Genomic DNA, 57,671 nt, shown 5'->3' with positions numbered 1-57,671 from the left:
AAAATACTTCAATGACTATCTACATGCGATCAGAGCTACGGCCAACGTAAAAGTCAAAGAAGGCATGCCAAAGCCGTCAGTGTCTATCAAATTATCAGCACTACATCCTCGCTATGAAGCCACGCAAGAAGCGCAAGTAATGGGCTTATTGCGTCAGCGCTGCCTGCTATTGATTGAAGCGGCACGTGAAGTCAATGTCGATATCAGTATTGATGCTGAAGAAGCAGATCGCCTTGAGATTTCTCTAAAACTGTTTGAGTCTTTGTACCGTGATAATTTAACGGCGGACTGGGATGGTTTAGGTATCGTTGTACAAGGGTACTCTAAACGCGCAATCGCTGTATTAGCGTGGCTTGCTCGTTTGTCTACTGAAGTCGGTGATCGTATTCCAGTACGTCTAGTAAAAGGCGCTTACTGGGATACTGAGATCAAACTTGCTCAGCAAAAAGGTCTATCAGGCTATCCAGTTTGGACACGTAAAGAAGGTACGGATACTGCATACCTTGCTTGTGCGCGCTTCTTATTGTCAGACCATCTGCGCGGGCTAATCTGGCCACAGTTTGCAACGCATAATGCGCATACACTGTCTTCAATCATGACCATGAGTGCACATAGAGATTTTGAATTCCAACGTCTGCACGGCATGGGTGATGCGCTTTATGATCATATTTTGCAAGCTTATGAGATTCCTGTACGTATCTATGCGCCAGTAGGTGCACATAAGGACTTGCTACCGTACTTGGTACGCCGCTTGCTTGAGAACGGTGCCAACAGCTCGTTTGTTCATCAGTTGCTAGATAAGTCTTATCCAATCGAAAAGCTAACAGTGCATCCATACGACAAGCTGCTTGGTAATGCAACATTGCACAATCCAGACATCCCGTTACCGTTAGAGATTTACGGTGAACGTCGTGCAAGTTTTGGCCCTAATATCTTTGTAGAGTCACAATGGCTGCCGTTCAAATCAGCTATTGATAGCCATCTGCATAAGACATGGTCAGCAACCTCTATCATCAATGGTAAAGCTATTGATACCTATGAAGTAGATGGTCAAACGAATCAACTTGATACGCAGACTGTACTTGCGCCTTGGAACCATGAAGTTAGTGCTGGTAAAGTAACTTATGCCAACGCTGAAGTGGCTCGCCAAGCGATTGACGTTGCTGTTGCTGGTCAAGATGTATGGAAAAATGTACCAGCTGCTAAGCGTGCTGAGATATTACGTAAGATTGCTGAGCTATACGAAGAGAACTACGCTGAACTAATGGCACTATGCCAAGTTGAAGCGGGCAAAACCATGCAAGACGGTATTGATGAAATCAAAGAAGCCGTTGATTTCTGTCGTTTCTATGCTGACGAAGCAGAGCGTCTAGATGACGTCGTACATGAGTTCACAGACTTGGCTGGTAAGCAGTCTCGTCAAGTGTATAAAGCACGTGGCACTTTCGTTTGTATCAGTCCATGGAACTTCCCATTGGCTATCTATACGGGACAGATCGTAGCTGCACTTGCTGCAGGTAACACCGTAGTAGCGAAACCTGCTGAACAAACCAGTTTGGTAGCTCACTTTGGTGCCCAGCTGATGTATCAAGCAGGTATACCAGCAGAAGCATTGCAATTGGTCATTGGTGCAGGCGACGTAGGTGGTGCTTTGACGGCTGCTGACAATATCGCAGGGGTGATATTTACCGGTTCGACTCAAACAGCCCAACGTATCAACCAAAGCCTAAACGACCATGCACAAACCAGTGGCGAATTGCCTGTCTTTATCGCTGAGACTGGCGGTCAAAATGCGATGATCGTTGACTCAACAGCATTGCCAGAGCAAGTCGTTAGAGATGCGGTACTATCAGCATTTGGTTCAGCAGGTCAGCGTTGTTCAGCTTGTCGCATATTGTGCGTACAAGAAGAAATGGCGGATGATTTAATCGAGCTGTTGCAAGGTAATATGGCTGAGCTGTCTGTAGGCAATCCTCTATATGCTGCCACAGATGTAGGTCCAGTAATTGATGCAGATGCTAAGCATGGTTTAGAGGCGCACATCGAACGTATGAGTGCTGAGCCGACTGCTACTATCTTGGCACAGACGCCGATGAGCTCAAGCTCAGTCGTCAGTCAAGAGAAGTCTACTTTTGTATTGCCAACCGCAATCGAAGTGAAAAGCATTGATGTGATCGGCGGTGAGCACTTTGGCCCAATTCTACACGTACTGCGTTACCAAGCACGTGATTTGAATAAGCTGATTGATGCCATTAACAACACAGGCTTTGGTTTGACGTTAGGTATCCATAGCCGTATCGAAAATACTGTTGAGCACATTGAGCGCCGTGCCTTTGTCGGTAACACTTACATCAACCGTAACCAAATCGGCGCGGTCGTAAACGTACAGCCATTCGGTGGTTGTGGTCTGTCAGGTACTGGCCCTAAAGCTGGTGGCCCGCACTATGTCGCACGTCTGATGCAGCTTAGCTCAGAAACAGTCAATGCTGAACAGTCAGCTGCTCATATGACAGCGACCGAAACCCAAACTACCACTCAAACAGAACTCGCATAAGGAGTAGCAACATGGCGACTGAATTCAAAAAAAATCATGCCCAAGTTTGTGAATCTTGGCGATTACTCGGCGCAGTCAATCGCGCAACGTATCTACAAGCAGCCATTCCAAAGCTGGCATTGCTCACTGGTGATGCCAATAAAGCAAAGCGTTTATTCAACCATTTGTTGAGCGCTGCGCCTAGCTTGGATGAGATGCATCGTATGACAGGGGCAACAGGCGAGTCTAATGACTTGTATGTGACTGGTCGTGGTAAGACGATGGTCATCGGCGGCGAAACTGCTAGAGCCATGGCAGTATTAGGTCAGCTTATCGCGGCACTCCTAACAGGTAATGAAGTTATATTGCATTGCCCAAGCCAAGATGAGATGTGTAATGAAGCTGCTAAGATATTGCACGATACAGGTATCAGCGAAGATGTATTAAGTGTGGCTAATGATTCGCAAACTGTGACACTTTTATATATCGATCGTCTAGCGCAAGTGGCTGTCTCTGGTAGCCGCAGCGAAGTGCAAGCCGTCAGTCAAGAGCTTGCCAATACTGACGGTATTTTGACGCAGGTTATTAGTGTTACTGATATGGAAGGCTTGTCAGAAATGCTAACGCCTGACTACCTACATCGTTTTGTCACTGAGCGAGTCAAGACTATCAATACTACAGCAATCGGTGGTAACGCGAGCTTGCTTGAGCTTGGTACAGAGTAGAATCACTGCATTAATTACGAATCCGCTTCGCTTTTATATCAACTTTTATAAAGGCTAAGCGGTGTTTGGTAGCGCTAGAATTACCAAACCTGTGATTGCATAAAATGTATAAGAAAAAACCGCTATCTGAATAATTATCAGATAGCGGTTTTTTGTTTATGCCACTTAATTGGAGCCTGATGACAGGATGTTATTCAGCAATATCAACCCATACCCAACCGTTCTCTAGCCATTCGCTCAAATCATCTGCGTCAACTTCTGCGACATCGTTATGCTGTAATGCTTCACCATTGGCCAAGCGTACCAATACTGCTATCGCCGCTTTATCAAGCCCATCGATACGTTGACCATTAGCATACAGCACGGTGCCATCACCGGTCTGGCTATAGAGTAGGCGGTTGCTATAGTCCGCCTGCAATGTGGCCCCTTCTGATAGGGCCTGTATTAGCTCATCGGTATCTAACGTCTCTTCTGGCATCAGCGCATCATATTGGCGTTTACTAACCACCTCCAAGACTGCTTGGCGAATCATATCATCACCGCGATCAGATTGTAGCATTTCTAGCAATTGCGCCTTGATAGCGGCAATGCTATCTGCTTGCAATTCACCTGACGCTTGTAGCGCTTGCGATAGTAGCATCGGGATAAATAACTTGCTGTCATTGGTTGCGATATCGGCCACGCTATCGATGATTTGCATCAGGTTTGGACGGCGGCAACCAAACGAGAAAGTCAAACAGTCATCTTGTGCCACACCGAAATGTGATAATTTAGGCGGTACATAAAGCACATCACCCGCTTCTAGTATTTCATTAAAAATAAGCTCGCCCATGTCGTCGAACAAGCGTAAAGGCTCATCAGCAACAAACTCTGTCTGGTCATCACAGAATTTGCCCAACTGCCAACGTCTAGAGCCATAGCCTTGTGCCAAAAACACATCGTAGTCGTCATAATGCTTACCGACCGAACCACCTGCTGGCGCGTAAGAGACCATGATGTCATCGCGCTGCCATTGCGGAATAAAGTCAAATGCTTGCCACAACTGACCAAGCTCTGGCGACCATTGCTCAAGATTTTGTACCAATACAGTCCATTGCTCTGGCAAGTTTTCAAAATCAGTCTCATTCAGTGGGCTTTTTTTAAGTTGCCACTGTGCCTGACCTTCTTTTTTACTGGCTGCTTGAGTCAGCAGTCTTGCGCTAGCATCTTCTTCAAGTGCAAGACCAATCATGTCATCTGGCTCAAACATATCAACTAGCTGCGGCAACCCTTGCTTAATAAGCAGTGGCTTCTTTTGCCAGTATTCAGTCAGGAATTGCTTAGGCGTGATAGAGTCGGGTAAACAAAGAGGAATAGAAGTCATTGATAAATCCATATTTTGGCGGTGTACAAGATTAATAATAAGGGATGCTTTATAGGAAGGTTTTAATAGTTTAAGATTGTCATCTATTTGATGTCTATTATTTTGGTGACGTTTATATAGTACATATAAACAATAACGATTATCAAAATAATAGCTGTCATCAGAGCATCCACTCAATCGTAGGAACGTTATGAAAAAGCTGCATTTTGTTGTCATTATCGCTAGCGTGTTTTTGCTACAAGCCTGTGTCCATAAAATCGTCACAGTACCCGCAAAAATCGCTTATAAAACTACCAAAGGCGTGGTCAAAGGAACCGTTGCTGTGGGTAAAGCCATCATACCGGGCGACAGTGATGACGATGATGATAAAAAATAAAACCTTACTTATCAACTATGGGTTTTGAATCAAAAGCAATCGAATCAAAACCAATCATAGCGTTCAAAGTAAGGTTACTGTTTATTCAGATAATAGCTATTAAGATAATAAGTGAATAAGATAAAATTACTATCAAGATAGGAGCGAGTAAATAATACTAGGCGCTCCTACCTTTCTAGTCCGATCTTATTATCAGTATGCTCTTATTAGTTATTAAAGCTTGGCAATCCATTCTTTAATAGCGCGTGCTTGCTCAGCGGCATTACCGATATAAGTAGCAGGCGTCAATGCACGTAGACGTTCTTTGTCCACATCACTAACTGCTGATAGCTCATCACTTTCGACAAACGTTAGCATGGCTTCACGAGTCATGGCATTACCACGAGTCAAGGCTTTTAGCTTTTCATACGGGTTTTCAACACGGTAGCGACGCATGACCGTTTGAATCGGTTCTGCCAACACTTCTTGTGCTTGATTCAAATCATCATTTAAACGCTGTGCATTTAGCTCAAGTTTACCCACGCCTTTTAAGCAAGCGTCAAACGCAATCATGCTCTGTGCTAGGCCAACACCGATATTACGCAACACTGTTGAGTCCGATAGGTCACGCTGCATACGTGAAATTGGTAACTTCTCACCCAAATGGGCCAGCATCGCATTGGCAACGCCTAAGTTACCTTCAGAGTTTTCAAAGTCAATTGGATTAACTTTATGCGGCATAGTAGAAGAGCCAACTTCACCGTCTTTTAGGCGCTGTTTAAAATAGCCTAAGCTAATATATTGCCAGATGTCACGGTTGAAATCGATCAAGATTGTATTGAAGCGTTTAACGGCATCAAACAATTCAGCGATATAGTCGTGCGGCTCAATCTGAGTCGTATAAGGGTTAAACGTTAACTCTAAACGCTGATTGATGAATGATTCAGCGTGAGTCTGCCAGTCAACATCAGGGTATGCTGAAAAATGGGCATTGTAGTTACCAACGGCGCCGTTAATCTTACCTAACAACTCTACTTGACCGATTTGCTTGATTTGACGAGCTAGGCGATAGGCCACGTTTGCCATCTCTTTACCAAGCGTTGTTGGACTGGCTGTCTGACCATGCGTACGTGATAGCATTGGTTGGTCAGCATGAGCAATAGATAAGTCAACGATACTATCAGTCACTTGCTGCATTTTGGCAACGACGAGCTCACGGCTGTCTTTTAGCATCAATGCATACGATAGGTTATTGATGTCTTCACTGGTACAGGCAAAGTGAATGAATTCAAGTGAATCGATTAAGGCATCCTGACCACGGAACTTGTCTTTGATAAAGTACTCAACCGCTTTTACATCATGATTGGTCGTCGCTTCGATGTCTTTGATAGCTTGAGCATCTGCTTCGCTAAAATCATCAACGATTGCATTCAAAAAAGCGTTGGTCTGGTCATCAAATGCTGCTAATTCACCAATTGCGCTGTTGTCAGCTAAAGACTGCAACCAGCGAATCTCTACCGTAACGCGAGCTTTGATTAGACCAAATTCAGATAAATAAGGACGTAAGCTGTCAGCCTTTGATGCGTAACGACCATCAATTGGAGAGAGAGCGGTAAGTGGGGTCATGGTTATGCCTCAGTAGTTATGAAATAAAAAACTGCAAGAGTCTGGATAAAAAATTACCATATAATAAACGACGTCGAAATCGTTGCGCGTAATATAGCAGAAATATGATATTAAAAAAGCGGTCTATGCAAATAAAGCGATGTTGATCCTCGTTAAAATCAATCTATTCACTGCATCAACCTCTCTGCTTTAAGTTGGATCTTAGGAATTAATTAAAATCCGCAAGGTGCATCAATAGATTCAATCACTCCGCCGCCCAGACATACTTCATCAATATAAAATACCGCTGACTGACCAGGGGTGACGGCGCGCTGTGGCTCATCAAATACCACGCGCACTTCGCTGCCATCACCATTGGTCGCAAATACGCGACACGCTTGGTCTGGCTGGCGATAGCGAGACTTTTCCATACAGGCTAGACCTTCGTTGCTAAACACATCCGCAGGCGGTAGACCGTCAATCCAATCGAGCTTATAGGCTTTTAGCTCGTTGCTCATTAGCATGGGATGTTCATGGCCTTGACCGACGATTAAACGGTTTTTCTCTAAGTCTTTTGCCAATACAAACCATGGTTCTTCCGGACGGTCTTTAACGCCGCCAATGCCGATGCCGCCGCGTTGACCCAATGTGTAATACATGAGGCCATCATGAGTACCGATGACTTTATTATCATCAGTAAGTATCTCGCCTTTTTGGGCAGGCAAATATTGCTGTAAGAAGTCTTTAAAACGGCGCTCACCAATAAAGCAAATGCCTGTAGAGTCTTTCTTTTTAGCCGTCGCTAGGTCATGATTTTCAGCAATTTGACGTACCACTGGCTTTTCAAGCTCACCAACGGGAAATAGCGTTTTGGCGATTTTGTCACCGCCAACCGCATGCAAGAAATAGCTTTGGTCTTTATTATTATCAAGACCGCGTAAGAGCTGTGCAACCTCATCACCTTCGGCATTGGTATAGTTCACACTGCGGCGCGTATAGTGACCTGTAGCGATATAATCTGCCCCAAGGGTCAACGCATAGTCCAAAAACGCCTTAAACTTAATTTCTTTATTGCACAAGATATCAGGGTTTGGGGTGCGTCCTGCTTTATATTCTGCCAAAAAGTGCTCGAATACGCGATCCCAGTATTCCATAGCAAAGTTGGCCGTGTGCAGCTTCATACCGATTTTGTCACATACGGCTTGCGCGTCTGCTAGATCATCCATCGCCGTACAGTATTCGGTGCCGTCATCTTCTTCCCAGTTCTTCATAAACAAGCCTTCGACCTTGAAGCCTGCCTGTTGAAGTAATACGGCTGATACAGAAGAATCGACCCCACCTGACATACCGACGATTACATGCTTGGTGCTAGGGTTTTCGACATCAGCAAGTGTTAAAGGGCGATGAGCATTAAAAGACTCAGAAACGGTTGTGCTTGAGGTATTTTGTATGGCTGACATAAAACGGCTCAACTATTTATACGTTATCCAAAGTACATGCCGACGCCAAGCGTTATGCAATCACTACAATACGTAGTCTCAGCACAGCAACGTCAGCTTGTCTTTTGGATCTGGTATTATGATAAAATAAACGTCATATTATACCAGTTAATTGAAACTGGTGGCGACCGATGGTGTCTGGCTACTAGTAAAATCACTTTGAAAATTCAGATAGTGGTTTTGAATTATTTTAATCACCTTTAACTCATCTTGGAATAATAATGATAAAAATTGGTCAAGGTATCGATGTTCATGCTTTTCATAATAATGGTCAGCAGCAGCAATATGTCATTCTAGCAGGCGTACCTATTGAGCATACTCACAGTTTGCTGGCACACTCTGATGGTGATGTGGTCTTGCACGCACTTGCTGATGCGCTTCTTGGTGCTTTAGCACTTGGCGATATCGGGCAGCATTTTCCCGATACCGATGCGGCACATGCTGGATTGGATTCACGAGTACTGCTGCGTTATGTTTATAGTAAAGTGCAAGAGGCTGGTTACAGCCTAGGTAATGCTGATATTACGGTGATGTGTGAACGTCCAAAGTTAGCGCTGCATAATCCAGCCATGCGCGCTAATATCGCTAGCGACTTACAAACAGATATTAGCAATATCAGTGTAAAAGCCACCACGACTGAAAAATTGGGATTTACGGGTCGTCAAGAGGGCATCATGGCCAATGCCGTGGTATTATTAGTCCCTAATGCTATCGAACCTATATAGATAGAAATTCGTGCTTGTAATACAGCGGCAGTCGCCCCATGTATCAGCCACGTCTTTATACAATTATTTTATATAAATAATCATTTTAATGAACCGCTTTATCAATAGGAGCTTTTATGAGTGAGCAAACCCCAAACACTGCTGCAAACGACGTTGAACAATTGATCCGTGATCAAATCCGTGACAATAAAGTCATTATCTACATGAAAGGCACACCGCAATTTCCACAGTGTGGCTTTTCAGCGCGCTCTATTGAAGTGTTGACTCAGATTGGTCGTCCATTTGCGTTTGTAAACATTTTAGAAAACCCAGAAATCCGTGCAACGTTGCCAAAAATCGCGAATTGGCCAACGTTCCCGCAATTGTGGATTGATGGTGAGTTGATGGGTGGATCAGACATCATCTTACAAATGTATCAATCAGGCGAGCTAAAGCCATTGGTTGAAGCAAACAGCCCTGCTGCTTAATACTTAAAAGTGTTAATTGGATGTCTTTAATGTCCAATTAGCCTTTGTAAGATACGAGCACAGCAAACCCAAGTAGTCATTTAATGGCTATTTGGGTTTTTTATTGTCGCTATTATTGTCGCTATTATTGTCGCTATTATTGTCGTTAGTAGCGTATCTATTCTTGTCCCCATTAGTATTTTCACGCGCCTATGTCATTAGGCTTCGTTGTTTTTATGGGATTTACCCCCATATAGTGTCCAAGATACCAGCGATATAAATAATAATTATTAGATGAGTAAGAGAGCTTTATGAATAACCAAACCAGCGAACAGTTAAACGAGCAAAGAGAAGCAGCTGAGCAGGCAGCGATTGAAAAACGCCGTGAACGTTTAAAAAATGAATCGACACGTATTATTGAGATTGCTAATAATGAGTCATACTCAGCCCTTAAATGTATTCATCAGCTGAGTGTGGCGGGCGGTGCAACTGAAGCGACATATGTTGCGATTGAGCAGCGCATCGTTGTAGACCAAGACCCTGCAGGCGCTTATCATTTGGCACTTTTAGCACAGAACACGCCAGATTTGCCTATTGATGCCCGTCAGCTTATCGAGTTGGTAGTCAACAAGGGTGATAACCATCAACGCTTGGCATTGCTCAAAAACTTACCATTACCGCCAGTTGAGCTTATCAAAGAGCAGATTTTGGCCAGTGATGATGGTGAAGCGATTGGTCAAATGAACGCCTATCTACAGATCAATCCAGAAGGGTATGGTAGTCATCATATGCTGTCTAGTGGGCAATCAGATCAGATCGTACCGCTTAGCCCTGGCAATAATAACCAAAATGATGATTAAAACAGTAATTAGTAAGTCAACAACTAACAAGACAGTCACCAGAGTAGAGAACTTTTTGCTTAAATTTAATAGTTTTTGTTCTAACGTTTTTTAAGTATCAAAAAATTGTTATAATTATGGGTTATTCAGGGCGTGTCCTTAATCTGAACAAAAGCATCTGAATGGGCTAAAAATGGTTAAATATTGCCAAACTATGTCAAATAGCTGGTTAGTATCCTGATATTATCTGCGCTATTTTCCTTGTTTGGCTGCAATTTACCTCATTCTTATCACCATTTTCAAAATAAGAACCCGCCCTAACCAATTATGAACGACTTATCTGAGTCGTTATCTTCTTATAAATTCGACTGACGTTTATTTGCTGATTGTTTTCTTATTTGAATATAGGATATGGCAATCAGCAGCGTTATGAGTCAAGTGAGGCACACATGCAATACCCAAAACATTACGACGTGATAGTGATCGGCGGTGGTCATGCTGGTACAGAAGCTGCTCTGGCAGCTGCACGTATGGGCGCACAGACCTTATTGTTGACGCATAATATTGAGACGCTCGGGCAGATGAGTTGTAACCCTGCGATTGGTGGTATCGGTAAATCGCATCTGGTACGTGAGATTGATGCGCTAGGCGGTGCAATGGCGCTGGCAACGGACAAAGCGGGTATCCAGTTTCGCGTACTAAACAGCCGTAAAGGGGCTGCCGTTCGTGCCACGCGTGCGCAAGCAGACCGTATCTTGTATAAAGCGGCTATCCGCCATACGTTAGAAAACCAGCCAAACCTAGATATATTCCAGCAAGCTGCTGATGATATCTTGGTAGAGAATGGTCGTGCAACGGCAGTAGTTACTTCTACAGGTATTGTCTTTAAGACCGAAACAGTGGTACTGACCTCAGGAACTTTCTTGGGCGGCGTTATCCATATCGGTTTAGAGAACTCAAATGGTGGCCGCGCAGGGGATCAGCCTTCTATCAAATTGGCAGATCGTTTACGTGAGCTTAAACTGCCAGTTGGTCGTCTGAAGACAGGTACGCCGGCACGTATCGATGCGCGTAGTGTTGATTTCAGCGTGATGACTGTACAGCCGGGTGATACGCCGTTGCCAGTGATGAGCTATATGGGTGACGTCTCTATGCATCCTGAGCAGGTCAATTGTTATATAACCCATACCAATGCGCGTACTCATGACATTATTCGTGAAAACCTTGACCGTTCACCAATGTTCTCTGGCAAAATCGAAGGCGTAGGCCCGCGTTATTGCCCATCTATCGAAGATAAGATTCATCGCTTTGCGGATAAAGACAGCCATCAGATTTTCATCGAGCCAGAAGGTCTGACCACACATGAGCTATATCCGAATGGTATCTCAACCAGTTTGCCATTCGATGTACAGTTAGACTTTATTCATAGTATGAAAGGCTTAGAAAACGCCCATATTACTCGTCCAGGTTATGCGATTGAGTATGATTACTTTGATCCACAAAACCTAAAGCCAACGCTAGAGACTAAGTCTATTGATCGTCTGTACTTTGCGGGTCAGATTAATGGTACGACAGGCTATGAAGAAGCGGGTGTACAAGGCTTGCTTGCAGGTACCAATGCGGCATTGGTCACTACCAACAATAGCGAATTTGACACATGGACACCGCGCCGCGATGAAGCGTATCTCGGTGTACTTGTCGATGACTTGATTACTCACGGTACTACCGAGCCGTATCGTATGTTTACAAGCCGCGCAGAATATCGCTTGCTGTTACGTGAAGACAATGCTGATCAGCGTTTGACTGAGACTGGTCGTAAGCTGGGTCTAGTAGACGATGTACGCTGGCAAGCTTATCAAGAGAAAATGGAAGCCATCGCCACAGAAACCTCACGTCTAAAAGATATGTGGGCCACGCCTGCTAATGTATTAGGTAAGCAAGTGACCGAACAAACAGGTGAAGTGCTGTCTAAAGAGTCGACTGCCTTTGATTTGCTAAAGCGTCCGCAAATACATTTTGCTGATATCGCAGCTATCACGGACTCAACCGTTGATGCACAAGTGGGCGAGCAGATAGAGATTTCTGTTAAATATGCTGGCTATATCGACCGTCAACAAGAAGATATCGACCAAATGAAGCGCTTAGAAAACACGGCGCTACCGCTAGATTTTGATTATAGTGTGGTATCAGGGCTATCAAACGAGATTGTACAGAAACTTACGCAAGTTCGTCCTGCGACGCTAGCCCAAGCTGGACGCGTAAGCGGTGTAACCCCTGCTGCTATTCAATTGTTGGCGATGACGGTTAAAAAGCATAAAAAAGCAAAAGCGGCATTGGATTCATAATAGGCATGCAATAAAGCCTTTTATAATAAAGTACTTATAGTTAAAAAGCCCGTAACGACATTTCGTTACGGGCTTTTGTTTGTCAAAAAAAACCGTTAGTTTTAAAAGAAAGTCACATGTAACCTTGTCCTACTTACTACTTTGTCTCTATACTAGGTCAGTAAATTTTCTTATTACTTGTTAATTTGTCTCGCTGATGTCCATATATTCATGGGCTTGTCACCGAACTGAGTCTACTTATGATTGATGCTATTGTTTTTGCTATTACCATTGTCTTACCCAACCTTGCCTTAATGTGGTTGGGTTTTTTTATGCAACGACGCGGTGAGGCAAGCCAAACTTTTATCGATCAGGCATCAAGTTTTGTCTTTAATTATTGCTTGCCGTGTTTATTGTTTTTTAGCGTGGTAGATAGCGACGTCGATTATGGTAAGCAAATTACGCTTATTCTTGTTGGTATCTTGGTGACGTTTATATTATTTATTGGCGCAGAGTTTTATGCCAAACGCTTCGTCAAGCGTCCTGAAGACCAAGGTGTGTTTGTACAAGGCGTATTCCGTAGCAACATGGCCATCATTGGCCTTGCAACCGTGGCCAACGCTTACGGCGCACAAGGGTTAAGTATCGGTGCTGTCTATATGGGCGTGGTAACGATACTGTTTAATATCTTGGCAGTCATTACCTTGAGCCGCGTATCCAAAAGTGTAGATGACACATGGATTAGTCGCGGTACGATGATCGTAAAAAAATTGCTAACCAATCCTCTAATTTTGGCATTGGTTGGGGCATTCGTCTACAAAGCATTGCCGTTACCACCGCTTACTGGGGTAATTCATACGACTGGCGACTTATTAGCAGCGGTGGCTCTGCCGTTAGCCCTGATCTGTGCGGGTGCTAGTATTAACCTAAAGTCTATGTTGCACCCTTCGGGCTTATCCATGCAGGCAAGTATTGGTCGGATTATCATTGCACCATTGATTGCGATCGCTGTTGGGCTCGGGTTTGGGTTGTCAGGTGTGCATATGGGGGTGTTGTTTTTGATGGTCGCATCACCAACAGCTGCAGCCAGCTATGTCATGGCAAAAGCAATGGGTGGTAATGATGTATTGGCGGCTAATATTTTGGCATTTACCACTGTTGTCGGCATGTTTGGTATGGCGATTGGGGCAGCGACGTTACGTGCCCTTGGATTAATGTAATACAGATTTTATACTATCTTTAAATAAGTAAGTACTTTCGCCTTATCTAATTTTAACAGCATTAAAAAAGCCCTCTTTTCAAATAAGAAAAGAGGGCTTCTGGTATTAATCTAGCGTTCGCTATTACGCTTGTCTTCACGGCGCTGCTTGCGCTTTGGACTAGTACGATAGGTTAAATAACCACCGATAGCCATAACTGCAAGAAAGGCGACGATATACATAAATATCGACGAGCCAATCATGAGCGATGCACCGATAATGGGAGTTGCTTCCATGTCAAAAATCCAGTTAAGGTTCATCAATAATTATGCAAGTGTCTCATTTCATTGTAAAGTAAATAAGTTTAGCTCCGGTGTAAGTTCAAGTGAACGGATACGGGCAGCTTGGTCATATATATTGGCCGTCACAATCAGCTCATCTGGCTGATAGGTTGCCAAAAACGCAGCGAGTCTTGGTTTGACCGTGTCGACAGAGCCAATGAATGATACTGACAATGCATTGTCTACCATCATTTTCTCTGCTTGACTCCAGATACTGTCCATATCGTGGGTAGGCTTAGGCATTTGACCTGTTTCGCCACGACGCAGACGTACAAAACTCTGCTGTGCTGAAGTAAAATGATACTCGGCGGTCGCATCATCATCAGCCAGCAATAAGTTTGCAGCTAGCATCACATAAGGCTTATCTAGATAGACAGACGGTTTAAACTGTTCACGGTAAGCCTCAATTGCTTGCCCAAGCATTTGCGGGGCGAAGTGAGAGGCAAACACATAAGGTAGTCCTAAATGTGCAGCCAAAGTCGCACCAAATAGAGAAGAGCCTAATATCCAAATCGGTATGCCTGATTTTGCGCCAGGGAATGCCTGTACAGGGCTGCCATCTGTATCATTACCTAAGAAATACATCAGCTCTTGCACATCTTGTGGAAAGCGTTCGGCATCTTTCATTTGTCGACGAAGTGCCTGAAACGTCGCACCATCAGTACCAGGTGCACGGCCTAGGCCTAGGTCCACACGGTCACCATATAATGCCTGCAAAGTACCAAACTGCTCAGCAATCACGAGAGGGGCATGGTTCGGTAGCATAACGCCGCCAGCACCAATACGGATACGGTCGGTTTTACTACCGATATGCGATAGTAGTACTGAGGTGGCTGCACTGGCGATGCCCGGCATATTGTGATGCTCTGCCATCCAGTAGCGGTTTAAGCCTGATTTTTCTGCTTGCTGCGCGGTTTCCACTGTTTGGGCGATGCCTTCAGCGATGGTTTTGCCTTGAGGTACAGGCGCAAGATCTAAAAAAGATAAAGGGATTTTATTACTCATAAATGTTCCAGTAGTGTGTAAATTATTTTCTACTGATATGCTTATAGACAGTGGTAGTTTCAAGTGCCGCTAGTCACTGTTAATGAATCATAACAAAGCCAGTTAACTCTGTTGTTAAGCTCGCTTAACAATTATTAAGGTGTATTTATAAAGGTTGTCGTTGGTCAAAATAAGCGATAAATAAACCATAAGTAAGGTAATAAAAGGATTTAGCAGCATTACACTATGGCATTAAAAAAAGATGGCATTAAAAAAAGCAGGCAACCTAGGTTACCTGCTTCTCTAATTGGTCGATTATAAGATAATGATAAATTAAATAATCACTATCTTAAGAACCAATGCAACATTATTTATCTTGGTCACCAAGCTTGTAAGCTAAGACATAATCACCAATGGTTGTGCCAACTGAACCATGACCACCTGCGACCAATACGACCATTTGCTCACCTTTAGAGTTCAAGTAAGTCATTGGCGTGGCTTGACCACCTGCTGGAATACGAACATTCCATAGCACGTCGCCATTTTTTAAGTCATAAGCTCGGAAGTTGTTTTCTGTCGCCGCTGACAAGAATGCGACGCCGCCTTTAGTGATGATAGGTCCACCGATGCCAGGTACGCCCAGTTCCAGTTTGATAGGAATAGGAGACAAGTCTTGTACCGTACCATTTTTGCGCTGATAAGCGATATCACCTGTGGCTAGGTCAGCACCAGCGATTGTGCCCCATGGTGGCTGCTGACAAGGTACGCCTAATGGTGACAAGAAGGGCCCCAATTCTACTGCATAATCTGCACCTTCATTTGCATTGACGCCTTGCTCGCCTTTATTGGTTTCTGCATCGCCCAACGTGTCTCTAGGAATGAGTTTTGAGGTAAATGCCAAGTAAGTCGGCATACCAAACATCACGCCATTCTCAGGATCGACTGCAATACCGCCCCAATTAAAGGTACCAAAGTTACCAGGATAGACCAAGCTACCATTTGTTGATGGCGGGGTATAGCGACCATCATAGTTGAGCTGATTGAACTCAATACGGCACATCATTTGATCGACGAGACTGGCACCCCACATGTCTTTTTCAGTCAGTGGTTCAGGCTCAAAGCTCAAGCCAGAATAAGGCTGAGTTGGCGCTGCGTGCTCTCCCGCTATGAGATAGCCTTGCGGTGCAGGACGTTCTTTAATCGGTACAATAGGCTCACCCGTTGCGCGGTTCAAGACGTATACATCACCTTGTTTGGTTGGTACAACTAGCGCAGGCTGTACACCATCGGCCGTATCTAGATCAAGTAAGGTTGGCTGCGCAGGCGTGTCCATGTCCCAAAGGTCATGATGGACAAACTGCTGAACCCAGCGTGCTTCACCAGTCTCGATATCTAGAGCGACAACAGACGTTGCATACTTTTCTTCAGCGGCATTTCGGTAGTTTCCTAGCTGATCAGGTGTACGGTTACCCATGGGGAAGTACGCTAATCCAAGCTCTTCATCGGCAGTAGCGACTGACCATGAATTTGGTGAGCTGGTCTTGTAAGTTTGAGTTGGATCATTGACATCAAAAGGCGCTGTATTATCAGGATCACCTGAGTCCCAGTTCCAAAGAAGCTCACCGGTATTGACATCATACGCACGGATTACACCAGAAGGCGAGTTGACATCATAGTTGTCATTGACAGCACCAGCGACGATAATGGTATCACCGGCGATGACTGGTGGTGACGTAGAATAATAGTAACCTGCTTGATTGAACGGCATGTTATGCATCAAGTCTAATGCACCATCATCACCAAAGTCTTGGCAGCGTTGCCCAGTATTTGGATCGAGTGCATATAGTTTCGCATCAGACGTTGGGATAAATATCTTGGCATCACATTGCTTAGATGCGTTTTCAAAGGTATTACCAGCAATTTTTTGTACTTGCACAGGACTGGTTGCTTGACCAGCATAATAAGATACGCCGCGACAGGTTTGGTGCTGGCGTTGTAAGTTTTCCTCTACTTGAGGATCAAACTTCCATAGCGTCTCACCAGAGTCGGCATCTAGCGCTAGTACCCAGTTGTGAGGGGTACATAAGTATAAACCGTTGCCAATCTTTAATGGTGTTGCCTGATAAGTGGTCTCACCGACATCGTTAGGACCTTTGACATCACCTGTTTGGATTTGCCATGCCAGTTCTAAATCTTTGACGTTATCGGTATTGATTTTATCTAGAGGTGAGTAGCGCTGACCATAATCAGTACGACCATACGCGCTCCATTCGCCATCTGGCGTTTGCTGACCATTTGATAACGGGTCACCAAGGTTGGCTGAGGTCTCATCTGAGCTGACGTTTTGCTCGTCATCATTTGCAGCAGTCAAGTTAAGCTCACCGAGTTTGTCAGTGGCATTATTAGCTAGACTACCAAAAGAGAGTAGTGCACCTACGATTACGCTTACGAGCAGTCCCCAATAATACAGAGGGCTTTTCTTAACGTTGTTTATAGTTGGTGTGCTATTTGAAGCTACTTGAGTTTTAGGCCCACGCATTTTGTTGGATACCCATGGCAATAGCATGAGCAAACCAAATATAAGCGGGAAGCCAACTCGAGGTGCTAGCGCCCACCAATAGAACCCAGATTCCCAAAGTGCCCAAGCCATGGTCGCTACGATAAATAGCGCATATAACCCGTAAGCACTCCAGTGTTTTTTGAACAATAAAAAAGCTGTCGTTAGTATAATGACGCCAGCAATGAGGTAGTAAGGACTACCGCCTAAGGACAATAAATAAGCGCCGCCAATGAGTAGAGGGGCGGCAAAAATTGCCATAATGATCGCTACGAATTTTTCCATGAGCGGTATCACCTGTTTACAAAAGAGCAAGTTAATATGTATTGATATTTAGTCGCAAATCAATTTCATTCGACCAAATATCAATACAAGTGTGAATAATATATAAAAGAAACATTGAATAACGTTCTAGAATCTATTTTATCATCCACAGCTCAGTCTAGTAAGGGTGAGCAAGTCTGAGATACTTTATTTAACAAATGCTCATTAATTTGCAAATTGCTTTTGGCATAGCTCCATGAACGCACGTCCATATTGACGGATTTCTGCGTCATCACGTACCGCCATCCAACTGGTAAAGCGACCAAAATGATCGACGGGGATGGCCGTTAGGTTTTGATAATGGCTTGGCTCAAATGCCATTTCTGCGATGATACCAATACCTAGGCCTAGACCGACATAGGTGCTGATCACATCGGCATCGAGCGCCGCTAATACGATATCCGGCTCTAACCCTGCTTCATCAAATGTCTTGTCAATCGCGCCGCGTCCTGTAAAACCACCGTGATAAGTCACAATCGGATAGCTGGCAAGCGTGGGCAGATCAATAGACTCTTGACTAGCCAGTTCGTGATCACTTGGTACGATAACGCGATGCGTCCAGTCATAGTAACGATAGCATCTAAGATAATTATTATGCAGCAAGGACTCAGTGGCAATACCGATATCGGCTTGACCACGGATGACCATCTGAGCGATGGTCTCAGGATCTGCCTGTTGTAAAATCAAATTTACTTTTGGGAAACGATCTTTGAATTCTTTAACCACTTGCGGCAGTACATAACGCGCTTGAGTGTGGGTGGTGGCAATCGTCAACGTACCGATATTAGGATTATTAAAGTCTAAACTTAGGTTTTCAATGGTACGAATTTCAGCAAAGATAGACTCGATATGCGGCATGAGCGCTGTGCCCATAGTGGTCAGTCCCGTCAGGCGTTTGCCTTGGCGCACGAATACTTCCGTCTTTAACTGGTTTTCTAGTGCAGCAATATGCTTTGATAAGCTTGATTGACTGGTATGTAGCACGGTCGCCGCTTGGCTTAAGTTATAACCGTTAATCACCGTATGCCATACTGTTTCTAGCTGTTTGAGCTGAATCTGCAAATGCCGTTGGTTGACCACTACGTCGATTGCCATAACTTAATCCTATTGTATAAATATACAAACCTCGTCTGTATATGAAAGTAAAAATGTCTGAACATACAGTAATAAAGTAGTGTAAAACAAAGCTATTATTCTTGTATATAATAAATAGCTATCAATTTATGATAATTATTAATATAGAGTTTGTATTTTGCAATGCTAAAAAATTATTTGTTCAGTAAACGCTGCTTAGTCAGTGAATGCTTCTTTATTCAGTGAGGTAACTTGATCTAACAATTCATAAAGAACGGTCATTATTGAGCATAAAAAAACAGCTACCTTCTAAAAGATAGCTGTTTGTCAGTTATAAAATTATTTATTACTATTAATATTTACTACTGGTAATTAGTTGATACTGACCAACTTCAAACTTAGTTTATTTTGCAAGATCAAAGCGATCTGCATTCATAACCTTGTTCCAAGCACGGACGAAGTCACGAATGAATTTCTCTAAGTTGTCATCTTGCGCGTATAGCTCAGCATAAGCACGTAATATAGAGTTAGAGCCAAATACCAAGTCTACACGGCTTGCTTGCCATTTGACGTTTCCTGTACCTCGCTCACGTACTTCGTAGCTATTAGCAGTATTGTCGGCTGCGTTTACAGGGTGCCATGTGTAGTTCATGTCTGTTAAATTGACAAAGAAGTCGTTGGTAAGCACGCCAGCACGTTCCGTAAAAACGCCATGTTGGCTCTGACCGTGGTTGGTATCAAGCACTCGCATACCACCAAGCAATACGACCATCTCAGGTGCTGTCAATCCCATTAGCTGCGTACGATCAAGTAGCATCTCTTCTGGTGATACCGCATAGTCGCCCTGAATCCAGTTACGATAACCATCATGTAGCGGCTCTAAATCAGCGAAAGATTCAGCGTCAGTCATTTCAGCGTCAGCATCACCGCGACCTGGATTAAACGGTACAGTAATATCTACGCCTGCATCGTTTGCTGCTTGTTCAATCGCAGCGTTACCAGCCAACACAATGAGATCTGCTAAGCTAACGTCTTTCTCAAAGCCAGACTGAATGCTTGTCAATGTCTCAAGTACACGCTGTAATTGTTCTGGCTCATTGCCTGCCCAGCCTTTTTGTGGAGCTAAACGGATACGTGCACCGTTGGCACCGCCGCGATAGTCGGAAGCGCGGAAGGTACGAGCGCTGTCCCATGCTGTAATGATCAACTCACGACGACTAATGTCACTGTCTAAAATCTGTGCTTTTAGCGTTGCAATATCATCAGCAGTCAAGTCCGTATTACCTGTAGGAATAGGGTCTTGCCATACAAAGTCTTCGCTCGGTACGTTGGCACCTAAGTAACGAGACTTCGGTCCCAAATCACGGTGAGTCAGTTTGAACCACGCTCTAGCGAATACTTCATCAAAGTACTCTGGGTTGTTGTGGAAATTCTCTGAAATTTCACGATAAATAGGATCTTTAATCATCGCCATATCAGCATCAGTCATGATTGGGTTACGGCGTACACTTGGGTCATGCGCATCTAAAGGACGATCTTCTTCCTTAATATTGACGGGCTCCCATTGCCATGCACCTGCTGGGCTTTTGGTCAGTGCCCACTCATGATTGAGCAGTAGGTCAAAGTACTCATAGTTCCATTCAGTTGGATTTGTGGTCCATGCGCCCTCGATGCCACTTGAGACGGTATCACCTGCATTACCCGTGCCATTAGGGTTGCGCCAGCCTAGGCCTTGCTCTTTGATGTCAGCGGCTTCTGGTTCATCTTCTAGTATCGTCGCATCACCATTACCGTGACACTTACCAACCGTGTGACCACCAGCGGTTAGAGCAACGGTCTCTTCGTCATTCATCGACATACGACCAAACGTAGTACGGATGTCTTGTGCGGTTTTGATTGGGTCAGGATTGCCATCAACACCTTCTGGGTTGACATAGATCAAACCCATTTGCACAGCAGCTAAAGGATTTTCTAATGATTCGCGCTCTTCATCACTGTCGTAACGGTTTTTGGTAGCAGCTAGCCATTCGCGCTCAGAACCCCAATAGATATCTTTTTCTGGATGCCAGATATCAGCACGACCACCAGCAAAACCTAGAGTTTTAAAACCCATAGACTCATAAGCCATGTTACCTGCCAAAATCATCAAATCAGCCCAAGACAATTTATTGCCGTATTTTTTCTTGATTGGCCACAATAGACGACGGGCTTTATCAAGGTTGACGTTATCTGGCCAGCTGTTCAATGGTGCAAAGCGTTGGTTGCCAGTATTAGAACCGCCGCGACCATCAGAACGACGATACGTACCAGCTGAATGCCATGCCATACGAATCATCAAACCACCATAGTGTCCCCAGTCAGCTGGCCACCATTCTTGCGACTCAGTCATTAGGTTTTTTAAGTCAGTCTTGACCGCTTCTAGATCTAGCTGTTTAAAAGCTTCAGCATAGTCAAAGTCTTCACCCATTGGGTCAGTCTTTTTGTCTTGCTGATGCAATATGTCTAAGTTTAGTGCGTTTGGCCACCAATCTGTCGCAGCAGAAGCAGTGGTAGTATGTGCCTGATGCATAACAGGGCAGCCACCCATGCTAGGACGCTGAGGCTCATGCGAGTTATCAACGTTTTCGCTATGGATCGTTGGGCCTTGACCATCACCCTGATCATAGGTTGTGTTAGTAGGCGCATTATTATTGTTGCTTTCGTGATCTACAGGACAACGAGCAGCATCTGGGGCAGTGTTTTTGTCGGTGGTGTTATTGGTTGAGTCGGACATGGTATAACTCCTAGGCTATGATAATCGAAAGAACAAACCGTGAATCTCGGTAGTCGTTGTTTATGTACAAAGCATAACTAAGCTGAGTGGATTTATAAAACTAATATATAAGAATTATAAGTTTTAAATTACCAATCATAAAGAGCTTGATGTTTTGTTTATCTCAATCATTATTAACGCCCTTGCTTATCATCGCCAGTTAAGAGTAAACCAATAGAGTGCACCTAACCAATCAAGCCTGCGTCAGTTTTACTACTACCTTTATATTACCTATAAATAATGTCATTGTCAGACATCCTTCAAAATAGAAATTAGCAATAAAAAAGAGAGCTAAGATAACCTTGGTAAAACACTGCGGTTTTTTGCGTTACGATTAAGAAATATAAGCGATTGTACATGGCCTGCAATCGCTAAGTTAATGCAAAAACATCTAGTCAAGATAAAGGTTCTCAAGTACCATAACTGGATTTTGTTGTAATCATAATATTGGTGCAACGTAGAGCAATTTTTATCGATCCTTTTGTCGATAACTGATTCTAAAGATTGATAAAAATTGTGCGCGGTTGTGTTCTTTGTCTGAATTGTTGGTGAGTTATTATGTCTGCTGTCAAATCTGTACTGCCCAATCAACCAATTGCCAAAAAGTCATGGGGCGAGGCTACAAAAGCTTATCTCGATCCTCGTGTCATTATTATGCTCTTCTTGGGGTTTTCAGCGGGTATACCTATTCTGCTGATTTTCTCAAGTCTGTCGCTATGGCTGAGAGAAGCAGGCATAGATCGTAGTGTCGTCACTATGTTCAGCTGGGCAGCACTGGGGTATTCGTTCAAATTTATTTGGGCGCCATTGATTGATGCGCTCCCTGTGCCGTTTTTGACCAAGTGGCTAGGGCGTCGTCGTAGTTGGATGGTGGTCTCACAGCTGCTTATCGTGCTGGCGATCTTTTTGATGGCAAGGGTAAATCCTGTTAGCGAAGATGTCTTGGTTTATATGGCAGGCGCAGCGGTTCTGCTTGGGTTCTCTTCTGCGACGCAAGATATCGTGATTGATGCGTACCGTATTGAGCTTGCACCGCCGTCTATGCAGTCTATTCTGTCCTCTATCTATGTGTCAGGCTACCGTATCGGTATGATTGTCGCAGGGGCAGGCGCGTTATATTTGGCTGATTATTTCGGCTCAAATGAGACGTTTTATAGTTATGAAGCGTGGCGCAATACCTATTACATCATGGCAGGGGTCATGACGTTAGGGGTATTAACGACGTTTGCCAGTTATGAGCCAACCGCTGAGACCCTGCAAAGTAAAAAGCAGAAGGGTAACTTAAAAGTATTCCTGATTTATTCTGCGTTACTGCTTATCCCAGGTCTGCTGTTTGGTGTTATTTACCTGATTAATATTTTGATCAATACAGTATTTGATAGCACAGTGGCCTTGATACCACTAATGGTAATGCCAGCGATTAAATTTTACTTTCTAGCATTGGTCGCGTGCGCGCCATTGTTATTACTGTACTTTATTATTAATCAACCAAAAATCATTAACAAAGCCCCGCTAGTCGCTGAAACTCGTGAAGACTACGTCAGACTGGTAGCGTTGTTTGTATTTTCAGTGATTGCTTTTATCGCTGCTTACATATTGATGGGACAAGTCTTACCGGAGTTCGAAGGCGCGTTTTCTAGCTTCTTTGTAGAAACCTTGCACTTATTAGTAAGCCTGGGCGCGGCGATGGCAGCAGGTTATGCCCTGGTACAAGTAGGACTGGTAAAAAAAGAAGTGGCCATGGCAACATGGATCGAGCCTGTTTTAGATTTTTTCCGACGTTATGGCAAAAAAGCCTTGCTACTCTTAGCCTTGATTGGTCTATACCGTATCTCAGATATCGTCGCAGGTGTGATCTCCAACGTCTTTTATCAAGACATGGGCTTTAGCAAAACAGATATCGCCAATGCCGTCAAACTGGTCGGTGTGATTATGGCAATTGCAGGTGGCTTCTTGGGCGGGATTTTGGCTCAGCGTTTCCGTATCATGCATGCCATGATGATTGGTGCGATTTTAGCGTGTGCGACCAACCTGTTGTTTGTGGTATTGACATACAACCCAGGTAGCCTGCCGATCATGTATATGGCAGTGATATTTGATAACTTGGCTGCGGGCCTTGCGAGCGCTGTATTTATCGCTTTCTTATCAGCACTAACCTCGATTCGCTTTACCGCGGTACAGTATGCGATTTTTTCCTCACTGATGACCCTGATACCAAAAGTGATGGGTGGCTATTCTGGTGCTATCGTCGATAATATGGGTTATCCATTTTTCTTTATCTTTACCTTTGCTATCGGTATTCCAATTCTGGCACTGATTTACTTTGTCGATAGACATATTGTCATTGGCGATAACGATGATATTTACGGCGATGACAATAATGATAGCAGCGGCGGCAATGGGGTAGGTGACAAGCTAAGCAAAACCAATCCTAACCTGACCGATACCAAAGAGCCACCGCGCGCATCAGAGTAGGCTAAGTAGTATTTTACCTTTATACATTCACTCATTGTTTTTTTAAGAGCTATTTATGACCGTATCAACCATTCGTCAAATAAAGCAACAAATTGGACAACTGACGAATGGTGATACAGCTAATCAGCTACCGTCATTTTGGCTAACGGATTGGTTGTTGTATGTCATTGACAAGCCTGCGATAGTACTGATGACTGATGAAGATTATCAGCTAACTGATAGTGAGGTCGCACGTTTCAACGATGGTGTGGTAAAAATGCAGCAAGGGATACCGCTTGCGTACCTAACCGGACAGCAGGAGTTTTGGTCGCTTAACTTTAGAGTGAACGAGCATACTTTGATTCCTAGACCCGATACCGAAGTACTGGTCGAGCAGGTATTAAACTGGATAAACGTTCAGCCAGTGCAACTCAATAATAAGCGATTGTTAGATTTGGGGACAGGGTCAGGTTGTATCGCTATCAGTCTTGCCTATGAGTTAAAGCACGCTAACTGGCAAGTCGTGGCAGTCGATTTATCGTCAGAGGCGCTTGAAGTTGCTCAGCACAATGCCGTGAGCAATAATGTTGCCAATGTTGAGTTTGTCCAAAGCAGTTGGTATCAAGCGTTACCTACTAACGATGAGCCGCAGTTTGACGTGATTGTGTCAAACCCTCCGTATATTGACGAGACAGACGAGCATTTGGCAGGTCTAACAGCTGAACCGATCAGCGCCTTGAGTGCACCCAATCAGGGCTTGGCTGATATCGAGCATATCGTCCAGCAAGCAACGACATATCTCTGTACAGGTGGGTTATTGGCTATCGAACATGGCTATGATCAAGGGGATGCTGTTCGCAAGTTGTTTTTGAATAGTGGTTTTGAGTCAGTACATACCGTAAAAGACTACAGTGGTAATGATCGCGTCACGCTAGGGCAAGTCCAATAGATAGTTTTTTGGTAGTAGATTTCTTTGATTATAGGTTGTAGATGAATATGGTAGAAGAGATGGTACAGCTATCGGATGATGAGCTGCTCCGTTATGCTCGGCAAGTTTTATTAGACGGTTGGGATATGGACGCTCAGCTGCGATTAAAGACAGCACGTGTGGTCATAATAGGGGCAGGCGGCCTTGGTTGTCCTGCTTCTGAGACATTAGTGCGTGCTGGGATAGGTTATGTCCATCTGATTGATGATGACGAGATTGAGGCGAGTAATCTACAACGGCAAACGCTGTTTTTGCCAGAAGATATTGGTCAGTCTAAAGCACTGACCGCAGTGCACATGTTAGCGCGCATCAATCCTTTGATAAAGGCTCGCGGCACAGTCGCACGATTAGACGAATACAACGCTTATGAATTGCTCGATATGGCATCAAGCAAGCCTGACTTACTCTTAGACTGTACGGATAATTTTGCCACGCGCGACATCATCAATCGTATTAGTGTACGCTACCAGATTCCCTTGTTATCTGCCTCAGCAATTGCGATGCAAGGGCAGTTAGCACTGTTCGAACCTCAGCTCGATACTGGTTGTTATCACTGCGTGTTCGGCTCCGTAGTGCTCGACGAAGCCGCTGACGAACGTACGTGTGCCAACTCTGGTGTGCTAGCCAGTACCACTGCCGTCATGGGCAATTTGCAAGCCAATACTGCACTGCAATATTTAGGATTAACCAAAAATCTACTGACAAACAAGCTGCTCATATGGGATGGTAGTCAGATGCAGCAGCGGCTAATGGGCTATCGAAAAGACCCACAGTGTCCAGTCTGTAGCAGTCCTATAGTCAATCCTCTATAAATTGGATACGGTGTCAGGCTTGCTTAGTCTACGACTTGTAGTACTTTCACTCGCCTTCCTTGTATCCAAATTATATTGAACCGACTATAACTGAATAATCTGATTTTAACGCATTTTTATATTGTATTGCCTATCTTCAAACATCCCTCTTATTACCATAGTTGTTTTTTATGAAAATTCATCGTCCGCATTTATTAAAGCATACTTTTAATGTCATGAACCGTGTCCGCCAAACAGCGAGCGTAGCAGGTCTGTCTGCGCTAAGAGTGGCAAAAGGTGAGAAACCTGACGCGATGCTGCTCAAAGAAACCTTTGAGCAGTTAGGTACGACCTATATCAAAATCGGTCAATTTATCGCTAGTACACCGTCATTGTTTCCACGTGATTATGTTAAGGCTTTCCAGAGCTGCTTGGATCAGACCACGCCATTGTCTTATGTTTATATCGAGCAAGTGCTAAGAGAGGAGCTGGCGATTGATGGTATGACGCTTGATGATACGTTTGCGCATATTGACTCAGAGCCGCTAGCATCCGCCTCTATCGCTCAAGTGCATGCAGCACGGTTGCACAATGGTGATGAAGTGGTGCTAAAGGTACAAAAGCCTGGGGTCGAGACCATTATGCAGACCGACTTGGGCGTATTACATGGCGTAACTAAGCTACTCGAAATACTAATGCCATCGATGAAATTTGCGAGTATTGCGCCGATTATCGATGAGATTCGCCTGCGTATGCTTGCCGAGACGGACTTTATCGCTGAAGCACAGAATATTCGCGATTTTCAGCAGTTCTTAGCGGTATCAGGTAATACTCGTGTCGTTGCACCAACTGTCTATGAAGAGCTGACGACCAAGCGTGTGCTAACGATGAGCCGACTATATGGCGTCTCTATGGTCGATGAATCGCTCATGCGTCAGTACTGTGCTGATCCTGCCCAAGTTATGGCCGATACTTTGAACACGTGGTTTGCCAGTCTCATGTTATGCAATAGTTTCCATGCTGATCTGCATGCGGGCAATCTAATGCTATTGACGGATGGCCGTATTGGATTTTTGGATTTTGGTATCGTCGGTAAGCTCAAAGCTGAGAGCTGGCGTGCATGTATGGGCATGATGCAAGCCATGCAAGACAGTGACTATCAAGCCATGGCTCGCCATATGATTGATATGGAAATGACACATGGTGGCAATAAAGTCGATGTGGCTGCATTAGGGAATGACTTGCAACGCATGATGACAACCATCATGGCAGAAGATAAAACCTTTACCAGCGGTGTACCTTTCAATAGTAAAGAACAAGCCGATGAGCTTAATAAAATGATGCTTGAGATTGTTGAGGTTGGCAAACGTCATGGCATCCATTTCCCACGAGACTTCGCTCTATTGACCAAACAGATGTTGTATTTTGATCGGTTTATGCGTACGCTAGCTCCAGATATGGATATGTTTAGCGATCAGCGGGTGCAAATGCTAGGGCAGGATACAGTAGAGACACCAGCGTTAGACGTATCATAGTTTTCGCTAATAACTTTATGCTGGCCTAATATATCTAATAACTTCTCTATTTCTGCGTTTATTTATTACTGCTTTTGACTGTCTAACACAAAGGATTGTGTGCTAATTGCCACAAAAATGGCTCTGTCATGATGACTGCTTTTAAAAGCCGTATGATCCCGATGATTACCAATGAAGCTGCCATTGCCTGTATCGGTATGTACTGCATGGCAGTCGTTATGGGTTATGGTCGCTTTCTTTTTACCGCCACCTTACCTGATATTATGGTGCAATTGTCGCTATCAACGACGATTGCAGGCTGGCTGGCATCAATCAATTATATCGGCTACTTTATCGGTGCGCTTATTGCTATGTTTGTGCCTCAGCGCTCAACGTGGCAGGCCATGACGCTGTGGGCGATTATTAGTGTTGTCACAACAATGCTACTAGTCATACCAAATATGTCGCTCACGCTATGGTATATCATTCGCTCAATCGCAGGTATTGCAAGTGGCGTGGCGATGATTCTAAGCTCATCTTTTGTGATTCAAACCCTCAGCCCTGAGCGCCGTTCTGTATTGTCAGCAGTCCACTATGCAGGTATTGGCGTTGGCATTAGCGCTTCTGCCATAGTGACGTGGTGGCTATTAAAGTTAGGCTATCACTTCGATGTAATTTGGCTAGTCGCAGGCGTCACCAGTTTACCGCTCGTATGGCTACTGTATGCAGTAAAACCAAGAACAATACAGAGTCTGGACTCGCAACAGATTGATGCCAAACAACACGTGTCAGTGCACCAGACCTATTTAAACTTTAAACGCTCCTTATATGAAGCCATCTCTGGGCACCATAAAGCGCTTGCTTTACTTTTTGTCAGCTACGTACTGGCAGGGTTTGGTTATATCAGCTCAGCAACTTTTTTGCCCGTTATGGCAGCACAACGTCTAACAACACAGACGTATGCTGGACTCATGATTTGGTTGGTCGTCGGTATTTTTGCGATGTTGTCAAACCCCCTATGGGGCGCGCTTGCCAAACGTATCGGTGAGATAAAAACCTTAATGGGGCTGACGGTATTGCAAGCATTTGGGATGTGCTTGCCAATATGGTTTGATGGTGCGATTGGGCTATATGGCAACGCTGCGATTTTAGGATTGACCTTTGTCGGCATGGTATCGATGACACTGACTTTATTTAAAAATATCAATCCTGCCTATTCTAATTTACTGATTGCTCTAGCGACGTTGGCCTATGCATTGGGGCAGTTTTTAGGACCTTTGGTGACAGTGGCGCTGGCAGGGCAGGATAGTAATTTCAATGCAGGGTTACTTGTCGCTGCTATCGGATTAATGATCGGATTTGTACTATTGGTATGGTTTCGTCGACAGTCATCAACGACCGTTTAGATCGTCTAAACCACGCTACGGCTAAATACTTCTCGTAACTCAAAACTGGTATGAACTTGGGCCACGCCTTCGATACGATTGAGGCGATGCAATAAAAACTCTTCGTAATGTGTCATATCACGTACTCTGACCTTAATCAGATAGTCTTCTGTGCGTCCTGTGACAATACTACAGCTAATGACTTCCTCAAAGCTTTGAACCTTGCGTTCAAATTGCTCGAAACGTTCTGCTGTATGTCGATCCATACTAATAGCGATAAACACGGCTAGCGGATAGCCAAGTTTTTGCGCATCGGTTTTGGTATGGTAGCCGGTGATAATGTTCGCATCTTCTAGGCGCTTGATACGACGTGCGCAAGGGGTGGCAGACAGGTTGACGCGTTCAGCAAGTTCAGTAATACTCATGCGCGCCTGCGTTTGCAGTAAGCGCAGCAACTGTCTATCTATCTCGTCTATATCTGCAGTCCCTGTACTATCAATATGATTATCTAGCATTTCTTAAGCCTTAATAGTGAATTTATTCGATTATAATGTCTAAATTGTGTTTTTCCACTAAAATAACAGAAAATAAAGTAAAAGAAAGCAGGTTTCTCTCTGTTAAACTTTGATATTATTATGGTATGAACACTAGTTATCTCGTATGATAAATACTGATCTAATCAACAGCTAATCGCCTAGCTAAATATATAAATAACCATATCATCTAAGGATTGATTATGTCTGACCAAGCCACGCACACTGCAGCCACAGGGACTGCAAAGATTACACCAAAAAGTGCCGCTTTTGACTTCCGTAAATACCGTCCATTTGCATTTGCGCCATCGCTGCCAGATCGTACTTGGCCAAGCAAGACGATTGAGAAGTCACCGATATGGGCAAGTGTGGATCTGCGTGATGGTAACCAAGCACTGATTGATCCGATGACCATTGAACAAAAAATGCGTTTCTTTAAGACCTTAGTAGATGTTGGTTTTAAAGAGATTGAGATTGGTTTTCCATCAGCGGCGCAGGTAGAATTTGACTTTGCGCGTAAGCTTATCGAAGAAAACCACGTACCTGAAGATGTAACGCTACAAGTATTGGTACAAGCGCGCGAGCATTTGATTGCCCGTACTTTTGAATCATTAAAAGGCGCAAAACGTGCGGTTGTCCATGTCTATAACTCAACCAGCCGTGTACAACGCGAAAAAGTCTATGGCAAAGATAAAGCCGAAATCAAAGAAATTGCTATTGCAGGCGCCAAGCTATTACAAGAGTATGCAGCAAAGTATCCTGAGACAGATTGGGTATTTCAGTACTCGCCAGAGAGCTTTAGCCAGACAGAAACTGAATATGCCGTAGAGGTTTGCGATGCTGTGTGTGACGTGTGGCAACCACAGCAGGGTCAGGAAGTTATTTTTAACTTGCCAGCAACCGTTGAAGCCTCTATGCCCAATGTCTTTGCTGATCAAGTAGAGTACTTCTGCCGCAATCTAGCCCAGCGTGAGCATGTGATTGTGAGCTTGCATACCCATAATGACCGTGGTTGTGCGGTAGCAGCAGCTGAATTGGGCGTACTTGCAGGTGCAGATCGTATCGAAGGCACATTGCTTGGTAACGGTGAGCGTACAGGTAACATGGATATCATGGTCATGGCCATGAACTTGTTTAGCCAAGGTATCGATCCTGAGCTTGATTTTAGCAACATGAGTGAAATCGTACAGGTTGTGAGCGAATGCAATAACTTACCATTGCACCCACGTCATCCTTATGTAGGCGAGTTGGTCTTCACGGCATTTAGTGGCTCACATCAAGATGCGATCAAAAAATCTCTCGACTACAATGAAAGCAATCAGAGCGAAACAGACAATGTATGGGACGTGGCTTATCTACCCATTGATCCTGCGCATATTGGCCGTAGCTACCAAGATGTGGTACGTATCAATAGCCAGTCGGGCAAAGGCGGCGTCGCATATATCTTGCAGCGTAACTACGGTTTCAACTTACCACGTTGGATGCAGATTGACTTTAGCCGTGTGGTACAAAAGCAAGCTGAAGCAGCAGCACGAGAATTGCAGAATGATGAAATCCTGCAGACCTTTGAGGATACTTACTTGCAGCAGGGCAAGTTTGAACTACTAGATTATAGTGTCAATAATAAAGGCGGTGCTGTTTACTTTAGTGGTCAAGTGCAGATGAATAGCGATACCATCGATATTGATGGTACTGGTAACGGCCCATTGTCATCGTTTATTGACGGACTTGCACAGCATACGGGCAAATCCTTGCATATCATTAACTATGCAGAGCATGCGATTAACCCGCATCATAACAGCGGTAATGGTATCGATGATGATACCAACAGTGATAACAAAACCAATGCCAATGCTGCTGCTTACATTCAGTTAAATGTCGATGGCGAGGTATATTCAGGCATCGGTACTTGTAGCAGTACAGTATCAGCTATGCTAAAAGGGGCGTTATCAGCCTTTGCTCAAGCGCTAAATACAGAAGCTGCTTAATATTAAGTAGTCATTGATATCACGCAAAATTCTGTATGCTAATAACGCCATCGCTTCTTGTCTCTAGCAAGTAAAGCGATGGCGTTATTTTTTGCTATAAATACCTATGAAATTCCGACTATAGGTTCATGAGCAATAGCATAATGTTACTTGTGTTTTTGGTGTCTAAGACTTACGCTAATGTATATATTAAAATATTATAAATAAAAGGTTAATTATGGAACCTATCTCATTTGCTTCATTCACGCTAGCATCTATTTTGGCTTCGTTGCCTGCGAACGGTGAGGCTATTACCAAGCCGACCATCACCACTCATATTAGTCCAGCCATTGCCGGACAGTGGGAAATAGACTTGGACAGTAGCTCTCACTCTACTCACGCCATGATGACCAAGGAAGCGGAAGCTAACCAGTCAGTATCAAATAGTGCGCAACAGTCTAGCAGTGTAGAGCCCAAGGTGATAACAGGCATGGACGACGGCGTACTGACTCAAAGTGAAGAGCGGGTTCTAAACATTCAACCAGCTACTAGTAAAAATTTACTTGCATCAGTTGGTAAGTCTGACCAGTGCCGCGAGCTATATAACTTTAGTGCGGATAATGAGATGTGGTCTGTCAGTGGCAAAGAGTGGACATACGGCCGCTATCTGGTCACCCACCGTGAAGAAGGGCTGCCAGTTATTGCCATTAAGACAGTTTATGATAATAATGAAGTAGACTGCTCAGGTAACCAGATCGATCAAACTGATGAAGCGTTGATTGCATTTATCAATCATGATGGCAACCAGATGCAATGGTGCGCTGACCCTGATGGTAACGAATGCTTCATGAACTTCAATAGAGTGTTGCCGTAATCAGATATGCTCGTTGTACTTTACGTATGATTGACAGCTTATTAATGACATAAAAAAACCGCTATATTGATAGCGGTTTTTTTATGTGCTGTTTTAATTAAACTTGCGACTAAACTTATTAAGTTTAATGAACTCTATAAGTATTTCAGCTTACGAGTCTTTTTTAGCTTTATTCGCAGTCAGCAGCTCTCTTTCGAGATAGTGAATATTTTGCGCTTCACGAGTAAAGTTATCATCCGCCAAAATCACATCACGATGTAAAGGTATATTGGTTTTGATACCTTCGATAATCAGCTCATCAAGGGCATGTACTGTCTTAGCAATAGCTTGCTGACGAGTTTGACCATGACAGATAAGCTTACCAATCAATGAATCGTAATAGGTCGGTATCTCATAGCCAGGATATAAATGAGAGTCAAAACGGATACCAGAACCACTTGGCGTGAACAGTTGGCTGATAGTGCCTGGGCAAGGTACGAAAGTCGCTGCATCTTCGGCATTGATACGACATTCGATCGCATGACCTTGGATCTCAATCTCGCTTTGACGATAAGACAGGCCGTAACCGGCTGCGATTTTGAGCTGCTCGACGACAACATCAATACCAGTAATCATCTCAGTCACTGGATGCTCAACCTGTACACGAGTGTTCATTTCAATAAAGAAAAACTCGTTATTTTCAAATAAGAATTCAAACGTACCAGCACCGCGATACTTAACAAGCTCACACGCTTTTACGCAAGCTTTTAAGATTGGCTCACGTACATCATCTGGGATGTCTGGAGCAGGTGCTTCTTCTAGTACTTTTTGATGGCGCCGCTGTAATGAGCAATCACGGTCATATAGATGGATAGCATTACCATTACCATCACCTAACACCTGTACTTCTACGTGGCGCGGGTTTTGTAGATAGCGCTCCATATAGACAGTGTCATCACCGAACCAAAGCTCAGCTTCTTGTTTAGCAGCTTGTACTTGACCAATTAGTTCATCAAAACGTTCAACCACACGCATACCGCGTCCACCGCCGCCAGAAGCCGCTTTAATCAATAGCGGAAAACCGATATTGCGCGCTTGTTCTTCAGCATTGTGCAGCGTAACGGCACCCACAGAACCAGGTACAGTTGGTACGCCCGCTTTTTTCATGGCGTTGATGGCAGAAACTTTATTGCCCATCAAGCGAATATGATCTGCATTAGGACCAACGAAGGTCAATCCTGCTTCTTCTACTTGTTCAGCAAATTCAGCATTCTCAGACAAGAAGCCGTAACCGGGATGGATAGCATCTGCACCAGTGATTTCAGCAGCGGTTAAGATGGTATTGATATCAAGGTAGCTTTGGTTAGCATTAGGCTTGCCAATACAAATTGCCTCATCAACAAAGCGCAAGTGCATCAAGTTGGCATCAGCAGTAGAGTAGACACCTACCGTTTCGATACCTAGCGCTTTACAGGCGCGGACGATGCGCAGGGCAATTTCACCTCTGTTGGCAATGAGCAATTTTTTTATCATGGGTTCATCCTTGTCGAAGCGTCAGTCATTGACTGAGTTTCGATACATAGCATCATGTTATTTAGCATTGACGCGGTATATATACCAAAAGTCAGCCATAATGAAATAAAGTATGGCAAATATCGTTACGCTTTATAGCGTATGACAGGTTGACCGAACTGTACGACTTCAGAGTTATCTACCAAGATTTCGTCAACAATACCACTTTGAGTCGCTTCAAGCGGGTTCATGATTTTCATGGCTTCGATAATACCTAAAGTATCACCTGCCTGAACCTTTTGACCGACTTTCACAAATGGTGGGTCATTAGGGCTTGGTGCTGAATAGAAAACACCAACCATTGGTGAAGACTCAACGCTACCCGCTTTTTCTGCAGGTTTGCCTTCAACAGCGGCAGCAGGAGCAGCGCTCGCAGCCATCATAGTTGGCGCAGGCGCGTCATAGTGACGAGTTAAGCTAATATGCTCGTCGTCAGAACTGATTTCTAAATTAACCAGTTCACTTTCTTCCATAAGGGCGATGAGGGTGCGTATTTTTTCAATATCCATAGTTTTTATCTGGCCTTGTACTAAATTCGAGAAATAGTGTAACTAAATATTGTCTAATTAATTGCTAATGATACCTAGATTCAGGGCAATGAGCAATCAATGTACAGTTGTTAACTGAGAATTTTTACATATTTTGACGTAAGCCATCTTTTTAGTAAGAAAATATCTACGATTTTTCATAGTCTGTATGATCAAATGACGCTAATAATGATTATAAAATTCAATCCATAAGCAATTGGCTTAACCCCATAACACAGTTAAACGTTTTTGTTGATAGCGTAGACGCAAAGTAAGTAAAATAGATGATAAGAATAAACCCGTAATTAACGCCATCCAAAACCCTTGTGCACCAACGTCAGTAAAACGCACTAAATAGACGCCAAGTGGTAGGGCAACTAACCAATAGCAGAAGAGCGTTACCCACATCGGTATGGTGGTGTCTTGCATACCGCGCAATATACCAGCGACGTTAACTTGCCAGCCATCAAACAACTGATAAGCAAGTGCAAAGATAAGCAAATGCATAGACTGAGCTCTAACCTCTGGGTTATCCGTGAATGCTGCTGCCAGTTCTGATCTGAATAGCCATATTCCAAGCATACAGGTCAAAGCGATCAATACGGTCCATACCAGTCCAGTAGCTTGCACTTGGCGAAGTGCTAATAGGTTTTTTTGACCAAATCGATTGGAGACCATGATAGTGAGTGCCATGGCAACAGATATCGGTATCATAAATAGCTGTGAGGTCACTGACAGTGCCACTTGATGCGATGCGGTTGCCAGCTCACCCAATGGACTGATAACGAGTGCGCCTAGACTAAATAAACTGGCTTCAAAGAAGATAGAGATGCCAATAGGAATACCAAGTTTTAACAGCTTTTTGATCTGTGTGCGATTAGGGCTAGAGAAGCCATAAAAGAATCGCGTGCTCACAAATTCGCGACGTTTTGTGAAGCTAGTATAGGCCGCCAATAATAGGACATTTATCCATAACACCAATGCTGTCGCCACCCCGCAGCCTGCACCGCCCATTTCTGGCATGCCAAATAACCCATGAATAAAAATATAGTTCAAAGGAATATCTGCAAGCAGGCCAATGATACTAATGACAGTCACAGGCTCAGGACGACCCAATGCCTCACAATAACTGCGTAGTACGGCATATACAGCGAGCGCTGGGAAACCAAATGAGACACCATGTAAATACTGCGTCGCTATCGGCTGAATGTTTTCTGGGACACCCATGATGCCAAGAACATTGGGAGCCAAATTGACAATGATAAAACCGATAATGCCAATGACACCTGCGGTCCATAAGGACTGCTGCGTGATATGCGGTACTTGGCCATGCTGGTCTTGACCAATTGCTTCACCAATAAGCGGCGTGGTGGCGATAAGCACACCTGTGGCCAATAAAAACAATGGTAGCCAAATACCAGACCCAACGGCTACCGCAGCCAAATCAAGCGCCGAGACTTGACCTGCCATGATGGCATCGACCACGCCAAGTGCGGCTTGGCAAAACTGAGTAATTAAGATAGGGAGGGCAAGTATGCCTAAACGTAAGCTGTAGCTTTTAAAATCTTTGAAAGACAATGGAAAAACCATGGTAAGCAACTTTTTATTCTTTGCGGTAATTGTTATTAAGGTAGTTATTATTAATAAACAAACACTGCTATCAATCGATTAAGGTTGACGCAGCAAGGAGAGCGTAGTGCCGACGATAATACTCCGATAAATAATATGAGCAAGCTTATAATGTTGCATAAGTAGATAGACAGAGTATGAAAATAAAAGTAAAGACACTAAAATAAAAATAACCCGTCGATCCAAGTAGTGGATTGACAGGTCATATACATAGTAAGATGGTAAAGAAGCCACACTATGATGTCAACGCTTTAGCGCCGCTATGCAGGCATTAATCTTAGGTTTTTTGTACTCTGCTTCATAGCCAATAGCCAATAGCCAATAGCCAATAGCCAACTCAATGATTTTACTCCGGTAACAAATCAAGTGTCTCCGCCATGTTCATAATCGCTCGCCAATGTTTGGGCTCTAATGGAATCACTGTTAATTGCTGACAGCCTTTCCTCAATAATAACGAGTCTTCCAAAGCTGGCAAAAATTTTAGCTCTGATAGTGGCAATACCTCTGTAAAAGCCTGCTCAAAAGTAAGATCGACCATATACCAGCGAGGTTCCTCTTCAGTCGCAATAGGATCATAATGACGATGCTCAGGGTGAAACTGAGTAGGATCAGGATACCCTGCTGTAGTAACTGTCATGATACCAGCGACTCCAGACGGCTTGGCGCTAGAGTGATAAAAGAACACTTTGTCACCAACTTTCATATCATCACGCATAAAATTACGCGCACGATAGTTGCGAACGCCGTCCCAACCGTCGGTGCCCAGGCGCTGCAAATCTTCAATACCAAAAAATTTAGGGTTGGATTTCATTAACCAATACGCCATATACCTGTCCTTTGATTTTTTATTTATTTTTCAATTTGTTCTTAAAATTATCGAGGTTTTTATTAACTCACTTTCAAACTTGTCTTGAATAGTTTATCTTAAAAAAGCAAAGAGGACTCCACCTGACATTAGGGTGGAGGTGAATTTCGCATCACTGGCTAACCTCGCTGGTTCTGAATGTATTGCTTAATAATATCTAGTGGCGCACCGCCACAAGAGCTTGCAAAGTAGGAGCGTGACCAAAGCACAGGCTTGGAATAAGCTGCTCTTAAATCAATAAAATCACCCCTCATTCGTCTACTTGTGACTGACTTTAAGTTATTAACCAATTTGCTTAATTGCACCGTTGGCGGGTACTGGATAAGCATGTGGATATGATCTGCTCCACCGTTACATTCTTTTAATTCAGCATCAAAGCTCTTGCATACCTCAGTGACACACTCACTGAAATACTTATGATGCAGCTCACCTAAAACTTTTTTTCGGTACTTAGTAATAAAAACCAAATGAACGTGGAGATTAAAGGCAGCATGGCGGTTTTTATATATCTCACTCATTGTAATAAAAACTCTTAAATGCTAGTATTATAAGCATAATATCAAACACACACTCATTAATAAAGAACGCATTTATGAAAATCAACAAAGCGTATAAATTTAGGCTTGAGCCTAATGCAGAGCAGGAGATTGTTCTAAATAATCTTGTCGGCTCTGCACGTTTTGTTTGGAATCAAATGCTAGTGATCTCATTTGAGGTGTTTGCTAAAGATGAGTTTATCAATGCCACGAACCTCGTTAATAAAATCATGGATCTAAAGAGCAATCCTGATTTCGAGTTCTTAAAAAGCAGCTCAAACGCTGTCTCTTTACAACAAAAAGTACGTGATCTTGCATCGGCTTGGTCACGTTTCTTTAATCCTAAAGTACATGCCAGATTGGAAGAAAATAAAAAGAAACCTCGTAAACCCAAGTTTTTTAAACTGGCTGATGGCACAGAAATCCAGCTACGCCCGTTGATGCCACAATTTAAGCGCAAATCCGATGGGCGTGACTCAATTCGGTTAGTTCAGTTTGATAAATACTGCCGTGTTAAGGGCAATCGAGTAAAACTACCGAATGGCGTGGGCTTGGTGAAGTTTAGAAAATCGCAAGACATTATTGGCACGATTAAAAATGTCACCATTAGCAAGAAATCAGGTCGCTGGTATGTGTCGTTTGGCACAGAGCACGAGCTGACAGAGAACCCTCGTCACCCCTCTAAAAGCGCTATTGGCTTGGACGTGGGCATCAGTAAACTACTCACCACCTCAAACGGTGAATATATTAAACCCAAAAACAGCTTTAAAACCAATCAACTCAAACTTGCCAAACTGCAACGTGGATTGGCGAAAAAAGTAAAATTCAGTGAAAACTGGAAAAAGCAAAACCGCAAGATTCAAAAACTCCACAGCCACATTGCCAATATCAGACATGACTACTTGCACAAAGTCACCACCAGCATCAGCAAAAGCCACGCCATGATTGCTTGTGAAGATTTAAAAGTCGCCAATATGTCGAAATCAGCCAGTGGTACGGTGGAGAATAAAGGTCGTCATGTCAAAGCCAAGTCAGGATTGAATAAATCCATCCTAGATCAAGGCTGGGGCATGATGGTCAATATGCTTAAGTACAAGCAGCAATGGCGCGGTGGGTTACTGATTAAGGTAAACCCACGATACACTAGCCAAACCTGCTCTGAATGCCAGCATATTGCCAAGGAAAACAGACAAATTCAGTCAAAATTTGAGTGCGTCAAATGTAGGTATGTTGCGAACGCTGATTTTAATGCGGCTCGTAACATATTAGCGGCAGGACATGCCGTTTTGTCTGTGGAGGGAGGATGCAGTAAAAATCGCCCGTTGAAACAGAAAGCAAGCGACCTTCGTGAGAAAGTCGCCTAAGAGCATCTGCTTTTAGAATCCCCCACTTGAGCTTCGCGAAAGTGGTGGGAGTATGTCAACCTAGCGTTACTTTTGATATCGATCATTATTGCTCACTACAAAATAAGTTTATTTATGCCCAAAGTGAATACAGACAGCATGCCGAACGACCTGAATACGTTAAGTCTTACTGAACCAAAGACGGATACTATCGCGGTAGACGTGACCGACATTCCATTGTCTCTTTACATTCACATCCCGTGGTGTGTGAAGAAGTGTCCTTATTGCGATTTTAATTCGCATGAGCTACCGATGGACAGCGAACTATCCATGTATGAAGATTATGTCGATGCGTTACTGTTAGATGCCGCGATGCAGCAACCTTTAACTCAGGGCCGAAAAATTGGTTCGATATTTATCGGTGGTGGTACGCCGTCTTTGCTACCCATTTCTCAGTATCAGCGATTGTTTACTGGGTTACGTACATGTTTTGAATTTGCAGAAGACATAGAAGTCACGATGGAGGCCAATCCGGGCACGCTTGAGCATGCGCCATTCGCGCAGTATTTAGAAGTTGGTATCAATCGTCTGTCTATCGGTGTACAGAGCTTTGCCGCTGATAAGCTTAAAGTACTTGGGCGTATCCACGATCCTGTGCAAGCGTTATCAGCAATTCGAGCTGCCAAAGTGGCTGGGTTTGTACGGGTCAACGTCGACCTGATGCACGGTCTACCGCAGCAAACCATGAATGAAGCGCTAGAAGATATCCAAATGGCGCATGATGCTGGCGCAACGCATATCTCTTGGTATCAACTGACTATTGAGCCAAATACCGTGTTTTACCGTAGCCAGCCTATTTTACCCGATGAAGACAATTTGGCAGATATCGAACAAGCAGGGCAATCGTTATTGCAGCAATTAGGCTATAGTAATTATGAGGTGTCGGCATGGACAGGTGCGTCAGATAAACCATGTCGTCATAATATCAACTATTGGCAGTTTGGCGACTATTTAGCAATCGGCGCTGGGGCACATGGTAAAGTAACGATTGGTCGTAACGATAGCAATGGTAGTAACTCGTCAGACGTAAAAGATAAAATGGAAGATGACTTTTTAATAGCGTCAGGTATCTATCGCTTTAGCAAATCACGTTTGCCAAAAGATTATGTAGTAATAAATCCAGATGCCACAGAGAAATCTGACATACGCCAAATCACACCAAAGATGGTTGGCTGGCAAGCGATTGATCAAGAGGAGTTAGTGAGTGAATTTATGCTAAACGCGCTGCGCTTACATGGCGGCGTCGCTTGGTCACTGTTTGAAGAGAGAACTGGATTAACCATTGATAGTATTGCTGAACAAGTAAACAGTCTGGTCAAACAAGGGTTGTTGGTAGATAGTGATACGCAGTTGCAACCGACGGTATTAGGTCAGCGTTATCTCAATCAGATATTACGCGCGTTTTTATAAAATCGTGCTTGAGTAATTGTTTAACAGCAGCGAAGTAAGAACACAAAAAAGACTTATCAAATGAATGATAAGCCTTTTTAAAAATCTAAAAAAAGCAGACCTTAGATTTTATCTTGTACGTCTTGTGCGCCGCCAGTTACAGCATTTCCGGCGCTTGATACGTCTTGGCCAAGGCCTTTGAACGTGTTGCAACCAGTTAGAACGAACATAGCAGTTAAAGATGCGATGATTACTTTTTTCATAATAGTATCCTCAAAGATAAATGAATGGTTATAAATAACAACAGTGACGCTAAGCATCGTGCTCAAGCTTCACTGAAGGGGTATTGGATGAGACAGTCATACATAAATGCTATCGCGTTATCCATTACAGACATCATAGTGAAAGTTAAAAACGCTGCACAGTATCAAAATGTAATTATTGGCAGTAAACTGTAACTTTCGATTACCTACCGCTCATAAATTTAAATAATAGAGCGCTGAATATTTGTGGAGTAAGAATGACCATCCATATTGTGCTAGTAGCACCAAAAATGCCGAGCAATACTGGCAATATTATTCGACTGTGTGCCAATAGCGGGGCACAGCTACATCTAGTCAGACCGTTAGGGTTTGAGCTTGATGATAAAAAGCTACGCCGTGCAGGTCTTGATTATCATGAATATGCTCATTTGCAAGTGCATGATGATTGGACGGCTGCGAGGCAAGCTCTAAAAGCCGCCGATTGCCATGTCGTTACCGCATTGACAACCAAACTGAGCAAACCATTCTACGATTATGACTTTGGTAAAAACTCGGACTCTGACGCATCTGATAAGGCTGCTATGCCCAATATTGCGCTGGTTTTCGGTTCTGAGACGGCAGGTCTGGCAGATGATATACGGGAAGATATTGGTGCTGATAACTGGCTAAGACTGCCCATGCTAGCTGACTCACGTAGTTTAAATTTATCAAATAGCGTAGCCATTTGTTTGTACGAAATATGGCGACAGCAAGGATTTGCAGGCGATGAGGGTCGTAGTGTCGGTTATGAGACATTGACAGTCTACGACCCAAAATAGCTATGTGTTTAAACAATAGCTATAGACTTAGTTTGCGTACTTAATGAGCAGTTATACACTGCTCAAAGCATATGATGAGTTTCTAGTGCGACATCGAGCATATCTTATCGTTTATAAAGCACTTATAAAGCACTTATAAAGCACTTATAAAGTACTTATAAACAATTTGGTGGTTTGGGTAATCCTGCCAAGCGATTGACATGACGCGCGACCAAACCTGTATTAAACAATTGCTGTAGTTTTTGATTGCTAATATCAAGTTCTGGCAAAGTCTTTTGTAGCCATTTGATTAGTGGACGGGTTGCTGGCGCGTGATTAAATTTGTCAAAAAACGCGCGCACTTGTTGCAAAACTTCTAAATGCTCATCGCTCAGATTAACCTCTAACGTGTCTGCCAATTGCTGCGCGATAGCAGGCGTCCAAATCGTATGGTCACATAGATGGCCGTCTTGATCTAATTCGATATCAGCCGCTGATAATGCAGCGTTGTGAGTGGTCATGTCATTACTCATAAGGCAATCGTCACCACTTTGTCAAACTGACTGCTCTGAGTCAGATTCACCCATTCTGCGTCGGTTAAAATAGCAGTCAACTTAGTTTCTAAATTAAGTTTGCCAGTTGTATTTGTTGTGAGCTGGGCGATGTCATCTGCTAATGCGTAAATACCAGCAATATCCTCGATATCGCTATCATTTAAATAAGCATTGAGCCAGTCGATAAAAGCAGGAGTGCTGCCAAGCAGAATGATGCTGTCACCTGTGCGCCAAGTGCGAGACATCTCTTCAGTACTGCGTCTAAGGGTATCCATCGTGCTATGCAATTGATATAAAGTTGCCATAAAGGTGTCCGATTACGTGCTTTATTATTTTATAAATCTAAGTTATACAGCGTCTTAAAGGGTAAGTATCTGCTCAAAGTCTTGCGAATTGATGACCTCTGGCACGAGTGTGAGCTGTGATGCCAGGTCTATCGGCAACATACCAGTGACCCAGCCACTAAAGACGTCGTCAGGTAGCCAAGCTGCGGGCATATCGTAAAGCTCAAGTGACTGAATCATGCCATGCAGCCGCGAGTCAGATTGCATCAATAAGCCAAAGACAGGCGCATCTAAGAACAGTTGCACTTCATGACCAAATGTCGCTAAAGTTAGCGCAAGCGCACAACCTTCGTAGCTTGCTGCTTCAGTGGGCGTGTGCAGCTGAATTAATAATCTCATTATGTATTCCTAAAAATAGTTACCGCTACCAGTGATCTCAATAGACAAACCATCAAACGACACACTATCAAAACTGTATCAAACGACTGCTATCCTGCATCATCATCGCAAGCTCACTGAGTCCCACTAACGTAAACCCTGTCGCAAGATTGGCACCGTCAAGCTGATGACGTGAGCTGTTGTCTACATCACTCACACCGCGGCTAAGGGCTGTACTGACACAAACAGGCAGGGGTAATTGATACTGCTCAGCCAAGGACTGCCATTCTTTGGTCAAGTCTAATTGATCGGCTGACTGCCAACGCAATCGATTGGCTATATGAGCCGAGTCGCCATAAAAGAAGACATTGAGCAGGGGTTGTTCAGAGGTAGTATTATCGCTGCTGCCTGTACCTGTACTATTAGTGTCAGTGTGATCAATATCATCACTATTCGCTGCGCCATTTAGGTAAGCGCGTGCATAGCGTAACGCCAAGTGTGCCAATGGGTGACTAGGGTCAGCAGTAATCAGTAGTAACGGGGTAGTGGTCGTCATAAGGCGCGGTATCACATATTATAAATAAGAGTTTAAAAATTATGGCCGAGTTGCTATAAATGCTTTGTATAAAGTCATTTGGTCGTTATTATTATAGTGCTTGTGTGCAAATTTGCGTGACAGAAAACAGAATTTATACTGATAATGCGACATACAGCGGATCATACTGTCACATCAAATGTTGTTATGTCATAAAAGAGAGGTGAGTCGTCTCTATTAAAGATGTTTATGCTAACATAAAGCGCCGCAAACCAAGTAGAGTCACTGTTATTTAACGTGGTTTTATCTCAAGTATAGGCACACTGAGTATTATTATTTGATGCTGTGACTGCCTCGTAAGAAAAAACAATAAACTTATGAGCTAGGTTCACGTAGTCTTACCATTCTATGTAAGGAGTTTTTGTCACTATGTTACCTGCTATGCCCTCACGTGTGAACAATGGTACAGATTATCAGCCTACCGTAGAACAACTGCAAGTCCTGCAGACAGCGAGCGAATTTGCTTATCAGATTTGGGAAAGTCGGACCGTTTCATGTCAGACGTTTTTGCGTAGCTATCCATTGAATAGTACGCTGACCCGCCAGCAAATCGATGATTTGATACAAGATTATACGCTAGATGAGAACTATCAACTCGCTGATGAAACTAAGGTCATGAGTGGTCTGCGTCACTTGCGCACGCTACTAATGATGCGCTGGATTTGGCAAGACGCCTTGCAGACGATCAGTCTGGAGCAGCTGACCGATGAGTTGTCTGAGTTTGCAGATGGCTGTATCTCTTTTGCTAAGGATTATACCTATCAGCACTTGGTTGCTAAGTATGGTGAGCCGACCTTTATCAATGAACAAGGCAATATACAAATCGATGATATGGCGATTATGGCCATGGGTAAGCTTGGTGCGCAAGAGCTGAATTTATCAAGTGATATTGACCTAATCTTTGTGCATCAAGCACGCGGCGAGACCAATGGCAATAAGGCAAAAGGCACACGTAGCATAGACAACAAACGCTTTATGACCAGATTGGGTCAAGGCATTATTAAACTGCTTGATAACAATACCGCCGACGGTTTTGTCTTTCGAGTAGATATGCGCCTGCGACCATGGGGTGATGGAAGTGATTTGGCCATTCATCTGTCTGCATTACAAAAATATTTTACGATGCATGGGCGTGCATGGGAGCGTTTTGCTTGGTTAAAAGCGCGCGTAGTCGGACAAATAGACCAGCCATTTTATGAAGAGATACAAGCGCTGATTAAGCCATTTGTGTTTCGTTATTACGTGGACTACAGTGCGTTTTCAGCATTGAGAGAGATGAAGTCTCTTATCCAAAACCAAGTTGCACAGCGTGAAGACTTGGATAATATCAAGCTTGGCGCGGGCGGTATCAGAGATATCGAGTTTATCGTACAGGCCTTTCAGCTTATCTATGGTGGCCGGCATCCACAGCTGCAAATCAAACCTTGCTTGCAAGCGATGCAAGTATTATGTGAGCTTGGCTATCTGGAGCATTCAACTTATGAGCAGCTACAGGCCGCGTATCGGTTCTTACGCCGGCTTGAGCATGCTATTCAAGCGATTAATGACCAACAGACCCAGCGCTTACCACACGATGAGCAATGGCAGCATAATCTAGCAGTGACGCTGAATTTTGAAAACTGGCATGCCTTATTAGACCAGCTTAATCGTCATCGCGAGAGTGTCAATGTGCCGTTTGAGCGTATGGTCACTGAGCGTCAAATACCTGATAACGAAGATACCGACCTAGAGCCAGAGCACTTAGATGAGCAAATTGCCCGTTTAAATGAAGTGCTAACAAAAGAAAATCGCGAGGTACTACAGAATTTTTGGCAATCAAAAATGGTGGCTAATTTAAGTGATGAAGCCAGAGAGCGTTTAGACGACGCATATCCTGTCATTGTCCATGCGTTGTTAGCGCATCAAGAACAGCAGCAACTTGCCAATACTGCTTTACCGAGATTGATCTCACTGCTTGAAGCGATTTGCCGCCGTTCTATCTATTTGGTCATGATTGCTGAAAACCCCAATGCAACGATTGAGCTGATTCCAATGCTATCTGCCAGCCCGTGGATCGCAAAAGAGTTGGCTCAGTATCCTGTATTACTGGATACCTTTTTGCAGCAGCGTTATCGCCATCTACCAGATAAGCGTGAGCTGCGCGATATCTTGCGTCAACAGTTGCTACGCGTCGAACCAAACGATGAAGAAGAGCTGTTGAGCGTCCTACGTCTGTTTAAAAAGAATCAAGTGTTGGCGGTCGCTGCTAGCGATGTATTGGCTGAACGTCCAATTATGAAAGTATCGGATTCATTGACTTATATCGCTGAGGTCGTACTAGAAGCCGCACTAGAGCGCGCTTTTGCAGAGATTGTTAACCGTTATGGGTATCCTATTGGCCAAGATGGCGACCCAGTCACTGAAGCGGACTGCGGCTTTGCAATTATCGGTTATGGCAAGCTTGGTGGCTTAGAGTTGTCATATTCTTCAGATTTGGACTTGGTATTCTTACACAAGATAAAAGAGCAAGGTATGACCACTGGTGAAAAATCAGTCAGTGGTATGAAGTTTGCCGCGCGTCTTGTACAAAAACTGATGAATTATCTCAATACTCAAACCCGTGATGGCCGTGCCTATGAGATTGATATGCGTCTGCGACCCTCAGGAAATGCTGGCATGATGGTAGTGTCTTGTCATGCGTTTGAAACCTATCAAATGGATAAAGCATGGTCATGGGAGCATCAAGCGCTGGTACGTGCTCGTGCGATTTGCGGAGACAGACGAGTCACTGCCCGCTTCTGTGATATTCGCCGCGACGTATTGTCGTTGCCACGGACACTGGATCAAGTACGTAGTGAAGTCACCAGCATGCGTATCAAAATGCAAAAGCATCTAGGCACGAGTCAATGGCAGCAGGAGGCGGGCAAGTTTCATCTTAAACAAGATGCAGGCGGGATTGTAGACATTGAGTTCTTAGCACAATTTGCTGTATTGGCTTACTCACATGAATATCCGAGTTTGACGAAATGGAGCGATAATGTGCGAATTTTTGCAGAAGTTGCTTTGCTTGGTATTTGGGATGACCAAGTCTGTCAGGATTTGACTGATGCCTATCTAAGAATACGTGCTGCTACTCATCAATTGGCACTATCAGAGCAGTCTTTGCTCGTTGATGAGTCATTGTGGCAGGAGACGCGAGCGTTAGTACAGTCACAATGGCAGCACCTCATGGGCGTAGAGACAGACGACGAGTAATATCGTAACTCGTATGATTAAGGCCTTGCCGATAGTCCAAGAGACGCTTAAACTGTAATGCGTTACTATGAATGGGAACGATATAATTAAAAACCATATAGTGCCAAACCAAAAGATTTCATTTGCCAAGACGGCCAGTGATATAATCGGTCACACATCATCTTAATACTGTTAGCTGTTCGTCATAATCAAGCTGTGCTTTAAGCAATAAAAATGGGCACTGCGGTGTTATCATACGATGTTGATCACTACTGTTAAATAAAACCTACCTAAAAAAAGTTAGACGTCAGTGCTAGCATAAGGATTATAAAATGAATATGGCAACACAAGATGGTAAGCTTTGGATGAATGGCACAATGATCGAACAGCCAGATGCTAAAGTTCATGTGCTTACCCATAGCTTGCATTATGGCATGGCTGTGTTTGAAGGCGTGCGTGCTTACCAAACCGCTGATAACCGCACGGCTATTTTTCGCCTAAAGGAACACACTGAACGTCTACTTGGTTCGGCAAAAATCTTTCAAATGGACGTACCGTTTGATGCGGCCACTCTAGAGCAAGCACATAAAGATGTGGTAAAGCAAAACAACTTGGCAGAAGCCTATATTCGTCCGCTTATTTGGGTAGGTGCAGAAAAGCTTGGCTTATCTTCACGTGACAATAGCATCAATGCTATGGTTGCTGCATGGCACTGGGGTGCATATCTTGGTGAGGAAGGTATCAAAAATGGTATCCGTGTAAAAACCTCTTCATTTACGCATCATATGCCAAATGTCACTATGTGTAAGGCAAAAGCTTCAAGCAACTATCCTGTGTCTATCATGGCCAACCAAGAAGTCACTCGTAATGGTTATGACGAAGCTATCTTGATGGATCCGCAAGGGTATGTGTGTCAAGGTGCTGGCGAGAACTTATTCTTGGTAAAAGATGGCGTGCTACATACGCCAGATTTAGCGGGCGGTGCACTTGATGGTATCACTCGTCGTACTATCCTTCAGTTCGCGGCTGATCTAGACATCAAAGTCGTTGAACGCCGTATCACTCGTGATGAGTTCTACTTAGCAGACGAGATATTTATGACAGGTACCGCTGCTGAAGTGACACCTATCCGCGAATACGATGATCGTACTATCGGGAATGGCGGCCGAGGACCATTGACTGAGAAACTCCAAACCCTATACTTTGATGTGGTTCATGGTCGTAACGAGCAATATATGGATTGGTTAAGCTTTATTGACTAATAAAGTCGTTAGTTTAAAGACCAAAAAGGCTGAACATAATTGTTCAGTCTTTTTTTTATGCTAATATAGCCATCATATTTATTCTTAAGATTAAAGTGAGCAGTCCATGCCAATAGATTCTAGTACAGCAGATAATAACAATATCAAACAAATTATTTGTATTAAATGGGGTACAAAGTACGGGGCTGATTACGCCAATAAACTGTATGGCATGGTATCTCGCAATATCACGCCACCGTTTCGCTTCGTCTGTTTTACCGATGATACCACCGATGTACGTCCAGAAATCGAATGTCAAGCATTGCCACCATTAGATGTCACCATGCCAACCAACACACTTGGCAAGTGGCCAAAGTCTCGTTTGTGGGGTGAGAAGTTAGGTGATTTGACAGGGACAGTATTATTTGTAGATTTGGATGTGATTATAGTAGATAGCCTCGATCCTTTCTTTGAATACGGCGAGCCAGACGATGTTATTTTATCTTATAACCCGAGTAACCCATTAGAGCGCCTAGGGCAAACGTCTTGCTTTAGATTCAAGATCGGGTCGCTCGTCTCATTGCAAGAGAAATTCAAAGCTGATCCACAAGGTATCGCTGATGAGTATCGTTTTGAGCAGCGCTTCGTCACTCGTAATGCGCCAGGTGGTGTGAAATTATTTCCAAAGGCATGGGTTGCGCACTTTAGACGCAAATGCCGTCAACCGTTCCCACTTAACTACATCAAAGAGCCAAAGATTCCTAAAGGCGCTCGCATCGTTATTTTCCCTGGTGATTTATATCCTACACATGCGATTGAAGGTAGATATAATAAAAATGCTGCTAACAATGCCAAAGATCACTTAAAAAGATTAACTGAGCCCAAAAATCTAAAAAGACCGCTACGTCACTTGCGTCATTTTATCTTGCCAGTAGGGTGGATCGAAAAGTACTGGAAAGAATAGGCTTAATTATATATTTGAGTATTATCGCATTGCATTAGCAAAGATAAATATTAGTCAGTGAACGGATAAAATTATGAATACAGAAGATACTATTAAAGTCTTTGTTGGTTGTGACCCAAATAACTGTGATCTAGAGCAGATGATGGTATTACATTATAGTATTCATAAACATACCAGTGTACCCGTTGAGATAGTATGGATGCAGCTGTCACGCGATCCTAATAGCTATTGGTATTCTAATCCTGAGACTGGAGAGGGTTGGAATACCACTAAATGGTCAACGCCTTTTTCAGGCTTTCGCTGGGCAATTCCAGAGTACTGTCAATACTCTGGTCGTGCCATCTACATGGACGCTGATGTCATTATTTTAGATGATTTGGCAAAGCTGTGGCACCATCCTATTGAAGGACAGTCTGTTGTAGCTGCTAAGACTAATGCGGATATGACTCGATTGTGTACATGCGTATGGGATTGCAAGGCGGCGAAAAACATTGTCCTACCAAGTAAAAAACTCAAGAAAGATCCCAAAAGCCATAAAGAAATGATGGCTGTATTCAAAGATAATAATCAGCTCATTGAGCCTTATCAGGATAGTTACAACTGTATAGATGGCGAAAACTTAGCGTTAGAAGATATTAGGATTTTGCATTATTCAGATATGGGTACACAGTTCAGTCATAAATATTCATTACCTAGAGTCAGTGAAGAAGGTATTGAGCATTGGTTTGACGGTGAAATAATGTCGCACCCAAGGCAGGATTTATCTGAGGTTTTTGATGAATATTATAACGAAGCACTTGCTGCTGGATACGATTTAGACAGTTATAGGGTGGAACCTTTCGGTCATTTTCCTAAAAAATCTCAAGAAGGTTATACTGGTAATAAGGTGACTCGTCCACACGCTTCTAAATCATTTTTTTCGAAGCTATTTAAACGCTAGTTTTTTAATGAAGCAATGATAAGCCTTTTTAAGAAGGTGAAAACTTACTCCATAGGTTATCGTGTATGAAGCAGCATAAAAAAACAGTGTTACTCGTTATTAATTGTCTACAAGGCGGCGGTGCGGAACGTGTCGTATTAACATTGGGGCAAGGGTTTTATGAATTGGGCTATGAAGTACATATTCTAAGATTTAAGCCGTTAGTACAGTATGACTTAAGTCCGAATCTTAACTACCATGTACTTAAGTTTAAGCCGTATAAACTTATACCAGGGGCACAAAGACGTGACCAGATTTTTGCACGTGCTGTTGATAAATACGTGTCGAAAAATATCGGTCAGCCTGACATCATACTGTCCAACCTAGATCGTGCCGATAGTATTCTAAGTAATAGTAAACTGCCTAATATCACTTATATTATTCATAACACAGTATCACTACTCTATAAGTTTAATAAAAATCACAACGCTGAGCAGTTAAAGCAAAGAATGATAGATATATATGCCAAGCACCCTTGTGTGTGCGTTAGTGAAGGCGCTCAAAAAGACTTTATCAAAAGCTTTGGTCATATTACGCCAACCACCGCCATTCACAATCCAATTGATAAAAACAGTATTCAACAACAAGCCGATGCTTTTGTCCCTGACTACCAGAACTATATTATTCATGTCGGGAGCTTTAAAGATGCCAAGCGTCATGATGTATTGGTAAATGCTTATGCAAAAACAGATCAATCTATGCCTTTACTACTTTTAGGTCAAGGGAAGCATAAAAGTGAAACAGAGCGACTGGTAACAGAGTTAAGCCTAGAAGACAAGGTAATATTTTTAGGATTTCGTGATAATCCCTTTCCTTACATCAAAAATGCGCAGTTTAAGATATTGACGTCTGACTGGGAAGGGTTTGCTCTGGTCATTGCCGAAGCTCTCGTGCTAGGTACTCCTGTTATCAGTACCAACTGTCCGTCAGGCCCAAGTGAATTACTACCAGAACATAATTTGATGCCGATGGGTGATATTGATGCCATTGCCGAAAAAATGCAGCAAGCGATGAGTAATCCGCAAACGTTTCATGCGCCATTCGATGAAGCGCTGCTACCAGCCAAAATAGCAGAAAAATACGTAGAATTTACCCAAAATCTATAGCTGGTAAAATAGTTGGGCAGATACATCTCTAAGTCTAAATATTTATTTTTAAGAATACTTAATAAATGATTGATAATAATACAGAAAAAAAAGAACATTCGAATAGTAAAGAAAAAGTGCTATTGGTTATTAACTGCTTGCAAGGTGGCGGTGCAGAACGTTCGGTCTTGACGCTGGGACAAGGTTTTCATGAGTTAGGTTATGACGTCCATATTTTACGCTTTAAATCTAGAGTAGCTTATGAGCTCAGTAATGATATTTCTTATCATCAACTGGACCTAAATGATTATAACTCTATACCTACGAAACGTCTTAGGTACTGGTATTTTGCAAAAGTATTAGACAGATACGTGCGCAAAGAGATTGGTACTCCAATATTGACGCTAGCGAATTTAGATAAAGCCGATATGGTCTTGCGCCATAGTAGTCTGCCCAATATCGCACACGTAATTAGAAATACTATTTCTAAAAAAATTGAATTGTTTAGAAGCCAAGGCAAAAAAGCAAATGATAAAAGATTAAGCAATATATATTCTCGGCATCCTTGTATATGTATTAGTAAAGGAGTCGAAAAAGACTTTCAAGCTACATTGGGTGTGACGAATACAACGACAATATACAACCCGATTGACCAAAGACAGATTGTGCAATCGGCGTTAGAGTTCGAGCCAGAGTTTGACAGTTACATTATTCACGTTGGTAGTTTTAAGACTCAAAAAGCTCATGAAGTGTTGATTAGAAGTTATGCAAAGACTCGGAAAACATTGCCACTTCTATTATTGGGTGAAGGTGTATTGCTAGAGTCAATGAAAGAGCTGGTTACTTCTTTAGGTTTGGAGAACCGTGTACATTTTTTAGGTTTTCAAAAAAATCCATATCCTTATATCCAAAAAGCACAGTTTATGGTTTTGTCATCAGTATTTGAGGGATTTGGACGGGTTATTGCTGAATCACTGGCTTTAGGGACACCTGTTATCAGTACAGACTGCCCATCGGGTCCAAGTGAGTTGCTACCACCACACAACCTCGTCCCTGTGGGAGATGTGGATACATTAGCTAAAAAGATGGATGAAGCAATGGAGAATGCTGATACATATCAGTCCTCGTTTGACATGGAGTTATTACCAATTAATATTGCTCAACAATATATAGATTTTATGGCAAAAAATGGTTAGGCCTCACTTAGTTACAGCATTGATGAAAAGTGCAGGTCGTAGTCGTGTAGTAATATATGAGATAGACTAATCCAACCACCATTTAGACCAATCATCTCTGTGCAACTGCCGTAGAGTAGCAAAAGCACTGTCATTATTCTGCAGTTTTTCAAACACTGCCAGTAACATGGTCGTGGCCAATTTATCAACTTTCTGAAATTTATTATAGCGTTTTCGCATATTTCTCAAGCTATCATCGGTGCCGATACGAAAATAAGTAAGACCATCGTATAGGGGCAGGTCACCAGCATAAAGCATATCTGTTTTTTCAGTTAGCAATGGCATAGATTTAGCATTAGTGGATAACTGCAGAAAGTTTTTGGTCTCATAAGTACGTAAAGTATTCATTAAAGTGACCACATTCATCAAGATAGCTGCTCTATGAGTATTGTCTGAATGATCAATAAACGTATCGCAAGCAGAGACAATCCAGCGCAACGACAGATGTGTCAATAAATAGTCGCTCTCTGCCTCCCATAACTTTTCAAATTCAGCGAATGTTTTATCTATTTTGTACTTACGGCGCATTAGTATAATAAGCGTGTTGTGATAAAAGCAGAGCTCAGACTCACCAAGTGATTTGTATTTCAAGTTATTCAAATGGTTTTCTAAATCTGTGCTTTTACGCTCATCAGTTAACGCTTCAATATCACACATTGATTCAGTAATGGTTGTTGCTTTCATCTCATCAAAGCTTCTATCATTATAGGTTTTGATAATCTTACCTGCATTCAATCTTTTTTCGCTTCGAAAGATCAATAGCAATTTTCTCTGCCAACTTGAAGGTGTAGCCATATTATCAAAATCCTCTAAAAATATATAAAGATATTAGCGCCGTAATCTCTATAATATAAGTCTTAGAGATCATTGTTGTTTGTTTAGACTGAATAATACTGTTTATACCAGTCAACAAATTGTTTGATACCTTCTTCGATACTGGTTTCAGGCTTAAAGCCAATGTCCTCTACCAACTCATCTATATCGGCGTAAGTAATCGGTACGTCGCCTGCTTGCATAGGCAATAAGTTTTCTTGCGCTTTTTTACCACAAGCGTTTTCAATAGCAGTAATAAAACGGCGCAAAGTGACTGGCTGATTATTACCAATGTTGTAAATCTTATAGGGGGCAGCTGCAGTCGTAATAGTAGAATGCTGGGGCGAAGGGGCCTTATTAATTATACGAATAATGCCGTTGACGATATCATCAATATACGTAAAGTCACGCTGCATAACACCATTATTGAATACATTAATTGGCTCGCCAGCCAGAATTTTCTTAGTAAAAGAAAAGTACGCCATATCAGGTCGACCATAAGGACCGTAAACGGTGAAAAACCTTAATCCTGTCGTAGGTATATTATATAAATGACTATAGCTATGTGCCATAAGCTCGTTGGATTTTTTGGTAGCGGCATATAGGCTGATAGGAAAATCAACACAATCAGCAGTGGTAAATGGCTGCTTTATATTCATACCATAAACAGAGCTAGAGCTTGCGTAGATTAAGTGCTTAATATCGTGGTGACGACAGCCTTCTAGAATATTAACAAAGCCAACCACATTTGAGTCGATATACGCGTTAGGGTTTTCGATAGAATAGCGCACACCTGCTTGGGCACCTAAATTAACAACTGTATCAAATTGATAGGTTGCAAAAAGCTCAGATATGGCTTCACGATCAGCCAGATCTAACTTAATAAATGTAAAAATTTCTGGATCTGATATCTCACCTAATATTCTCAAACGCGCTTCTTTTAGATCTGTATCATAATAGTCGTTGATATTGTCGATACCAACGATACAGTAATCCCTAGCAGATAGATCTGTTTCTAGTATCGCCTTGATTAAATGAAAACCAATAAAACCTGCCGCACCAGTGACCAGTATTTTCATTAGTCGCTCCCAAACAGATCGCGAGTGAATACTTTGTCTGCGACATCTTTTATATCGTCAGATAGGCGGTTTGCGACAATGACATCACTCACTGATTTAAAGGTTTCTAAATCTTGAATCACACGCGAATTAAAGAAATTGTCTTCTTTTAGCACAGGTTCGTAGACAACAACCTCGATACCTTTTGCCTTGATACGTTTCATGATGCCTTGTATGGCAGATGCTCTAAAGTTATCTGACCCACTTTTCATCACTAGGCGATGTATTCCCACGATTTTTGGCTGTCTTTCGATGATTTTATCTGCAATAAAGTCTTTGCGAGTCCTATTAGAATCGACAATGGCTTTTATTAGGTTGCTTGGTACTTCATCGTAATTTGCTAATAACTGCTTAGTATCTTTGGGCAGACAGTAGCCGCCATAGCCAAAAGAAGGGTTATTATAATGATTGCCAATACGAGGGTCTAAGCCAATCCCTTCGATGATTTGTTTGGTCTCAAGTCCAAAGGTTTGCGCATAAGTATCAAGCTCATTAAAATAAGCCACGCGCATCGCTAGATAAGTATTAGAAAATAATTTGATCGCTTCAGCTTCAGTAGACTCTACAAATAACAGCGGTGCATCTTTTTTGACTGCACCCTCAAGTAAAAGATTGGCAAATATTCGAGCCTGCTCAGACTGTGCGCCTACAATGATACGTGAAGGATAAAGGTTGTCATGTAGTGCCTTACCTTCTCGCAAAAACTCAGGCGAAAAAATAATGCGATCAGTCGCATAACGTTCTCTGATACTTGTTGTATAGCCCACTGGTACTGTGGACTTAATAATAATGGTCGCTTGTTGATTGACAAAAAGTACTTGCTCAATCACTGATTCTACCGTTGATGTATTAAAATAATTGGTCTTGGTATCATAATCAGTCGGCGTGGCAACGATGATGAAATCTGCATCTTTATAAGCTTCTTTGGCATCCAGCGTTGCAGAAAAATTGAGCTCTTTATGCAATAAAAAATCTTCGATATCTGTATCTTCGATAGGAGACTGCTTGGCATTTAACAAGGCTATTTTTTCAGCGATGACATCGACAGCAACGACTTCATTATGCTGTGCTAACAGCATTGCATTCGATAAGCCTACGTAGCCTGTACCTACTACTGCTATTTTCATAATATATCCAAGTAATTTTTAAGCTTTTATTGGTTTAAATCAAGAGTGAGTAATCATCATTATAGTTCAAGCTTAGTCTGAATTCATTTAGGCTCATTATTTGTGTTTTCTAACACGGAATTAGGCAGATAATCTAAGAACTTGTGCCTCATAGCTTGACTGATTTTTTTATACAAATCTGGTTTCAAAAGATCCAAACTTTGAATACAACCATATTTGATAGTTTTATCTTCTAAAGCAATGATAAAGTCCTCTACGCTATTCTCATTTTTTAGATAGTTGATAGAGGTATTATGCTTTAAGTGTGCTTCGCTTTTTTGAATTTTCAGATGATTCATCAGTGTTATAGGGTTAACTTGGGCGACATCTCTGAATTTGTATTTTATCTGCTCGGTCAATAATTGCGGATGATTCAACAAATGGGACTTTAAGATGTTTTTATCGACAATATGAGGGTAATGATGAATTTCAAAAAACTGATTCATGCCCAGTATTTTAGCACTTAACATTTGCGCGATAGTATGCCTTGGCTGTATCGATGTGCCAAACAATTTAAAGCGTGATTTTCGAAAATTAAGCTTGGCATTCAAAGCAGCACTTTTACGCCACTCACCATGAATGATTAGCTTCTCACTGTCTAAAAAGTCATCTATCGTCACTGGTTGATTAAAAAAGAAATCATCGTTCATATAGATAAAATAGTCAGACAATCCTTGGATATTCCAAATCATCGTCTCAATTGATCGAGTGTTGAAGGTCGGTAAAAATTCTTCATAACCTAAAAATATGTCCTTATGATCAACAATGCGTATTTTATCTGCTGAGCAAATACCTTGCTTGGCAAACTCATCGATGAACGCTGGCTTTTGTTGATCTGTGACGACATATATATGACGACAAAAAGGCACATATTTGATGATAGAAGCAATATTATAATATATCTCATCGTCACTGGCGAAACGCGTGTCAGTTATTGCGTCAGATGCCACTTCTTTAGTTGGCTTATACTGTTCTCGCTTTTGTTTGAGTATAGGATCTGCGCCATCTACCCAAGCAATGACGATGTCTAATGTACTTTCATTAGGCTGCTTCATAACTGATCCTGCTCTCATCGGATATGCATCTATTTTAGTAGCTATATTAGACCAGCTATGATATTTGCTGATGCGATTATTAACAAGGTTTAATCGATTCAGATAGTTAGACTTATTATCATTTTTTATAGAGATACCGTTAAATCCTGCTCGTACTTTACTGAGTAAATGCCGAGCACCAGCGGTAGGTGAGACTAGCATATAAAGTTAGAACGCTGCAATAATTATGACCATAGATGCATTCATTTGGCTAACCTATCATGCCTATACCGTTAAAAAACCAAGCTGAGACACCAATGCCACCTATTATTCTATTTATTTTAAAAGCGCTTGAAGGTCGCGGTGCTGAGCGTATGGTTGCGACGTTGGCAAGCACTTATGCAGATATGGGCTATCGTACTCATATTCTATGTTTGGAAGCGACGCAAGATATGCTACTAGACGCTCGTGTGCAATATCACATCGTGCCATATGATGAGGTGTTTTCTGAGCAGAATCTCGACCCAGAATCTACGCAAGCACAAGCCTACGAATCAGTCGCTAAGCGTATTGACACTTACGTGCTTAGCCAAATAGGGAAGCCAGATTTGATACTGGCTAATATCTATAAAATAAACTGGATGATGGCATATAGCCAGTTGCCAAACATCGTAAATGTACTGCATACGGCGCTATCTAAGCAGTTCCAAAACCAGTTATTAGAGTCGCCAGTACAGACTATAAATCATTTGAAACTGGTCTATGGCGCTCATCCTTGTAGCTGTGTGAGTAAGGGTGCACACCAAGATTTGATTGCTCTTATAGGAAATATCACCAAAACCACAACAATCTATAATCCTTGTGATGCTACTGGTATAAAGACCAAAGCAGCAGCATCTAGCCATCTTGAACATTTCGGATTAGTAGATAAAGAGTACATTATACATGTCGCCTCATTTGATGACATGAAAGGTCATCGAGACTTGCTACAGGCGTATGCCAAAACAGAACGAAAGCTGCCATTAGTGCTAGTAGGTAAAGGTAGGCTTGAAGCAGAGATTGAACAGTTGGCTGTCCAACTAAATATTAGCGATTGTATTAAGTTTTTAGGCTTCCAGACCAACCCTTATCCATTAATTAGATCAGCTGCACTGATGGTACTCACCTCTAAGTTTGAAGGCTTTGGCTATGTCATCGTAGAGGCGCAAGCACTGGGCGTACCAGTAATCAGTACGGATTGTCCTTTTGGTCCACGAGAGCTATTACCCGAGCAGAACTTGATTGCGGTAGGTGATATTGATGGCTTGGCCACTCTCATCGATCAAGCCATAGACAACCTTACAGATTATATCGTGCCGCTAAACCAGCAGTTACTGCCTGAACATATTGCAAGACAGTACTTAGCGTTTGGTTATGTTTTAGATTCAGATAAAAATGAGGGTTTATAACTTGTAGTGGTTCTTAATTAAACGCAATTAAGTAAAGGTTATTAACTGCGAGTCATTAACTAGAAAGTGTCGAATAGCGATTTAGAGATAGGAGAGTGATTGATGACAGGAACACCATGCGATTGATAGATTCTGCCGAGCAAGTTAAACGAAGGCACAATGCGCTCGTTCATGACTTTGCTGAGCATACTTGGTGCACTATTGTTTTTATTTTCATAAAACCGTGGTTGCTTACTGTTAAGCAGGTCAATACCATATAGATGAATACACGCTGCTTGACGCGAAAACGCCAATTGCGCTGCGACATAAGCAACGGTTCCTGCTTCCACAAATCCATGAGTAATGTTAAGAGAGACGCCGATGTCAGCCGCTTTATGATTACTATCAATAATA

Annotated in this window: 49 protein-coding genes (2 of these 49 cut by a window edge); 25 read left to right on the top strand and 24 right to left on the bottom strand. The window is 42.9% G+C overall.

Features of this window, described 5'->3' with window-relative positions:
* On the top strand, positions 1-2,554 hold the 3' portion of the coding sequence (gene putA, locus I3254_RS12190) for a bifunctional proline dehydrogenase/L-glutamate gamma-semialdehyde dehydrogenase PutA (protein WP_238053042.1). 710 nt of this gene lie to the left of the window's left edge; 2,554 of the gene's 3,264 nt are visible here — the last part of the coding sequence; its start codon lies off the left edge, out of view; the stop codon is at positions 2,552-2,554.
* Between the two features lie 11 nt (positions 2,555-2,565).
* The gene (locus I3254_RS12185; protein ID WP_057759629.1) at positions 2,566-3,258 is read left to right on the top strand and encodes a 1-pyrroline-5-carboxylate dehydrogenase; all 693 of its coding nucleotides are present in this window, start codon (positions 2,566-2,568) and stop codon (positions 3,256-3,258) included.
* Positions 3,259-3,448: 190 nt separating this feature from the next.
* Here the strand turns inward: I3254_RS12185 and I3254_RS12180 are convergent, their stop codons facing one another.
* Complete coding sequence (locus I3254_RS12180; protein ID WP_238053041.1) at positions 3,449-4,621, bottom strand: cupin domain-containing protein; 1,173 nt, start codon at positions 4,619-4,621, stop codon at positions 3,449-3,451.
* Positions 4,622-4,811: 190 nt separating this feature from the next.
* Here I3254_RS12180 and I3254_RS12175 point away from each other — a divergent pair, with 190 nt between their 5' ends.
* Entirely contained in the window at positions 4,812-4,997 is a 186-nt protein-coding gene (locus I3254_RS12175) for an NF038104 family lipoprotein (RefSeq protein ID WP_057759633.1), read from the top strand.
* A 213-nt stretch (positions 4,998-5,210) separates the two neighbouring features.
* On the opposite strand, the gene purB is transcribed toward I3254_RS12175, so the two are convergent.
* Positions 5,211-6,602 (bottom strand): adenylosuccinate lyase, encoded by a 1,392-nt coding sequence (purB, locus tag I3254_RS12170; protein WP_238053040.1) that lies wholly within the window; start codon positions 6,600-6,602, stop codon positions 5,211-5,213.
* Between the two features lie 212 nt (positions 6,603-6,814).
* A complete protein-coding gene (gene mnmA / locus I3254_RS12165; RefSeq protein ID WP_269117549.1) occupies positions 6,815-8,041 on the bottom strand; it encodes a tRNA 2-thiouridine(34) synthase MnmA in 1,227 nt (408 codons plus the stop codon).
* Positions 8,042-8,301: 260 nt separating this feature from the next.
* Between mnmA and ispF the strand changes: the two genes are divergently transcribed.
* From ispF to I3254_RS12140, 5 genes are all read left to right on the top strand, one after another.
* Entirely contained in the window at positions 8,302-8,805 is a 504-nt protein-coding gene (gene ispF, locus I3254_RS12160) for a 2-C-methyl-D-erythritol 2,4-cyclodiphosphate synthase (protein WP_238053039.1), read from the top strand.
* Between the two features lie 116 nt (positions 8,806-8,921).
* Positions 8,922-9,272 (top strand): Grx4 family monothiol glutaredoxin, encoded by a 351-nt coding sequence (grxD, locus tag I3254_RS12155; protein ID WP_057759647.1) that lies wholly within the window; start codon positions 8,922-8,924, stop codon positions 9,270-9,272.
* Between the two features lie 290 nt (positions 9,273-9,562).
* Positions 9,563-10,111, top strand: a complete 549-nt coding sequence (locus I3254_RS12150) for a hypothetical protein (RefSeq protein ID WP_191115162.1) — start codon at positions 9,563-9,565, stop codon at positions 10,109-10,111.
* A gap of 428 nt (positions 10,112-10,539) precedes the next feature.
* The gene (mnmG, locus tag I3254_RS12145; protein WP_238053038.1) at positions 10,540-12,435 is read left to right on the top strand and encodes a tRNA uridine-5-carboxymethylaminomethyl(34) synthesis enzyme MnmG; all 1,896 of its coding nucleotides are present in this window, start codon (positions 10,540-10,542) and stop codon (positions 12,433-12,435) included.
* Between the two features lie 239 nt (positions 12,436-12,674).
* On the top strand, positions 12,675-13,634 hold the full coding sequence (locus tag I3254_RS12140) for an AEC family transporter (RefSeq protein ID WP_238053037.1): 960 nt from the start codon (positions 12,675-12,677) through the stop codon (positions 13,632-13,634).
* Between the two features lie 110 nt (positions 13,635-13,744).
* On the opposite strand, the gene I3254_RS12135 is transcribed toward I3254_RS12140, so the two are convergent.
* The 5 genes from I3254_RS12135 to katG all read right to left on the bottom strand — a co-directional run bounded on the left by I3254_RS12135 (position 13,745) and on the right by katG (position 21,480).
* Complete coding sequence (locus tag I3254_RS12135) at positions 13,745-13,909, bottom strand: hypothetical protein (protein ID WP_156410686.1); 165 nt, start codon at positions 13,907-13,909, stop codon at positions 13,745-13,747.
* A gap of 48 nt (positions 13,910-13,957) precedes the next feature.
* Positions 13,958-14,959 carry an LLM class flavin-dependent oxidoreductase gene (locus I3254_RS12130; protein ID WP_102092171.1) on the bottom strand — a complete coding sequence of 334 codons (1,002 nt, stop codon included), beginning with the start codon at positions 14,957-14,959 and terminating at the stop codon, positions 13,958-13,960.
* Positions 14,960-15,305: 346 nt separating this feature from the next.
* Positions 15,306-17,780, bottom strand: a complete 2,475-nt coding sequence (locus I3254_RS12125; protein ID WP_238053036.1) for a membrane-bound PQQ-dependent dehydrogenase, glucose/quinate/shikimate family — start codon at positions 17,778-17,780, stop codon at positions 15,306-15,308.
* Positions 17,781-17,984: 204 nt separating this feature from the next.
* Positions 17,985-18,914: a LysR substrate-binding domain-containing protein gene (locus I3254_RS12120; RefSeq protein WP_057759664.1), complete on the bottom strand. Its 930-nt coding sequence runs from the start codon at positions 18,912-18,914 to the stop codon at positions 17,985-17,987.
* 382 nt (positions 18,915-19,296) lie between these two features.
* Positions 19,297-21,480, bottom strand: a complete 2,184-nt coding sequence (katG, locus tag I3254_RS12115; RefSeq protein ID WP_238053306.1) for a catalase/peroxidase HPI — start codon at positions 21,478-21,480, stop codon at positions 19,297-19,299.
* A gap of 783 nt (positions 21,481-22,263) precedes the next feature.
* Here katG and I3254_RS12110 point away from each other — a divergent pair.
* From I3254_RS12110 to I3254_RS12090, 5 genes are all read left to right on the top strand, one after another.
* Positions 22,264-24,180 carry an MFS transporter gene (locus tag I3254_RS12110; RefSeq protein WP_238053035.1) on the top strand — a complete coding sequence of 639 codons (1,917 nt, stop codon included), beginning with the start codon at positions 22,264-22,266 and terminating at the stop codon, positions 24,178-24,180.
* 55 nt (positions 24,181-24,235) lie between these two features.
* Entirely contained in the window at positions 24,236-25,108 is an 873-nt protein-coding gene (gene prmC / locus I3254_RS12105) for a peptide chain release factor N(5)-glutamine methyltransferase (protein ID WP_238053034.1), read from the top strand.
* Between the two features lie 41 nt (positions 25,109-25,149).
* Entirely contained in the window at positions 25,150-25,959 is an 810-nt protein-coding gene (locus I3254_RS12100; protein ID WP_238053033.1) for a HesA/MoeB/ThiF family protein, read from the top strand.
* A gap of 170 nt (positions 25,960-26,129) precedes the next feature.
* Complete coding sequence (locus I3254_RS12095) at positions 26,130-27,473, top strand: AarF/ABC1/UbiB kinase family protein (RefSeq protein WP_238053032.1); 1,344 nt, start codon at positions 26,130-26,132, stop codon at positions 27,471-27,473.
* 128 nt (positions 27,474-27,601) lie between these two features.
* Positions 27,602-28,858, top strand: coding sequence for a YbfB/YjiJ family MFS transporter (locus I3254_RS12090; protein WP_238053031.1), 1,257 nt, complete (start codon positions 27,602-27,604; stop codon positions 28,856-28,858).
* 5 nt (positions 28,859-28,863) lie between these two features.
* On the opposite strand, the gene I3254_RS12085 is transcribed toward I3254_RS12090, so the two are convergent.
* Positions 28,864-29,352: an Lrp/AsnC family transcriptional regulator gene (locus tag I3254_RS12085; protein ID WP_238053030.1), complete on the bottom strand. Its 489-nt coding sequence runs from the start codon at positions 29,350-29,352 to the stop codon at positions 28,864-28,866.
* 221 nt (positions 29,353-29,573) lie between these two features.
* Here I3254_RS12085 and leuA point away from each other — a divergent pair, with 221 nt between their 5' ends.
* Positions 29,574-31,358 (top strand): 2-isopropylmalate synthase, encoded by a 1,785-nt coding sequence (gene leuA, locus I3254_RS12080; RefSeq protein ID WP_160021915.1) that lies wholly within the window; start codon positions 29,574-29,576, stop codon positions 31,356-31,358.
* Positions 31,359-31,575: 217 nt separating this feature from the next.
* On the top strand, positions 31,576-32,211 hold the full coding sequence (locus I3254_RS12075; RefSeq protein ID WP_238053029.1) for a hypothetical protein: 636 nt from the start codon (positions 31,576-31,578) through the stop codon (positions 32,209-32,211).
* A 150-nt stretch (positions 32,212-32,361) separates the two neighbouring features.
* Here I3254_RS12075 and accC read toward each other — a convergent pair whose 3' ends face one another.
* From accC to tnpA, 5 genes are all read right to left on the bottom strand, one after another.
* The gene (gene accC, locus I3254_RS12070; RefSeq protein ID WP_057759692.1) at positions 32,362-33,723 is read right to left on the bottom strand and encodes an acetyl-CoA carboxylase biotin carboxylase subunit; all 1,362 of its coding nucleotides are present in this window, start codon (positions 33,721-33,723) and stop codon (positions 32,362-32,364) included.
* A 125-nt stretch (positions 33,724-33,848) separates the two neighbouring features.
* Positions 33,849-34,271 (bottom strand): acetyl-CoA carboxylase biotin carboxyl carrier protein, encoded by a 423-nt coding sequence (gene accB / locus I3254_RS12065; RefSeq protein ID WP_101204416.1) that lies wholly within the window; start codon positions 34,269-34,271, stop codon positions 33,849-33,851.
* Positions 34,272-34,511: 240 nt separating this feature from the next.
* Positions 34,512-35,879 carry an MATE family efflux transporter gene (locus I3254_RS12060; RefSeq protein WP_238053305.1) on the bottom strand — a complete coding sequence of 456 codons (1,368 nt, stop codon included), beginning with the start codon at positions 35,877-35,879 and terminating at the stop codon, positions 34,512-34,514.
* A 385-nt stretch (positions 35,880-36,264) separates the two neighbouring features.
* On the bottom strand, positions 36,265-36,744 hold the full coding sequence (locus tag I3254_RS12055; protein ID WP_238053028.1) for an EVE domain-containing protein: 480 nt from the start codon (positions 36,742-36,744) through the stop codon (positions 36,265-36,267).
* A 158-nt stretch (positions 36,745-36,902) separates the two neighbouring features.
* Positions 36,903-37,301 carry an IS200/IS605 family transposase gene (gene tnpA, locus I3254_RS12050; RefSeq protein WP_102092183.1) on the bottom strand — a complete coding sequence of 133 codons (399 nt, stop codon included), beginning with the start codon at positions 37,299-37,301 and terminating at the stop codon, positions 36,903-36,905.
* Positions 37,302-37,375: 74 nt separating this feature from the next.
* On the opposite strand from tnpA, the gene I3254_RS12045 reads away from it, so the two are divergent.
* Positions 37,376-38,683 carry a transposase gene (locus tag I3254_RS12045; protein ID WP_238053027.1) on the top strand — a complete coding sequence of 436 codons (1,308 nt, stop codon included), beginning with the start codon at positions 37,376-37,378 and terminating at the stop codon, positions 38,681-38,683.
* Between the two features lie 138 nt (positions 38,684-38,821).
* Positions 38,822-40,132, top strand: coding sequence for a radical SAM family heme chaperone HemW (gene hemW, locus I3254_RS12040; protein WP_238053304.1), 1,311 nt, complete (start codon positions 38,822-38,824; stop codon positions 40,130-40,132).
* 101 nt (positions 40,133-40,233) lie between these two features.
* Here the strand turns inward: hemW and I3254_RS12035 are convergent, their stop codons facing one another.
* Positions 40,234-40,374: an entericidin A/B family lipoprotein gene (locus I3254_RS12035; RefSeq protein ID WP_101204419.1), complete on the bottom strand. Its 141-nt coding sequence runs from the start codon at positions 40,372-40,374 to the stop codon at positions 40,234-40,236.
* A 257-nt stretch (positions 40,375-40,631) separates the two neighbouring features.
* Between I3254_RS12035 and I3254_RS12030 the strand changes: the two genes are divergently transcribed.
* On the top strand, positions 40,632-41,192 hold the full coding sequence (locus I3254_RS12030; RefSeq protein WP_238053026.1) for a tRNA (cytidine(34)-2'-O)-methyltransferase: 561 nt from the start codon (positions 40,632-40,634) through the stop codon (positions 41,190-41,192).
* 155 nt (positions 41,193-41,347) lie between these two features.
* Here I3254_RS12030 and I3254_RS12025 read toward each other — a convergent pair whose 3' ends face one another.
* The 4 genes from I3254_RS12025 to tusD all read right to left on the bottom strand — a co-directional run bounded on the left by I3254_RS12025 (position 41,348) and on the right by tusD (position 42,943).
* A complete protein-coding gene (locus I3254_RS12025; RefSeq protein ID WP_238053025.1) occupies positions 41,348-41,692 on the bottom strand; it encodes a TusE/DsrC/DsvC family sulfur relay protein in 345 nt (114 codons plus the stop codon).
* Positions 41,693-41,700: 8 nt separating this feature from the next.
* Complete coding sequence (locus I3254_RS12020; RefSeq protein WP_238053024.1) at positions 41,701-42,030, bottom strand: hypothetical protein; 330 nt, start codon at positions 42,028-42,030, stop codon at positions 41,701-41,703.
* A gap of 54 nt (positions 42,031-42,084) precedes the next feature.
* Positions 42,085-42,408: a hypothetical protein gene (locus I3254_RS12015; RefSeq protein ID WP_238053023.1), complete on the bottom strand. Its 324-nt coding sequence runs from the start codon at positions 42,406-42,408 to the stop codon at positions 42,085-42,087.
* 67 nt (positions 42,409-42,475) lie between these two features.
* On the bottom strand, positions 42,476-42,943 hold the full coding sequence (gene tusD, locus I3254_RS12010) for a sulfurtransferase complex subunit TusD (protein WP_238053022.1): 468 nt from the start codon (positions 42,941-42,943) through the stop codon (positions 42,476-42,478).
* Positions 42,944-43,351: 408 nt separating this feature from the next.
* Between tusD and glnE the strand changes: the two genes are divergently transcribed.
* The 6 genes from glnE to I3254_RS11980 all read left to right on the top strand — a co-directional run bounded on the left by glnE (position 43,352) and on the right by I3254_RS11980 (position 51,660).
* On the top strand, positions 43,352-46,216 hold the full coding sequence (gene glnE / locus I3254_RS12005; protein WP_238053021.1) for a bifunctional [glutamate--ammonia ligase]-adenylyl-L-tyrosine phosphorylase/[glutamate--ammonia-ligase] adenylyltransferase: 2,865 nt from the start codon (positions 43,352-43,354) through the stop codon (positions 46,214-46,216).
* Between the two features lie 311 nt (positions 46,217-46,527).
* Entirely contained in the window at positions 46,528-47,457 is a 930-nt protein-coding gene (locus I3254_RS12000; protein ID WP_102092191.1) for a branched-chain amino acid transaminase, read from the top strand.
* Positions 47,458-47,563: 106 nt separating this feature from the next.
* The gene (locus tag I3254_RS11995; protein ID WP_238053020.1) at positions 47,564-48,400 is read left to right on the top strand and encodes a glycosyl transferase; all 837 of its coding nucleotides are present in this window, start codon (positions 47,564-47,566) and stop codon (positions 48,398-48,400) included.
* A gap of 73 nt (positions 48,401-48,473) precedes the next feature.
* Entirely contained in the window at positions 48,474-49,340 is an 867-nt protein-coding gene (locus tag I3254_RS11990) for a glycosyltransferase (RefSeq protein ID WP_238053019.1), read from the top strand.
* 65 nt (positions 49,341-49,405) lie between these two features.
* Entirely contained in the window at positions 49,406-50,485 is a 1,080-nt protein-coding gene (locus I3254_RS11985) for a glycosyltransferase (RefSeq protein ID WP_238053018.1), read from the top strand.
* Between the two features lie 65 nt (positions 50,486-50,550).
* The gene (locus I3254_RS11980) at positions 50,551-51,660 is read left to right on the top strand and encodes a glycosyltransferase (protein ID WP_238053017.1); all 1,110 of its coding nucleotides are present in this window, start codon (positions 50,551-50,553) and stop codon (positions 51,658-51,660) included.
* A gap of 66 nt (positions 51,661-51,726) precedes the next feature.
* Here I3254_RS11980 and I3254_RS11975 read toward each other — a convergent pair whose 3' ends face one another.
* The 4 genes from I3254_RS11975 to I3254_RS11960 form a co-directional block, all read right to left on the bottom strand.
* Positions 51,727-52,494, bottom strand: coding sequence for a hypothetical protein (locus I3254_RS11975; protein ID WP_238053016.1), 768 nt, complete (start codon positions 52,492-52,494; stop codon positions 51,727-51,729).
* Positions 52,495-52,577: 83 nt separating this feature from the next.
* Complete coding sequence (locus tag I3254_RS11970) at positions 52,578-53,591, bottom strand: NAD-dependent epimerase (protein WP_160021885.1); 1,014 nt, start codon at positions 53,589-53,591, stop codon at positions 52,578-52,580.
* A complete protein-coding gene (locus I3254_RS11965) occupies positions 53,591-54,757 on the bottom strand; it encodes a nucleotide sugar dehydrogenase (protein ID WP_238053015.1) in 1,167 nt (388 codons plus the stop codon). The genes I3254_RS11970 and I3254_RS11965 overlap by 1 nt, the downstream gene beginning before the upstream one ends.
* Before the next feature lie 83 nt (positions 54,758-54,840).
* A complete protein-coding gene (locus I3254_RS11960; protein WP_238053014.1) occupies positions 54,841-55,851 on the bottom strand; it encodes a Stealth CR1 domain-containing protein in 1,011 nt (336 codons plus the stop codon).
* A 260-nt stretch (positions 55,852-56,111) separates the two neighbouring features.
* Here I3254_RS11960 and I3254_RS11955 point away from each other — a divergent pair, with 260 nt between their 5' ends.
* Complete coding sequence (locus I3254_RS11955) at positions 56,112-57,278, top strand: glycosyltransferase (protein WP_238053013.1); 1,167 nt, start codon at positions 56,112-56,114, stop codon at positions 57,276-57,278.
* A gap of 59 nt (positions 57,279-57,337) precedes the next feature.
* On the opposite strand, the gene I3254_RS11950 is transcribed toward I3254_RS11955, so the two are convergent.
* Positions 57,338-57,671: the final stretch of a hypothetical protein gene (locus I3254_RS11950; RefSeq protein WP_238053012.1), read on the bottom strand. It continues 512 nt past the right edge of the window; 334 of the gene's 846 nt are visible here — the last part of the coding sequence; the start codon falls outside the window, past its right edge; the stop codon is at positions 57,338-57,340.

This window comes from Psychrobacter sp. Ps2 (assembly GCF_022129405.1).
Lineage (GTDB): Bacteria > Pseudomonadota > Gammaproteobacteria > Pseudomonadales > Moraxellaceae > Psychrobacter.
This window is presented reverse-complemented; position numbering and strand designations above follow the sequence as displayed.

What these genes read in the sequence shown, in the direction of transcription:
- I3254_RS12185 (WP_057759629.1), top strand. Translation starts at nt 2,566, where the DNA reads ATGGCGACTGAATTCAAAAAAAATCATGCCCAAGTTTGTGAATCTTGG.
- I3254_RS12180 (WP_238053041.1), bottom strand. Translation starts at nt 4,621, where the DNA reads ATGACTTCTATTCCTCTTTGTTTACCCGACTCTATCACGCCTAAGCAA.
- I3254_RS12175 (WP_057759633.1), top strand. Translation starts at nt 4,812, where the DNA reads ATGAAAAAGCTGCATTTTGTTGTCATTATCGCTAGCGTGTTTTTGCTA.
- purB (WP_238053040.1), bottom strand. Translation starts at nt 6,602, where the DNA reads ATGACCCCACTTACCGCTCTCTCTCCAATTGATGGTCGTTACGCATCA.
- mnmA (WP_269117549.1), bottom strand. Translation starts at nt 8,041, where the DNA reads ATGTCAGCCATACAAAATACCTCAAGCACAACCGTTTCTGAGTCTTTT.
- ispF (WP_238053039.1), top strand. Translation starts at nt 8,302, where the DNA reads ATGATAAAAATTGGTCAAGGTATCGATGTTCATGCTTTTCATAATAAT.
- grxD (WP_057759647.1), top strand. Translation starts at nt 8,922, where the DNA reads ATGAGTGAGCAAACCCCAAACACTGCTGCAAACGACGTTGAACAATTG.
- I3254_RS12150 (WP_191115162.1), top strand. Translation starts at nt 9,563, where the DNA reads ATGAATAACCAAACCAGCGAACAGTTAAACGAGCAAAGAGAAGCAGCT.
- mnmG (WP_238053038.1), top strand. Translation starts at nt 10,540, where the DNA reads ATGCAATACCCAAAACATTACGACGTGATAGTGATCGGCGGTGGTCAT.
- I3254_RS12140 (WP_238053037.1), top strand. Translation starts at nt 12,675, where the DNA reads ATGATTGATGCTATTGTTTTTGCTATTACCATTGTCTTACCCAACCTT.
- I3254_RS12135 (WP_156410686.1), bottom strand. Translation starts at nt 13,909, where the DNA reads ATGGAAGCAACTCCCATTATCGGTGCATCGCTCATGATTGGCTCGTCG.
- I3254_RS12130 (WP_102092171.1), bottom strand. Translation starts at nt 14,959, where the DNA reads ATGAGTAATAAAATCCCTTTATCTTTTTTAGATCTTGCGCCTGTACCT.
- I3254_RS12125 (WP_238053036.1), bottom strand. Translation starts at nt 17,780, where the DNA reads ATGGAAAAATTCGTAGCGATCATTATGGCAATTTTTGCCGCCCCTCTA.
- I3254_RS12120 (WP_057759664.1), bottom strand. Translation starts at nt 18,914, where the DNA reads ATGGCAATCGACGTAGTGGTCAACCAACGGCATTTGCAGATTCAGCTC.
- katG (WP_238053306.1), bottom strand. Translation starts at nt 21,480, where the DNA reads ATGGGTGGCTGCCCTGTTATGCATCAGGCACATACTACCACTGCTTCT.
- I3254_RS12110 (WP_238053035.1), top strand. Translation starts at nt 22,264, where the DNA reads ATGTCTGCTGTCAAATCTGTACTGCCCAATCAACCAATTGCCAAAAAG.
- prmC (WP_238053034.1), top strand. Translation starts at nt 24,236, where the DNA reads ATGACCGTATCAACCATTCGTCAAATAAAGCAACAAATTGGACAACTG.
- I3254_RS12100 (WP_238053033.1), top strand. Translation starts at nt 25,150, where the DNA reads ATGAATATGGTAGAAGAGATGGTACAGCTATCGGATGATGAGCTGCTC.
- I3254_RS12095 (WP_238053032.1), top strand. Translation starts at nt 26,130, where the DNA reads ATGAAAATTCATCGTCCGCATTTATTAAAGCATACTTTTAATGTCATG.
- I3254_RS12090 (WP_238053031.1), top strand. Translation starts at nt 27,602, where the DNA reads ATGATGACTGCTTTTAAAAGCCGTATGATCCCGATGATTACCAATGAA.
- I3254_RS12085 (WP_238053030.1), bottom strand. Translation starts at nt 29,352, where the DNA reads ATGCTAGATAATCATATTGATAGTACAGGGACTGCAGATATAGACGAG.
- leuA (WP_160021915.1), top strand. Translation starts at nt 29,574, where the DNA reads ATGTCTGACCAAGCCACGCACACTGCAGCCACAGGGACTGCAAAGATT.
- I3254_RS12075 (WP_238053029.1), top strand. Translation starts at nt 31,576, where the DNA reads ATGGAACCTATCTCATTTGCTTCATTCACGCTAGCATCTATTTTGGCT.
- accC (WP_057759692.1), bottom strand. Translation starts at nt 33,723, where the DNA reads ATGATAAAAAAATTGCTCATTGCCAACAGAGGTGAAATTGCCCTGCGC.
- accB (WP_101204416.1), bottom strand. Translation starts at nt 34,271, where the DNA reads ATGGATATTGAAAAAATACGCACCCTCATCGCCCTTATGGAAGAAAGT.
- I3254_RS12060 (WP_238053305.1), bottom strand. Translation starts at nt 35,879, where the DNA reads ATGGTTTTTCCATTGTCTTTCAAAGATTTTAAAAGCTACAGCTTACGT.
- I3254_RS12055 (WP_238053028.1), bottom strand. Translation starts at nt 36,744, where the DNA reads ATGGCGTATTGGTTAATGAAATCCAACCCTAAATTTTTTGGTATTGAA.
- tnpA (WP_102092183.1), bottom strand. Translation starts at nt 37,301, where the DNA reads ATGAGTGAGATATATAAAAACCGCCATGCTGCCTTTAATCTCCACGTT.
- I3254_RS12045 (WP_238053027.1), top strand. Translation starts at nt 37,376, where the DNA reads ATGAAAATCAACAAAGCGTATAAATTTAGGCTTGAGCCTAATGCAGAG.
- hemW (WP_238053304.1), top strand. Translation starts at nt 38,822, where the DNA reads ATGCCGAACGACCTGAATACGTTAAGTCTTACTGAACCAAAGACGGAT.
- I3254_RS12035 (WP_101204419.1), bottom strand. Translation starts at nt 40,374, where the DNA reads ATGAAAAAAGTAATCATCGCATCTTTAACTGCTATGTTCGTTCTAACT.
- I3254_RS12030 (WP_238053026.1), top strand. Translation starts at nt 40,632, where the DNA reads ATGACCATCCATATTGTGCTAGTAGCACCAAAAATGCCGAGCAATACT.
- I3254_RS12025 (WP_238053025.1), bottom strand. Translation starts at nt 41,692, where the DNA reads ATGACCACTCACAACGCTGCATTATCAGCGGCTGATATCGAATTAGAT.
- I3254_RS12020 (WP_238053024.1), bottom strand. Translation starts at nt 42,030, where the DNA reads ATGGCAACTTTATATCAATTGCATAGCACGATGGATACCCTTAGACGC.
- I3254_RS12015 (WP_238053023.1), bottom strand. Translation starts at nt 42,408, where the DNA reads ATGAGATTATTAATTCAGCTGCACACGCCCACTGAAGCAGCAAGCTAC.
- tusD (WP_238053022.1), bottom strand. Translation starts at nt 42,943, where the DNA reads ATGACGACCACTACCCCGTTACTACTGATTACTGCTGACCCTAGTCAC.
- glnE (WP_238053021.1), top strand. Translation starts at nt 43,352, where the DNA reads ATGTTACCTGCTATGCCCTCACGTGTGAACAATGGTACAGATTATCAG.
- I3254_RS12000 (WP_102092191.1), top strand. Translation starts at nt 46,528, where the DNA reads ATGAATATGGCAACACAAGATGGTAAGCTTTGGATGAATGGCACAATG.
- I3254_RS11995 (WP_238053020.1), top strand. Translation starts at nt 47,564, where the DNA reads ATGCCAATAGATTCTAGTACAGCAGATAATAACAATATCAAACAAATT.
- I3254_RS11990 (WP_238053019.1), top strand. Translation starts at nt 48,474, where the DNA reads ATGAATACAGAAGATACTATTAAAGTCTTTGTTGGTTGTGACCCAAAT.
- I3254_RS11985 (WP_238053018.1), top strand. Translation starts at nt 49,406, where the DNA reads ATGAAGCAGCATAAAAAAACAGTGTTACTCGTTATTAATTGTCTACAA.
- I3254_RS11980 (WP_238053017.1), top strand. Translation starts at nt 50,551, where the DNA reads ATGATTGATAATAATACAGAAAAAAAAGAACATTCGAATAGTAAAGAA.
- I3254_RS11975 (WP_238053016.1), bottom strand. Translation starts at nt 52,494, where the DNA reads ATGGCTACACCTTCAAGTTGGCAGAGAAAATTGCTATTGATCTTTCGA.
- I3254_RS11970 (WP_160021885.1), bottom strand. Translation starts at nt 53,591, where the DNA reads ATGAAAATACTGGTCACTGGTGCGGCAGGTTTTATTGGTTTTCATTTA.
- I3254_RS11965 (WP_238053015.1), bottom strand. Translation starts at nt 54,757, where the DNA reads ATGAAAATAGCAGTAGTAGGTACAGGCTACGTAGGCTTATCGAATGCA.
- I3254_RS11960 (WP_238053014.1), bottom strand. Translation starts at nt 55,851, where the DNA reads ATGAAGCAGCCTAATGAAAGTACATTAGACATCGTCATTGCTTGGGTA.
- I3254_RS11955 (WP_238053013.1), top strand. Translation starts at nt 56,112, where the DNA reads ATGCCTATACCGTTAAAAAACCAAGCTGAGACACCAATGCCACCTATT.